Raw genomic sequence first — 57,671 nt, 5'->3', positions numbered from 1 at the left:
CGTAGTGCGCGCACAGATCGGTGAGGGTGCGACGCCCCTTGCGGTAGCGGTCCAGATGCTTGTCGAGCACGCGCGGGTCCAGCACGCACAGCGGCGCCCCGTCCAGATAGCGCGCCAGCGACGACGCGCGATGGCGCCGCAACTCCCGGTCGAGCAGCGTGAGATCGAACGGCGCGTTCATCACCACCAGCGGCCGCCCCGCCGCGCACTGCTCGGCCAGCGCCCTGGCCACCTCCTCCATCACCGGCGCGGGCCACCGCCCGTTGAGGCGCAGATGCTCATCGGTCAGCCCGTGCACGGCGGTCGCGCCCTCCGGCACGGGTATGCCCGGGTTCACCAGCCAGCGGGTCACCCGGGGCCGCGCGGCGGGGCCGTCCTGGACCACCAGCGCGGCCGACACCATGCGGTCCCGCTCCACGTCCACGCCGGTCGTCTCGGTGTCGAAAGCGGCCAGGGGGCCTTCGTACCAGCACGTCATGGTGCAACTCCTTTTGTGCCCTTGGCAGATGGCGTGCGTCCCCTGCCCGATTCCGTGATACCCGGGCCGTTTGCGGCGTACGCCCCCCGGCAACAACACAGGTGGCGGGTCCGTGAGTTGACGGGCCGTCGCGGGGAAACGAATCAGCAAGGACGGGCAAGGATCGGCAAAGTCCGGCACGTTCGGCACAGTCCGCAAAGCGTCGGCACAAGTCCGGAAGGCGTACGACGGCCATGGCGCTCGCGCAGCCCGACCCGGCCCTGCCGGAGGGCGCTCTGCTGGCCGAGCGGATCGCGCCGCCGCGCGGCTCACTCGCCACCACGGCCTGCATGGAGACCCTCCAGGTCGGCTATCTCCACGCGGTGGCGGCCGCCGCCGGCTGCTCGCTCTCACAGCCCTTTCCGGACAACGGAATCGACTGGCACGTGAGCCACAGCGCTCCCGGCCACACGGTCGACGACGAAGTCACGATCAAGGTGCAGCTCAAGTGCACGTACCAGATACCGCCGCACCCCCCGGGCGGGGCCTTCTCCTTCACCCTCGACAACGAACACCTGGTGAAGCTGGCCCGCACACCCGTCTCGGTGCACAAGATCCTGGTCGTGATGCTCGTGCCGCGAAGCCGGGACGAGTGGCTGCGCGCGGGCCACGACCGGCTCGCGCTGCGGCACTGCTGCTACTGGACCAATCTGGCCGGCCACCCGGTGACCGGCCGGCGCAGGACCACGGTGCGAATACCGACCTCGCGGATCTTCGACGATCACGCGCTCTGCGAGATCATGACCCGGGTCGGGGTGGGAGGGAGGCCCTGATGCGTCTGTCGAGCGGTGAGAGCGGCGGCCCGGACGCCGTCGCGCCGGTGCCGTCCCAGGTGGACCCCGCCGTGCTCGGCGTGCTGCTCGACCGGCACGGCTGGCGGCGCCGCGGCGGAGCCGCCGGACGCTACGCGCGCTGGACACCCCCCGGCGGCGGATCCGGCACGAGCCTCCTCGTGCCCGAGAGCCGCGGCTACCCCGACAGCGAGGACCTGCTCGGCGAGGCGCTGACCGCCCTCGCCCGCTCCGGCGCGCCCTCCGCGCGCGAAGTGCTCGTCTCGCTCGCCGTCCCCAGCGACGAGGTCCGCTGGTGGCGCGAGACCCCGCTGAGCCCCTCCGGCGCCCTGGCCTGGACCGAACAGGAACAGCTGCGCGGCGCCGCCCACCGGATGCTGCTCGCGGGCGCCCTCGCCGCACGCGGCCGCGCCGGTTACTACGGCGCCCGGCACCGCAGCCAGGCCCTGGCCACCCTCACCGGCGTCCTCGTCGGCCCCGCGCCCGGCGGACGGCTCACCGCGTTCGTGCCCGTGGACACCGGCCGCGCGGCCGTGGTCCGCCTCTACGAGGCGCTGCACGCGGTCCGGGAGGCCGTCGACTACCTGCGCACCACCGGTGGCATGGAAGCCTTCGACACCGCCGTCGCGGCCGGGGCCAGCCGTGAACTCACCGAAGCGGTGATCTCGCTGGTCCAGGGCTCGGAAGGGGTCCGCGTCGCCCTGGAGTGGGCACCGGCGGCGGGCGTCCCGGCAGGCTGCCCGCCGCGCCCCGAGCCGGTCGAGTTCTCACCCGGCGACCTGCCCGCCCTGCGCGCGGCGGGCGCGCGCTACCTCAGCGACGAGCCCGCCGTACCGGTACGCCTGACCGGCGCCGTGGTCCGGCTGCGGCGCTCGGGCCCCCGGGGACCCGGCACGGTCCGGCTGCGGGTGCTGGCGGGCGCCGAGATCCCGTACGTACGCGTCGAGCTCGACGAGGAGGCGTACCGCATCGCGGGCCACGCCCACCTCGTCGGTCTGCCGGTACGGGTGGTGGGGCGCCTGGAGAGCCGGGGCGGCTTCCGGCGGCTGGCCGGGGCGACGGGCGTGGTCCCGGTCCAGGTGGACGACGCGGAACGGGACCGTCTCATGAAGTCGATCCAGGGGACCGTCGAGAGCATTGCCTTCTTCGAGGAGGCGTGCGCGGGCGAGGACTGAGGGCGACGCCACCGGGTGCCCGGCCCGGGAATCCGTTTCGCGGGCGACCCCGGCGGCTCGGTAGGATTCGTACCGCGTCCGCAGTACGAGCGTGCGTACCCCTTCAGGCAGGAGAGACCGGTGTCAGACGTCCGTGTGATCATCCATCGCGATTCCGAGCGGGAAGAGCGCGTGGTGACGACGGGCACTACGGCCGCCGAGCTCTTCGCCGGTGAGCGCACCATCGTCGCGGCCCGCGTGGCCGGTGAGCTCAAGGACCTCGCGTACGAGGTGAAGGACGGCGAGGAGGTCGAGCCCGTCGAGATCTCCTCCGAGGACGGTCTGAACATCCTGCGCCACTCCACCGCGCACGTCATGGCCCAGGCCGTCCAGGAGCTCTTCCCGGAGGCCAAGCTGGGCATCGGCCCGCCGATCCGGGACGGCTTCTACTACGACTTCGACGTCGAGAAGCCCTTCACTCCCGAGGACCTCAAGGCCATCGAGAAGAAGATGCAGGAGATCCAGAAGCGGGGGCAGCGCTTCTCGCGTCGCGTCGTCACCGACGAGGCCGCCCGCGAAGAGCTCGCGGACGAGCCGTACAAGCTGGAGCTCATCGGCCTCAAGGGCTCGGCTTCGAGCGACGACGGCGCGGACGTCGAGGTGGGCGGCGGCGAGCTGACCATCTACGACAACCTCGACGCCAAGACCGGCGACCTGTGCTGGAAGGACCTCTGCCGCGGTCCCCACCTGCCGACCACCCGCAACATCCCGGCGTTCAAGCTGATGCGCAACGCGGCCGCGTACTGGCGGGGCAGCGAGAAGAACCCGATGCTCCAGCGCATCTACGGCACCGCGTGGCCGTCCAAGGACGAGCTGAAGGCGCACCTCGACTTCCTCGCCGAGGCGGAGAAGCGCGACCACCGCAAGCTGGGCAACGAGCTGGACCTGTTCTCCATCCCGGAGCAGATCGGCTCGGGCCTCGCGGTCTTCCACCCCAAGGGCGGCATCATCCGCCGGGTCATGGAGGACTACAGCCGTAAGCGGCACGAGGAGGAGGGCTACGAGTTCGTCTACACCCCGCACGCCACCAAGGGCGCCCTCTTCGAGAAGAGCGGCCACCTGGATTGGTACGCCGAGGGCATGTACCCGCCCATGCAGCTCGACGAGGGCGTGGACTACTACCTCAAGCCCATGAACTGCCCGATGCACAACCTGATCTTCGACGCGCGCGGCCGCAGCTACCGTGAGCTTCCCTTGAGGTTGTTTGAATTCGGCACCGTGTACCGGTACGAGAAGTCGGGCGTCGTGCACGGCCTGACCCGTGCCCGCGGCTTCACCCAGGACGACGCGCACATCTACTGCACCAAGGAGCAGATGGCGGAGGAGCTCGACAAGACGCTCACCTTCGTCCTGAACCTGCTGCGCGACTACGGTCTGAACGACTTCTACCTGGAGCTGTCCACCAAGGACCCGGAGAAGTTCGTCGGCTCGGACGAGATCTGGGAGGAGGCCACCGAGACGCTGCGCGAGGTGGCCGAGAAGCAGGGGCTCGAACTGGTCGCCGACCCGGGCGGCGCGGCCTTCTACGGCCCGAAGATCTCCGTCCAGGCGCGCGACGCCATCGGCCGCACCTGGCAGATGTCGACCGTGCAGCTCGACTTCAACCTGCCGGAGCGCTTCGACCTGGAGTACACCGGCCCCGACGGCACCAAGCAGCGGCCGGTCATGATCCACCGCGCGCTGTTCGGTTCCATCGAGCGCTTCTTCGCGGTGCTCCTTGAGCACTACGCGGGCGCGTTCCCGGCGTGGCTGGCCCCGGTCCAGGCGGTCGGCATCCCGATCGGCGACGCCCACATCCCGTACCTCCAGGAGTTCGCCGCCGAGGCGAAGAAGAAGGGCCTGCGGGTCGAGGTGGACGCGTCCTCCGACCGGATGCAGAAGAAGATCAGGAACCAGCAGAAGCAGAAGGTTCCGTTCATGATCATCGTCGGTGACGAGGACATGGCGGCGGGCACCGTTTCGTTCCGCTACCGCGACGGCTCGCAGGAGAACGGCATCCCGCGTGACCAGGCGATCGCCAAGCTCGTCGACGTGGTGGAGCGCCGCGTACAGGTGTGAGGCGTTCCCCGCTCACGCGGGGCGTCAGGGCCCCCGGGTTTCCCGGGGGCCTTTGTCGTCCCTCCAGCGTGAAGTCATATGCTTCCCACCATGACGAGTGAGCCGGAACAGCAGATCGGGGTCGGTGTCCAGGACGCGTTCCAGCGCCTGTGGACGCCCCACCGGATGGCGTACATCCAGGGTGAGAACAAGCCGACCGGCCCGGACGCCGGAGACGGCTGTCCCTTCTGCTCGATTCCGGCCAAGTCCGACGAGGACGGGCTGATCGTGGCGCGCGGTCGGCATGTGTACGCGGTGCTCAACCTCTACCCGTACAACGGCGGCCACATGATGGTCGTGCCCTACCGGCACGTCGCCGACTACACGGATCTGGACGCCGCCGAGACCATCGAGCTGGCGGAGCTCACCAAGCACGCCATGAAGGCGCTGCGGACGGCTTCCGGGGCGCACGGGTTCAACATCGGCATGAACCAGGGAACGGTCGCGGGCGCCGGTATCGCCGCCCACCTCCACCAGCACATCGTGCCCCGCTGGGGTGGCGACACCAACTTCATGCCGGTCGTCGGGCACACCAAGATCCTGCCCCAACTCCTGGGCGACACCCGCAAGATGCTGGCCGAGGCCTGGCCCCGGACGGGCCAGGCGTAGGGCTGGGGGCAGGCGTTACGCGTCGTACCAGTCGGCCTTGCGCGGTGCCGGGTCCTGTACCGCGCCGCTGAGCATCATCGCGCGGTTGGTGAAGCGCTCGGTGTCCACGCCGTTCTCCTCCAGGACCTTCATCGCGGCCGCGTGCACCACGCGCAGTACGGGGGTCGCCGCGCGCATCGCGTCGTCGGCCATGAAGCGGTGGCGCCAGGGCTTGTCGGCCCAGGCGTGCCGCAGGCCGAACGGCTCGGGCAGCACCAGTTTGCCGCCGAGGTAGTCGAGCAGCGGCGGGTACCAGGTCAGCGGGGCGCGGGCGGCGAGGCGGACGACCTCGCGCGGCTCGACCAGCGGGAGCTGGACCGTGCGCTTCTCCCAGAACTTGAAGGTCTTGTCGACCTCCTTGGTCTTGGGGGAGGGCTTGGTGGTGAACAGGGCGTGCACCGGGCCGAGCGCGTGTCCGGTGACCTCGATGCGCAGGGTCTCGTGGAGCACGGTCACGGTGATCATCATGGTGATGACCAGCTGGCCGTCCCAGAGGGTGAACTGGACGCCGAGGTAGTGGCGGTTGCCGCTGGAGAACTGCTGCTCGTTGCAGATCCGCTGCACCTCGTGCTGGCGGACCTGGAAGTTGTCGACGTCCTGGCCGGTGGGCCGGGAGACGTCCTTGGCGTTCTCGCCGACGGGGGAGACGACCCAGTTGGTGACGGAGGGCTTGGGGAAGCCGCCGGTGTGCAGGGGGCCGCGCTCCAGCAGGCGCAGGCGGTCCTGGATGGACCGTATGACGTCCCAGCTGCGGAAGCCGTGGATCTCCTTGCCGGGGTCCTTGGGGACGAGTTCTTCGGCGAGCTGCCAGCTGCCCCAGCGGGTGCCCATGCCGAGTATGCCCTTGGGGCCGGCGTAGAAGACGGCGTTGCTCTGCTGTTCGGCGGTGAGCTTGGCCAGGCTCTGGCGCAGCCGTTCGGCGGCGGTCTCGTGCGGGTTCTTCGGTACGGCTTCGGGGATCTTGGCGCCGACGCCGCCGCCGGAGAGCAGGCCGGACCAGCGGTCGCGCAGGTCCTTGGCGGTGGATTCGCAGATCTGCTTGGCCCAGAACCAGCCGAGGACGGGCATGATCATCATGGCGCGCAGATAGATCGCCAGGATCCCACCGAACGGCAGCTTGACCAGGAAGATCACGGCGAGCACGGCGAACGCGATGAGCAGCAGGTTGCCGAGCGCGCCGACGCGGCGGTCCTTGGCGCCGGCGAGGGTGCGGCGCAGCTGGAACACGCCGAGCCAGAGCAGCAGTCCGGGCAGGAAGAGCACGCCGAAGACGGCGGTGATCAGGGTGAGCCGGGTGTCGCGCTCCTTGCGGATGCGGATCGCGGCGAGGCAGTGCTCGACGACGGTCTGCGGTTCGGTGCCGAAGGACTGGATGAGCGCTTTGCGGGTGGCGCCGAGCATGCGGGACTGCACGGCCCGCGAGAAGGCCTCGCCGAGGTTGGGCTCGAAGAGCGAGAGCCTGGGCTTGGTGACGGCCGACTCGTGCCACTCGTTGTTGGCCTTGAGTATGTCGGCGACCGGGCTGTCCCGGTACGCCGCCGACGCGAGGGCCTGGGTCGCGGCCGTCTGGCCCGCCGAGCCCTGCAGCGGGACCTGGGCCCCGGGTGAGAAATCGAATGGTTCGTCCGCCACTGCCGCCCCCATCGCCGCACTCTGTCGCTCTGCGGCCTCTTCCCGACTGCCGTTCCCCGCACACCTGCTGAGCTGGGACCACAGCGTATCGGGGTCGGTCCCCGTGCGTCAGGGGACATCGGAATGCCGCCCGCCGCAAGGGCGTTGGGGCGGGCAGCGTTTCCGACGGTCCGTCAGTTGTCGTCGCTATGCTGGCTTTTCGGGTGATTCACGGATTTTGTCGGCCAGCTGTGGCGGCATCGGTTCGTGCCGGGCGTACGCCCGGTCGAAGCGTCCGGTGCCGTGCGAGACGGAGCGCAGGTCGATCGCGTACCGGCCGATCTCGATCTCGGGCACCTCGGCCCGCACCAGGGTGCGGCCGGGCCCCGCCTGCTCGGTGCCGACGACCCGGCCCCGGCGGCCGGACAGATCGCTCATCACCGGCCCGACGTAGTCGTCCGGGACCAGCACCTGGAGCTCGGCGACCGGCTCCAGGAGGTGGATGCGCGCATCGGTGGCGGCCTCCCGCAGCGCGAGCGCACCGGCCGTCTGGAAGGCGGCGTCCGAGGAGTCCACCGAGTGGGCCTTGCCGTCGAGCAGGGTGATCCGTACGTCGACGAGCGGATAGCCGGCGGCGACACCCTTGGCCGCCTGGGCGCGTACGCCCTTCTCGACGGACGGGATGAACTGGCGGGGTACCGAACCGCCGACCACCTTGTCCACGAACTCGATGCCGGAGCCCGGCGGCAGCGGCTGCACCTCGATCTCGCAGATCGCGTACTGGCCGTGGCCGCCGGACTGTTTGACGTGGCGCCCGCGCCCGGTGGCGGTGTCGCCGAACGTCTCGCGCAGCGAGACCTTGTGCGCGACGACGTCGACCTGGACGCCGTAGCGGCTGCGCAGCCGCTCCAGGGCGACGTCCTTGTGGGCCTCGCCCAGGCACCACAGGACCAGCTGGTGGGTGTGCGGGTTCTGCTCCAGGCGCATCGTCGGGTCCTCGGCGACCAGCCGTGACAGCCCTTGGGAGAGCTTGTCCTCGTCGGCTTTGCTGTGCGCCTCGATGGCGAGCGGCAGCAGCGGGTCCGGCATGTCCCAGGGCGCCATGAGCAGCGGGTCGTCCTTGCCGGAGAGGGTGTCCCCGGTCTCGGCCCGGACCAGTTTGGCCACACAGGCGATGTCGCCCGCGACGCACTGCGTGAGCATGCGCTGCTGTTTGCCGAAGGGGGAGGAGAGCGCGCCGACGCGTTCGTCGACATCGTGGTCCTCGTGGCCCCGGTCGGTCATCCCGTGGCCGGAGACGTGGACCGTCTCGTCGGGGCGCAGGGTGCCGGAGAAGACGCGTACCAGGCTGACGCGGCCCACGTACGGGTCGGAGGAGGTTTTGATCACCTCGGCGACCAGCGGGCCCTCGGGGGCGCACACGGGAGCGGGGCGTGCGCCGCCCTGCGGGGTGGTGACATCGGGCGCCGTGCGCTCCAGCGGGGTCGGGAAGCCGCCCGTGATCAGCTCCAGGAGCTCCACGGTGCCGATGCCCTGGCGGGCGCCCTCGGCGGCCGGGGCGGCGGCCAGGACCGGGTGGAAGGTGCCGCGCGCGACCGCTCGTTCCAAGTCGTCGATCAACGTTTTCAGGTCGATTTCGGCGCCGCCGAGATAGCGGTCCATGAGGGTCTCGTCCTCGGACTCGGCGATGATGCCCTCGATCAGCCGGTTGCGGGCCTCCTCGACGAGCGGGAGCTGCTCGGGGCCGGGCTCGGCCTCCTTGCGCTCACCGGACGCGTAGTCGAACACGCGCTGCGAGAGCAGCCCGATGAGGCCGGTCACCGGGGCGTGCCCGTCCGGTCCCGCCGGTCCGTGCAGCGGCAGGTACAGCGGGAGTACGGCGTCGGGGTCGTCGCCGCCGAACGCCTCGGCGCACACCCGGGTCATCTCGGAGAAGTCCGCGCGGGCCGCCTCCAGATGGGTGATCACGATGGCCCGCGGCATCCCGACCGCCGCGCACTCCTCCCACACCATTCTGGTCGCCCCGTCCACGCCGTCCGAGGCGGAGACGACGAACAGGGCCGCGTCCGCTGCCCGCAGACCGGCCCTGAGTTCCCCCACGAAGTCGGCGTATCCGGGGGTGTCCAGAATATTGATCTTGCACCCGGCCCATTCGACGGGGACCAGCGAGAGCTGGACCGACCGCTGCTGGCGGTGCTCGATCTCGTCGTAGTCGGAGACGGTCCCGCCGTCCTCGACCCGGCCCGCGCGGTTGACGGCCCCTGCCGTCAGCGCGAGCGCTTCCACCAATGTCGTCTTCCCGGATCCGCTGTGGCCGACCAGCACCACATTCCGTACGGATGAGGGGTGGTCGGCCGTAGCTGCCCTGCCGGCGGCTCCGGGATGTGCACTCGCCTTGTCGCCCATGCCGTTCCTCCCGTATGGCTTCCGTTTCTTGCACGGTGAGGTGGTGAAAGGGCGCGGCCGCGCGGATCCTCCCCCGGTCCCCGGCAGGGAACGACCCCGGCCGGGGCGGCTTCGCGTCGCCCGCGGTCTTTCCAGCGTTCCACTCCGGTCACTGTGCGTCCATACGTCGTACGGCAACGCGGGCGGGCGGAGGGTGCGCGGCGGTGGACCTCTCGCGGCCTGGCTACGATGGGCCAGCCGGTGGCCAGCAGGGCCGCGCGGCCACACCGACCGTCGGGAAGGCCATGCTGAACAAGTACGCGCGTGCATTCTTCACGCGTGTCCTCACGCCGTTCGCCGCGTTTCTGCTCCGCCGGGGGGTGAGCCCGGACGCCGTGACCCTGCTCGGCACGGCCGGAGTGATGGCGGGTGCGCTGGTCTTCTTCCCCCGTGGAGAGTTCTTCTGGGGCACGATCGTCATCACCCTGTTCGTCTTCTCCGACCTCGTCGACGGCAACATGGCCCGCCAGGCGGGGATCTCCAGCCGCTGGGGCGCGTTCCTGGACTCGACGCTCGACCGCGTCGCGGACGGCGCGATCTTCGGCGGCTTCGCGCTCTGGTACGCGGGCAGCGGCGACGACAACGTCCTGTGCGCGGTCGCGATCTTCTGCCTGGCCAGCGGCCAGGTGGTCTCGTACACCAAGGCGCGCGGCGAGTCGATCGGGCTGCCGGTCGCCGTCAACGGACTGATCGAGCGGGCCGAGCGGCTGGTGATCTCGCTGGTCGCGGCCGGTCTCGCCGGGCTGCACAAGTTCGGTGTCCCGGGCATCCAGATCCTGCTGCCGATCGCGCTGTGGATCGTGGCCGTGGGCAGTCTGATCACGCTGATCCAGCGGGTGGTGACGGTGCGCCGCGAGTCCGCGGAGGCCGACGCCGAGGCGGCCCGCAGCGGCGGGGCCGCTTCATGAGGGAGCGGCTGACGGACGCGCTCTACGGGCTCGGCTGGGCCACCGTCAAGAAGCTCCCCGAACCCGTGGCCACGGGCCTGGGCCGGCGGATCGCGGACACGGTGTGGAAGCGGCGCGGCAAGAGCGTGCTGCGGCTCGAATCCAACCTCGCGCGCGTGGTGCCCGACGCCACCGCGGAGCGGCTGGCCGAGCTGTCGCGGGCTGGGATGCGCTCCTACATGCGGTACTGGATGGAGTCCTTCCGGCTGCCCGCCTGGAGCAAGGACCGGATGAAGACCGGTTTCGAGCCGCAGGGCCTGCACCACCTCACCGACGCGCTGGCCTCCGGCCGGGGCGTGGTCCTGGCGCTGCCCCACATGGGCAACTACGACCTGGCGGGCGCCTGGGTCACCACGAAGCTGGAGACCCCGTTCACCACGGTCGCCGAGCGCCTGAAGCCCGAGACGCTGTACGACCGGTTCGTCGCCTACCGCGAGAGCCTGGGCATGGAGGTCCTGCCGCACACCGGCGGCTCGGCCTTCGGCACGCTCGCCCGGCGGCTGCGCGACGGCGGTCTGGTGTGCCTGGTCGCCGACCGCGATCTGTCGGCCTCCGGCGTCGAGGTGAAGTTCTTCGGGGACGCGGCGCGGATGCCCGCGGGTCCCGCCCTGCTGGCCCAGCAGACCGGCGCGCTGCTGCTGCCGGTGACCCTCTGGTACGACGAGTCGCCCGTCATGCAGGGCCGGGTGCACCCGCCGATCGACGTGCCCGAGACGGGCACGCGCGCGGAGAAGACGTCCGTGATGACCCAGGCGCTGGCCGACGCCTTCGCCACCGGTATCGCCGAACACCCGGAGGACTGGCACATGCTCCAGCGCCTGTGGCTCGCCGACCTAGAGGAGCGCCGGTCGTGAGGATCGGCATCGTCTGCCCGTACTCCTGGGACGTGCCGGGCGGCGTCCAGTTCCACATCAGGGACCTGGCCGAGCATCTGATCCGGCTCGGCCACGAGGTCTCCGTGCTGGCCCCGGCCGACGACGAGACCCCGCTGCCGCCGTACGTGGTCTCGGCGGGCCGGGCCGTGCCGGTGCCCTACAACGGCTCGGTGGCCCGGCTGAACTTCGGCTTCCTGTCGGCCGCGCGGGTGCGGCGGTGGCTGCACGAGGGCACGTTCGACGTCATCCACATCCACGAGCCCGCGTCGCCCTCGCTGGGCCTGCTGAGCTGCTGGGCGGCGCAGGGGCCGATCGTGGCGACCTTCCACACCTCCAACCCGCGCTCGCGCGCGATGATCGCGGCGTACCCGATCCTCCAGCCCGCCCTGGAGAAGATCAGCGCGCGGATCGCGGTGAGCGAGTACGCGCGGCGCACGCTGGTGGAGCATCTGGGCGGCGACGCGGTGGTGATCCCCAACGGCGTCGACGTCGACTTCTTCGCCAAGGCCGAGCCGCGGCCCGAGTGGCAGGGCGACACGCTCGGCTTCATCGGCCGCATCGACGAGCCGCGCAAGGGCCTGCCGGTCCTGATGAGGGCGCTGCCCCGGATCCTGGCGGAACGCCCGCAGACCCGCCTGCTGGTCGCGGGCAGGGGCGACGAACACGAAGCGGTCGCGTCGCTCCCGCAGGAGATGCGCTCCCGAGTGGAATTCCTCGGCATGGTGAGCGACGAGGACAAGGCGCGCTTTTTGAGCAGCGTCGATGTGTACGTGGCGCCCAACACCGGGGGCGAGAGCTTCGGCATCATCCTGGTCGAGGCGCTGTCGGCGGGCGCGGCGGTCCTTGCGAGCGACCTGGACGCGTTCGCCCAGGTCCTGGACCAGGGCAACGCGGGCGAACTCTTCGCCAACGAGGACGCGGACGCGCTGGCGACGGCGGCCCTGCGCCTGCTGGCCGACCCGTCCCGCCGAGCCGAACTCAGCGCGCGGGGCTCCGCCCACGTCCGCCGCTTCGACTGGTCGACGGTGGGCGCGGACATCCTGGCGGTGTACGAGACGGTGACGGACGGAGCGGCCTCGGTGGCCACGGACGAACGCCCGGGGCTGCGGGCGCGGTTCGGCTTGGCACGGGACTGACCGCCGGGCCCTGCGGGCTGCGGGCCGGTGGGGGCTTGGTCGCGTCTCAGGGTGTGATGTCGTCCGCAGGCCGGTGGGGGCTGGTCGCGCCCGCGCGGCGGAGCCGCAAATGTCACAGCCCCGCGCCCCTGAAGGAGGGCCCGAAGGGCCCATCCAAGGGGCGCGGGAAACTGCGCGAGCAAGCCAGCACGGTCCGCAGCCGAACGCTCAAAGCGGGGTGCAGGGGCGGAGCCCCGCGTACCCACCCACCCGCAGGGGTCCGGGGGCGGAGCCCCCGGGAGAACCACCTCGACCCCCACCCACCACCGGAGGGTTTAGGGAAGGGGCGGGGCGGGGGCTAGCCTTGCCGCCCGTGACCGTAACCCTCATCTGGACCGCCGCCGCCCTCATCGCGATCGGCCTCTACCTCAGCTGGACCGCCGGCCGCCTCGACCGCCTCCACACCCGCATCGACGCCGCCCGCGCCGCCCTGGACGCACAGCTCCTGCGCCGCGCCTCGGTCACCCAGGAGCTGGCCACCTCCGGCGTACTGGACCCCGCCGCGTCGATCGTCCTGTACGAGGCGGCGCACGCGGCCCGCCAGGCCGAGGAGGAGCAGCGGGAGGTCGCCGAGAGCGAGCTCAGCCAGGCGCTGCGGGCGGTGTTCGGCGAGCCGGCCCAGGTCGAGGCGGTCCGCGAGGCCCCCGGCGGCGAGGACGCGGCGGAGGAGCTGGCCCAGGCGGTACGCCGCGTCCCGATGGCCCGCCGCTTCCACAACGACGCCGTACGCGCGGCCCGCGCCCTGCGCAGGCACCGCACGGTCCGCTGGTTCCGCCTGGCCGGGCACGCGCCGTTCCCGCTGGCCTTCGAGATGGACGACGAGCCCCCGACGGCGCTGGCGGACCGCCCGGGCTCGTAGCCGTAAGAAAGCGAGACAACCCCAAAACGATCCACCGCCTCCACATTGGCCCTTGCTGTGGACTGGTCCGCGAAGACACCCTCTGGGCAGTAGAAACCCCCTTCTTCACCCCAGCGAGGTCCCGTGTCCAGCACCCTCTCCAACAGCGCCCACACCCCCGAGACCGGCACCGCGCGCGTGAAGCGCGGCATGGCCGAGCAGCTCAAGGGCGGTGTGATCATGGACGTGGTCAACGCCGAGCAGGCGAAGATCGCCGAGGACGCGGGCGCCGTGGCGGTCATGGCCCTGGAGCGGGTCCCGGCCGACATCCGCAAGGACGGCGGCGTGGCCCGGATGTCCGACCCCAACATGATCGAAGAGATCATCGAGGCCGTCTCCATCCCCGTCATGGCCAAGTCCCGTATCGGCCACTTCGTCGAGGCCCAGGTCCTGCAGTCGCTCGGTGTCGACTACATCGACGAGTCCGAGGTCCTGACCCCGGCCGACGAGGTCAACCACTCCGACAAGTGGGCGTTCACCACCCCCTTCGTCTGCGGTGCCACCAACCTGGGCGAGGCCCTGCGCCGGATCGCCGAGGGTGCGGCCATGATCCGCTCGAAGGGCGAGGCGGGCACCGGCAACGTCGTCGAGGCCGTCCGTCACCTGCGCCAGATCAAGAACGAGATCGCCAAGCTGCGCGGCTTCGACAACAACGAGCTGTTCGCCGCCGCCAAGGACCTGCGCGCCCCGTACGAGCTGGTCAAGGAGGTCGCCGAGCTCGGCAAGCTCCCGGTGGTGCTGTTCTCCGCCGGTGGCGTGGCCACCCCGGCCGACGCCGCGCTGATGCGCCAGCTGGGCGCCGAGGGCGTCTTCGTCGGCTCCGGCATCTTCAAGTCGGGCGACCCGGCCAAGCGCGCCGCCGCCATCGTCAAGGCCACCACGTTCTACGACGACCCGAAGATCATCGCGGACGCGTCCCGCAACCTGGGCGAGGCCATGGTCGGCATCAACTGCGACACCCTCCCCGAGGCCGAGCGCTACGCCAACCGCGGCTGGTAAGGCACAGGTACCGAAGGACATGAGCAACACACCCGTCATAGGCGTCCTGGCCCTCCAGGGCGACGTACGGGAGCACCTGATCGCCCTGGCCGCGGCGGACGCCGTGGCCAGGCCGGTCCGGCGCCCCGAGGAGCTCGCCGAGGTGGACGGCCTGGTCATCCCCGGCGGCGAGTCCACCACCATCTCCAAGCTCGCGGTGCTCTTCGATCTGATGGAGCCGCTTCGCGCGCGCGTGGCGGACGGCATGCCCGTCTACGGCACCTGCGCCGGCCTGATCATGCTCGCCGACAAGATCCTCGACCCGCGCTCGGGCCAGGAGACGATCGGCGGCATCGACATGATCGTGCGCCGCAACGCCTTCGGGCGCCAGAACGAGTCCTTCGAGGCGACCGTCGAGGTCTCGGGCGTCGGCCCCGTCGACGGTGTCTTCATCCGGGCGCCCTGGGTCGAGTCGGTGGGCGCGCAGGCGGAGGTCCTCGCCGAGCACGGCGGCCACATCGTCGCGGTGCGCCAGGGCAACGCCCTGGCGACCTCGTTCCACCCCGAGCTGACCGGCGACCACCGGATGCACGGCCTGTTCGTGGACATGGTGCGCGACGCCCACTGAGCCGATCCCGGTAGGATCTCTGCCGAACGACGCAGAATTGGTTACGCGAAGGAGACAGGCAGATGTCCGGCCACTCTAAATGGGCTACGACGAAGCACAAGAAGGCCGTGATCGACGCCAAGCGCGGCAAACTCTTCGCGAAGCTGATCAAGAACATCGAGGTCGCGGCCCGCACCGGCGGCGCCGACATCGACGGCAACCCGACCCTCTTCGACGCCGTGCAGAAGGCGAAGAAGCAGTCGGTGCCCAACAAGAACATCGACTCCGCGCTCAAGCGCGGTGCCGGTCTTGAGGCGGGCGGCGCCGACTACGAGACGATCATGTACGAGGGTTACGGCCCGAACGGTGTCGCGGTGCTCATCGAGTGCCTCACCGACAACCGCAACCGTGCCGCCTCGGACGTCCGGGTCGCGATGACCCGCAACGGCGGCAACATGGCCGACCCGGGTTCGGTCTCGTACCTGTTCAACCGCAAGGGTGTCATCGTCCTGCCCAAGGGCGAGCTCTCCGAGGACGACGTCCTGGACGCCGTTCTGGAGGCGGGCGCCGAGGAGGTCAACGACCTCGGCGAGTCCTTCGAGATCATCTCCGAGGCCACCGACCTGGTCGCGGTCCGCACCGCGCTCCAGGAGGCGGGCATCGACTACGACTCGGCCGACTCCAACTTCGTCCCGACCATGCAGGTCGAGCTGGACGAAGAGGGCGCGCGCAAGATCTTCAAGCTGATCGACGCGCTGGAGGACAGCGACGACGTGCAGAACGTCTTCGCCAACTTCGACGTCTCGGACGAGGTCATGGAGAAGGTCGACGCCTGACGGGCAGTCAGATAGCGGTACGCCGACGGGCCGACGGGACACCTCCCGTCGGCCCGTCGCGCTATCGGTGGCGCCGGTTGTCAGTGGCACCCGATAGCCTGCACAAACAAGCGATTCGAGGATCCGGGGAACCGAAGGAGGGGGCGGGGTGCGGGTACTGGGCGTGGACCCGGGGCTGACCCGGTGCGGTGTCGGCGTCGTCGAGGGCGTGGCGGGCCGCCCGCTCACGATGCTCGGCGTCGGCGTCGTGCGCACCCCGGCGGACGCCGATCTCGGCCACCGCCTGGTCGCCATCGAGCAGGGCATGGAGCAGTGGCTGGATGAGCACCGCCCCGAATTCGTCGCCGTGGAGCGCGTGTTCAGCCAGCACAACGTGCGTACGGTGATGGGCACCGCGCAGGCCAGCGCCGTCGCCATGCTCTGCGCCTCCCGCCGCGGCATCCCCGTCGCGCTGCACACCCCCAGTGAGGTCAAGGCCGCCGTCACCGGCAGCGGCCGCGCCGACAAGGCGCAGGTCGGCGCGATGGTGACGCGGTTGCTGCGGCTCGACGCCCCGCCCAAGCCCGCCGACGCGGCCGACGCGCTCGCTCTCGCCATCTGCCACATCTGGCGCGCCCCCGCCGTCAACCGCCTGCAACAGGCGCACGAGCAGGCCCGCCGTGCCCAACTCTCCGTAAAGAAGGTCACCCGATGATCGCCTTCGTCAGCGGCCCGGTCGCCGCCCTCGCCCCCGACGCTGCGGTGGTCGAGGTCGGCGGCGTCGGCATGGCCCTGCAGTGCACGCCCAACACCCTGGCCACCCTGCGCGTCGGCCAGCAGGCCAAGCTCGCCACCTCCCTGGTCGTGCGGGAGGACTCGCTGACCCTGTACGGCTTCGCGGACGACGACGAGAAGCAGGTCTTCGAGCTGCTGCAGACGGCCAACGGCGTGGGCCCCCGGCTCGCCCAGGCGGTCCTGTCGGTGCACACCCCGGACGCGCTGCGCCGGGCCTTCGCCTCCGGTGACGAGAAGGCGCTGACCGCCGTGCCCGGCATCGGCAAGAAGGGCGCCCAGAAGCTCCTGATCGAGCTGAAGGACCGGCTCGGCGCGCCCGTCGGCAGCGCCCCGGCCGTCGGCGCCCCGGTCACCCAGGGCTGGCGCGACCAGCTGCACGCCGCCCTGATCGGCCTCGGCTACGCGACCCGCGAGGCCGACGAGGCGGTCGCCGCCGTCGCCCCGCAGGCCGAGGCCGAGGCGAGCCCCAACGTCGGAGCGCTCCTGAGAGCCGCGCTGCAGACCCTCAACCGGGCCCGCTGAGCGACCCGGCGCCGACCGACCCGACGAGAGAACTACGAGAGAACCGGCACTGATGAACTGGGACGAGACCGCAGCCGACACCGCCGACCCCAGGCTGGTCGGGCCGGTGGCCGACGGCGAGGACCAGGCCGTCGAGGCCGCCCTGCGCCCCAAGGACCTCGACGAGTTCATCGGCCAGGAGAAGGTCCGCGAACAGCTCGACCTGGTGCTGCGGGCCGCCCGCGCGCGCGGCGCCACCGCCGACCACGTCCTGCTCTCCGGCGCCCCCGGCCTCGGCAAGACCACGCTCTCGATGATCATCGCGGCCGAGATGGGCGCCCCGATCCGGATCACCAGCGGCCCGGCCATCCAGCACGCGGGCGACCTCGCCGCGATCCTCTCCTCCCTCCAGGAGGGTGAAGTTCTCTTCCTCGACGAGATCCACCGGATGTCGCGCCCGGCCGAGGAGATGCTCTACATGGCGATGGAGGACTTCCGGGTCGACGTGATCGTCGGCAAGGGCCCCGGCGCCACCGCCATCCCGCTGGAGCTGCCCCCGTTCACCCTGGTCGGCGCGACCACGCGCGCGGGGCTGCTGCCGCCCCCGCTGCGCGACCGCTTCGGCTTCACCGCGCACATGGAGTTCTACGAGGCCGCCGAGCTGGAGCGGGTGGTGCACCGCTCGGCCCGCCTCCTCGACGTCGAGATCGACCCCGCGGGCGCGGCCGAGATCGCCGGCCGTTCGCGCGGCACGCCGCGCATCGCCAACCGGCTGCTGCGCCGGGTGCGCGACTACGCCCAGGTCAAGGCCGACGGCGTCATCACCCAGGAGATCGCGGCGGCCGCCCTTCGGGTCTACGAGGTGGACAGCCGCGGCCTCGACCGGCTGGACCGGGCGGTGCTCCAGGCCCTGCTCAAGCTGTTCGGCGGCGGCCCGGTCGGCCTGTCGACGCTGGCGGTCGCGGTGGGGGAGGAGCGCGAGACCGTCGAGGAGGTGGCCGAGCCCTTCCTCGTACGGGAGGGGCTGCTCGCCCGGACCCCGCGCGGGCGGGTGGCGACGCCCGCCGCATGGGAGCACCTGGGGCTCGTACCGCCGCAGCAGGGTCAGGGCGGCGCTGCGGGAAGCGGACAACAGGGGCTCTTCCGGCCGTGACGGCGCGGGTGGGTGCACGGGGAGGAACCCGGGTGGGATGCTGGGCGTTGTTCCAGCTGTGCGGACTCGCTTAGACTCCGCCGATGCCGCCCTTACATTTACCGGGCGGCATACCCACCCCCAGATCAGGCCGCACTCCTTGCGCGGTCGTGCGAAGGAAGTTCGTCCCGTGAGTCTCGTGACCCTTCTCCCCTTCATCGTCCTCATCGGGGCCATGTTCCTCATGACCCGCTCGGCGAAGAAGAAGCAGCAGCAGGCAGCCTCCATGCGCAGTGAGATGCAGCCCGGCACCGGTGTCCGCACGATCGGCGGCATGTACGCCACGGTGAAGGAGCTCGGCGACGACACGGTGCTTCTGGAGGTGGCGCCCGGCGTCCACGCCGTCTACGCGAAGAACGCGATCGGCGCGGTGCTCTCCGACGAGGAGTACAACCGCATCGTGCACGGCGACACGGACGAGGCGTCCGATCTCCCCGTCGTGCCGGACGACGCCTCGTCGCTGACGGAAGGCGCGGCCGAAGCGACCGACGCGGCCGACGCCGCGCAGGACGCCAAGATCGACCTGGGCAAGAAGGACGAGGCGGACGACGCCGAGCCCAAGAACGGCAAGGCGGACGGCGAGTCGGGCGCGAAGTAGTCACTCGCGGTGACCGCTCGGCGCACATCCGCGCCGGGCGGCTTCGGCGAAGCTGACGACTTCTACGGGGGACGTCCCCACAACACTTCGTGGCCGCCCAGGCGCACACCCGAGCGCGGGGCGGTTGGACAGGGAGAAACGACAAGGTGGCAGCACCGAAGAAGGGCCGAAGGCCGGCGGGGGCCCAGGGCAGGCCGGGGCGCACCCTGGTCCTGTTCCTGATCGCCATGGTGGCCCTCGCGGGCGGCATGTTCGCCTCCGGCCACAACACTCCGCGCCTCGGCATCGACCTCGCCGGCGGCACGAGCATCACGCTCAAGGCCAAGGCGGAGCCGGGCCAGGAGAAGGCGATCAACAAGGCCAACATGGACACCGCGGTCTCGATCATGAACCGCCGTGTCAATGGTCTCGGTGTCTCCGAGGCCGAGGTCCAGACCCAGGGCTCCAGCAACATCATCGTCAACATCCCCAAGGGGACGAACTCGGAGCAGGCCCGCCAGCAGGTCGGCACCACCGCCAAGCTCTACTTCCGGCCCGTCCTCACGGAGGCCGCCGGCACGGCGTCGAAGCCGCCCGCGCCCAGCACCTCGCCGAGCCCGTCGGGGAGCAAGAGCCCGGACAAGAACGGCGACAAGACCAAGTCGTCCTCGACGCCGAAGGCCTCCCCGAGCGCGAAGTCGACGCCCCAGGGCCGCGCCGTCACCGACGCGCTGAAGGCGGACGCCAAGCCCAGCCCGAAGACCACGCCGCCGGCCACCCCGCCTCCGGGCTCCGCGACGCCGCCGCCGTCGGCCGCCGACCAGGCCGCCGCTGCCAAGATCCAGAAGCAGTTCGAGACCCTGGACTGCTCCACCAAGGAGTCCCGCAGCAAGGCCGCCTTCGGCACCAAGGCCACCGACATGGTCGTGGCCTGCAGCCAGACCGGTGACGCCAAGTACATCCTCGGCCCGGCCGAGGTCGACGGTACGGACGTCAAGAAGGCCAAGGCGGTCATCGACCAGCAGCGCGGCATGTGGATCGTCCAGATGGACTTCACGGGCAAGGGCTCGAAGAAGTTCCAGACGATCACCGGCAAGCTCTCCAAGCAGCAGTCGCCGCAGAACCAGTTCGCGATCGCGCTCGACGGCCAGGTCGTCTCGGCCCCGTCGGTCAGCACGACGCTGAGCGGCAGCGCCGAGATCTCCGGCAGCTTCAACCAGCGCTCCGCCACCGACCTGGCCAACGTGCTGTCCTACGGTGCGCTCCCGCTCTCCTTCGTGGAGCAGAGCGTCACCACCGTCACCGCCGCGCTCGGCGCCGACCAGCTGCACGCCGGTCTGATCGCCGGTGCCATCGGCCTGGCGCTGGTCATCCTCTACCTGGTGATCTACTACCGCGGCCTCGCGGTCGTCGCGATCATGAGCCTCGCGGTCTCCGCGATCCTCACGTACGTACTGATGTCGCTGCTCGGCCCGGCCATCGGCTTCGCGCTGAACCTGCCGGCGGTCTGTGGTGCCATCGTGGCCATCGGTATCACCGCCGACTCGTTCATCGTCTACTTCGAACGCATAAGGGACGAGATCCGCGAGGGCCGCACGCTGCGTCCGGCCGTCGAGCGGGCCTGGCCGCGCGCCCGGCGCACGATCATGGTCTCCGACTTCGTGTCGTTCCTCGCCGCCGCGGTGCTGTTCATCGTGACCGTCGGCAAGGTCCAGGGCTTCGCGTTCACGCTCGGCCTGACCACCCTGCTCGACATCGTCGTGGTGTTCCTGTTCACCAAGCCGGTGATGACGCTCCTGGCGCGCAAGAAGTTCTTCGCGAGCGGCCACCCGTGGTCCGGTCTGGACCCCAAGCGGCTCGGCGCCAAGCCGCCGCTGCGCCGCACGCGCCGCACCTCCTCCGCCCCCACCGACCCGAAGGAGGCGTGAGATGTCGCGACTCGGTCATCTCGGCGCCCGGCTCTACCGCGGTGAGGTCGGCTACGACTTCGTCGGCAAGCGGAAGATCTGGTACGGAATCTCGATCCTGATCACCATCACGGCCATCCTGGGCCTTGCGGTGCGGGGTCTGGTCATGGGCATCGAGTTCAAGGGCGGTGCCGTCTTCACCACCCCGAAGACCAGCGTCTCGGTCTCCGCGGCGGAGGGCTACGCCAAGTCGGCCTCCGGCCACGACGCGATCGTCCAGAAGCTCGGCAACAAGGGTCTGCGCATCCAGATCACCGACATCGACACCGCGAAGTCGGACCAGATCAAGACCGAGCTCTCCAAGGACCTCAAGGTCCCGGCCGAGGACATCAACGCCGACCTGGTCGGCCCCAGCTGGGGCGACGAGATCGCCAACAAGGCGTGGACCGGCCTGATCGTGTTCATGGTCCTCGTGGTGATCTACCTCGCGATCGCCTTCGAGTGGCGCATGGCGCTCGCGGCCCTGGTCGCGCTGATCCACGACCTCACGATCACCGTCGGTGTGTACGCGCTGGTCGGCTTCGAGGTCACCCCGGGCACCGTGATCGGTCTGCTGACGATCCTCGGCTACTCCCTCTACGACACCGTCGTCGTCTTCGACGGTCTCAAGGAGGGCGGCAAGGGCATCACCAAGCAGACCCGTCTCACCTACAGCGAGATGGCGAACAAGAGCCTCAACGGCACCCTGGTGCGTTCCATCAACACCACGGTCGTCGCGCTGCTCCCGGTGGCGGGCCTGCTGTTCATCGGTGGCGGTGTCCTGGGCGCCGGCATGCTGAACGACATCTCGCTGTCGCTGTTCGTCGGCCTCGCGGCCGGTGCGTACTCGTCGATCTTCATCGCCACGCCGCTCGTCGCCGACCTCAAGGAGCGCGAGCCGCAGATGCAGGCCCTCAAGAAGCGGGTGCTCGCCAAGCGGGCGGCGGCCGCCGCCAAGGGCGAGTCCGCCGACGAGCCGCAGGACGCGGTGCCCGGGGCGGACGAGGACGCCGATGACGCGGCCGAGACCGCCGGTGCGGTCGTCGGGCAGCGCCGTCAGCCCTCCCGCAACAACCGGGGGAAGCGGCGATGACGGTCTCCACCCGCGAGCTGCTGCTCAGCCGCATCCGTGACGTACCGGACTACCCGAAGCCGGGCGTGCTGTTCAAGGACATCACGCCGCTGCTCGCGGACCCGGAGGCGTTCACGGCCCTGACCGACGCCCTCGCCGAGCTGTGCGTCCGGCACGGCGCGACGAAGATCGTCGGCCTGGAGGCGCGCGGCTTCATCCTGGCGGCCCCGGTCGCCATCCGCTCCGGCATCGGCTTCATCCCCGTGCGCAAGGCGGGCAAGCTCCCCGGAGCGACGCTCTCGCAGGCGTACGAGCTGGAGTACGGCACGGCGGAGATCGAGGTGCACGCCGAGGACCTGGCCGCGGGCGACCGCGTCATGGTGATCGACGACGTGCTGGCCACCGGCGGCACCGCCGAGGCCTCCCTGGAGCTCATCCGGCGCGCCGGGGCCGAGGTCGCGGGCGTCGCGGTGCTCATGGAGCTCGGCTTCCTGGCCGGGCGCAACCGGCTGGAACCCGCCTTGCGCGGGGCCCCGCTGGAGGCTCTCATCACGCTCTGACCAGGGCAGCGAACACGCGGAGGCGGGTGCCGGAGGAATCCGGCACCCGCCTCCCGTGTTTCCCAGGTACGACCCGTCCCACCCGCTCGGCACGAAGGTGTCGGCGGGGATCGATACCATGGCCTTTCCGGGCCTGACCGGGGGACCCGGATCTGCACGAGGAGCGCTCTTGCCAGACGAGGCCCAGCCACTCTCCGTCGAGCGGCCCGACCAGCAGGCCGAGCAGGCCACGGCGGCCGCCGCCGCGCCCCAGCAGCCCGCGGTGGAGCCCAAGCCCGCCGCGCCCCAGCGGCCCCTCGCCAAGGCCCCGGCCCCCAAGCCCACGCCCCCCGCGGGCTCCGTCTCGCGCTCGGGCGGCTCCTCGAACCGGGTCCGCGCCCGCCTCGCCCGGCTCGGTGTGCAGCGCTCCTCCGCGTACAACCCGGTCCTGGAGCCGCTGCTGCGGATAGTGCGCAGCAACGACCCCAAGATCGAGACCGCGACGCTGCGCCAGGTCGAGAAGGCCTACCAGGTCGCCGAGCGCTGGCACCGCGGCCAGAAGCGCAAGAGCGGCGACCCGTACATCACCCACCCGCTCGCCGTCACCACGATCCTCGCCGAGCTGGGCATGGACCCGGCGACGCTGATGGCGGGGCTGCTGCACGACACCGTCGAGGACACCGAGTACGGCCTGGACACCCTGCGCCGTGACTTCGGCGACCAGGTGGCCCTGCTCGTCGACGGCGTCACCAAGCTCGACCGGGTGCAGTTCGGCGACGCGGCGCAGGCCGAGACGGTCCGCAAGATGGTCGTGGCCATGGCCAAGGACCCGCGCGTCCTGGTCATCAAGCTCGCCGACCGGCTGCACAACATGCGCACCATGCGCTACCTCAAGCGGGAGAAGCAGGAGAAGAAGGCCCGCGAGACGCTGGAGATCTACGCTCCGCTGGCGCACCGCCTGGGCATGAACACCATCAAGTGGGAGCTGGAGGACCTCGCCTTCGCGATCCTCTACCCCAAGATGTACGACGAGATCGTACGGCTGGTGGCCGAGCGGGCGCCCAAGCGCGACGAGTACCTGGCCATAGTGACCGACGAGGTCCAGTCCGACCTGCGCGCCGCCCGCATCAAGGCGACCGTCACCGGACGCCCGAAGCACTACTACAGCGTCTACCAGAAGATGATCGTCCGCGGCCGTGACTTCGCGGAGATCTACGACCTGGTGGGCATCCGTGTCCTGGTCGACACCGTCCGCGACTGCTACGCGGCGCTCGGCACGGTGCACGCGCGGTGGAACCCGGTCCCCGGCCGGTTCAAGGACTACATCGCGATGCCCAAGTTCAACATGTACCAGTCGCTGCACACGACGGTCATCGGGCCGAACGGCAAGCCCGTCGAGCTCCAGATCCGTACGTTCGACATGCACCGCCGCGCCGAGTACGGCATCGCCGCGCACTGGAAGTACAAGCAGGAGGCCGTCGCCGGTGCCTCCAAGGTGCGTACCGACGTGCCGAAGAAGGCCGGCAAGGACGACCACATCAACGACATGGCGTGGCTGCGCCAGTTGCTCGACTGGCAGAAGGAGACCGAGGACCCCAGCGAGTTCCTGGAGTCCCTGCGCTTCGACCTGTCCCGCAACGAGGTCTTCGTCTTCACCCCGAAGGGCGACGTCATAGCGCTCCCGGCGGGCGCGACGCCGGTGGACTTCGCGTACGCGGTGCACACCGAGGTCGGCCACCGCACCATAGGCGCACGGGTCAACGGGCGGCTCGTGCCGCTCGAATCCACCCTGGACAACGGCGACTTGGTGGAGGTCTTCACCTCCAAGGCGGCCGGCGCCGGACCCTCGCGCGACTGGCTGGGCTTCGTCAAGTCGCCGCGCGCCCGCAACAAGATCCGCGGCTGGTTCTCCAAGGAGCGCCGCGACGAGGCGATCGAGCAGGGCAAGGACGCCATCGCGCGCGCCATGCGCAAGCAGAACCTGCCGATCCAGCGCATCCTCACCGGCGACTCCCTGGTCACCCTCGCCCACGAGATGCGCTACCCCGACATCTCGTCGCTTTACGCGGCGATCGGCGAGGGCCATGTGGCGGCCCAGGGCGTCGTGCAGAAGCTGGTGCAGGCGCTCGGCGGCGAGGAGGCCGCCAACGAGGACATCGCCGAGTCGGCGCCGCCCTCGCGCGGCCGCAGCAAGCGCCGCGCCAACGCCGACCCGGGCGTGGTGGTCAAGGGCGTCGAGGACGTGTGGGTCAAGCTGGCCCGCTGCTGTACGCCCGTCCCCGGCGACCCGATCATCGGCTTCGTGACCCGCGGCAGCGGTGTCTCGGTGCACCGCGCGGACTGCGTCAACGTGGACTCGCTCTCCCAGCAGCCGGAGCGGATCCTGGAGGTCGAGTGGGCACCCACCCAGTCCTCGGTCTTCCTGGTCGCCATCCAGGTCGAGGCCCTGGACCGCTCCCGGCTCCTGTCGGACGTCACCCGCGTCCTGTCCGACCAGCACGTCAACATCCTGTCGGCGGCCGTCCAGACGTCCCGCGACCGGGTGGCCACCTCGCGCTTCACCTTCGAGATGGGCGACCCCAAGCACCTCGGGCACGTCCTGAAGGCCGTGCGGGGAGTGGAGGGCGTGTACGACGTGTACCGGGTGACCTCGGCACGCAGGCCGTAACTCCCTTCCGGGCCCCCCGACTTGCCCGATCCCCTTGCTGAGCATGGGAGTTGAGGGTGATGATCGGGGGACTCGGGCACAGGGGGGGTGCGATGGCCGGGCCGACCGTGATCGACCAGCGGTACGAGCTGCTCACACAGCTGGGCTCCGGCGGCATGGGCGAGGTGTACGAGGCCATGGACACCGCGCTCGGGCGGCGCGTGGCCGTGAAGATGATCAAGTCCGACCTCGCCGGTTCCGAGATGCGTGTCCGCTTCGACCGCGAGGCGCGCGCCCTGGCCCGGATCGCCCACCCCAACACGGTCGTCGTCCACGACGTGGGCCTCCACGGCGACGCGCCCTTCCTCGTCATGGAGCTCCTGGAGGGCGTGGACCTGCGCGCCCTGATCGACGCGGAGACCCGGCTGCCGCACGCGCTCGTACGAGCCATCGCCAGCGGGATGTGCGCGGGACTCGGCGCCGTGCACGAGGCGGGCATCCTGCACCGGGACGTCAAGCCCGGCAATGTGCACCTCACCCGCACCGGCCGCGTCGTCCTCCAGGACTTCGGCATCGCCCACCTGCTCGACAACACCTCCCGGCAGACCGTCACGGGGATGGTGGTGGGCACGCCCGCGTACCTGGCGCCGGAAGCCGTGCGCGGCGACAACCCCGGGACGTACACGGACCTGTACGCCCTCGGCGTCTGCCTGTACGAGATGCTGTCCGGTACCCAACCCCTCGGCGGTGAGTCGGTGGTGGCGGTCCTCTACAAGATCCTCCAGGAGACGCCGCCCCCGCTGAAGGGGATGCCGGGCATCCCGGACGACCTCGCCGACCTGGTCGCCGACCTGATGGCCAAGGACCCGGCCGCGCGGCCCACCGCGGCGCAGACCCAGGAGCGGCTGCGCTGCCCGCCGAACGCGGCCGAGCTGATCGACGAAGCGGTCACCGAATACCTGCGCAGGTGGGCCGTACAAGACTTCGGGCCGCCCGCGTCGCAGGCCCCCACCATCGGACCGCCCGCGTCCCAGGGCGCCCCCTCCTGGCTGCCCCCCGAGCCCCAGGGCACCGGCGGCTTCCACGACCGCGCCGAGCGCACCGGGGTGGGCTTCCCGCAGTCCCCGCAGCCCGCGGCCGTCCCGGACGGGCGCCCCGCCACCTCGGTGCTGGCGCTCAGCGGTGCCACCAGGAACCAGATCCTGCGCGCGATGACCCCGTCCGTCGCCGAGGCCCGCCAGCGCGAGGCCGTCAACCTGGTGCTGCGCGGCTCGCTGGAGGAGGCCATCGGCTTGCTGAGCACGGTGGCGGACGTCAGCCGCGTCTCCCTCGGCCCCGCTCACCCCACCACGCTGACCTGCGTGTACTGGCAGGGCGTGTGCCTGGCCCGGCTCGGCGCGGGCCCCGAGGCGGTGGCCAAGTTCGCGGAGGTGTCCGCGGCGGTGACACCCGTGCTCGCCGCACGCGAGCGCGAATGACGCGGCTCGCGCACTGCGAAAGACCGATCGTTGAAGGGAACCGAGGAACCGGTGTCGAAGATCGAGATCCGGGTGAGCGGCGCCGCCGACCCCGAGGCGGAGCTGCGTTCACTGCTGCGGTGGCTGCACGTGGACGAGGCGGTGGGCCACGCCGTGCACGGCACGCTCGGCAGCTCGGCGCCCGCCGACCCCGAGCACATGGGCACCCTGCTCGACGTCATGTCGCTGGTGGTGAGCGGCGGGCTCTCGGCGGGCCAGCTGGCGCTCGCCGTCGACCAGTGGCGCACCGCCCGCCGCGCCTCCCCGCGCGTCCTCGTGCGCAGGGGCGCGGTGGAGATCGAGATCGACGGGGCCGACCCGGCCACGATCGCGCGGATCACCGCACTGCTGGCGGGTGAGGAGCACTCCGGTGACGGCGGATCTGCCTGACCCCTCGGCGTCGGCCGCCGTACTGATCGGCACCGCCGGATACGCGCACCTGCCGCAGCTGCCCGCCGTGGAGTCCAACCTCGCGGACCTTGCGGAGGTCCTGCGCGACTCCACGGTCTGGGGGCTGCCCCAGGCGCACACCCTGACGGTGGCCGAGCCGGAGACCCCGGCCGCCCTCCTCGACCCGGTGTACGCGGCCGGCGAGCGGGCGCGGGACACGCTGCTCGTCTACTACTGCGGCCATGGTCTGCGGGACTCCGAGTCGGCGGATCTGTACGTGGCCCTGACCGGCTCGCGCGAGGGCGCCGGGTACACGGCGGTCGAGTACCGCCATCTGCGCTCCGCGATCCTCGCCTCCCCGGCCCGGCGCAAGATCGTCGTGCTGGACTGCTGCTTCAGCGGACGCGCGGCCCGCACCCTCAGCAGCCCCAACGCGCTCGCCGCACAGGCCGGGATCCAGGGCGCGTACGTCCTCACCGCCTCCCCGAAGGACCATGTGGCGCTCGCCCCGGACGGGGAGCGGCACACCGCCTTCACCGGGGAGCTGCTGCACGTCCTGAGCCAGGGGCTGCCGGACGCGCCGGAGACCCTGGATCTGGAGACCCTCTACCGGGCCGTCGACGCCCGGCTCGGCGCCCGCAACCGGCCGCGCCCGCAGCGCAGCCAGGAGAACGACGTGGGGCGCCTGCCGCTGGTGCGCAACCGCGCCAAGGCCTCCCCGGGCGTCCCGGCGGGGCCGGTGATCGACGCCGAGGTCGAGGCGGCGATGATCTCCTCGGGGCTCCAGCTGGCCCGGCTGCTCAGAGCGGAGGGGCGCGGTAGGGACGCGCTGCCGGTGCTGCGGATGATCCTGCGGAACCGGGTGCCGGACGCGGAGGGCGACGGCGTCACCGTCCATCTGGAACTGGCCGAACTGCTCACCGAGTCGGGCCAGGACGACCAGGCGATCGAGGTCCTGGAAGGCGCCTTCCAGCTCACCCACAAGCGGTTCGGCCCCGAGGCCCTCACGGTCTGCCGCCGCCTGGCCGAGCTGTTGCAGTCGGCCGGCAACCACAGCCAGGCGTGCGATGTGCTGCGGCACGCGCTCGACACCCTGGAGCGGGGGAGCCGAGGCGCGGGCCCGGCCGCCCAGTGAGGCCGACGGCGACCAGGGCGCCCGGGGCGGGAGACGCCGAGGGCCCGGCCGTGACATCACGGCCGGGCCCTCCTGCGTACACCGTCGGGAACGGCGTCAGCCGCCGAACTCCTCCAGGCCCTTCAGCGCCTGGTCGAGCAGCGCCTGGCGGCCCTCAAGCTCCTTGGCGAGCTTGTCGGCCCGGGCGTTGTTGCCCGCCGCGCGCGCCGCGTCGATCTGGCCGCGCAGCTTGTCGACCGCCGACTGGAGCTGGCCCGTCAGACCCGCGGCACGCGCGCGTGCCTCCGGGTTGGTGCGGCGCCACTCCGACTCCTCGGCCTCCTGCAGCGCCCGCTCCACGGCGTGCATCCGGCCCTCGACCTTCGGACGCGCGTCACGCGGTACGTGGCCGATGGCCTCCCAGCGCTCGTTGATGCCCCGGAAGGTGGCGCGAGCCGCCTTCAGATCGGTCACCGGGACGAGCTTCTCGGCCTCGACGGCCAGCTCCTCCTTGAGCTTCAGGTTCTCGCTCTGCTCGGCGTCACGCTCCGCGAAGACCTCGCCGCGCGCGGCGAAGAAGACGTCCTGGGCGCCGCGGAAGCGGTTCCACAGCTCGTCCTCGGCCTCGCGCTGGGCGCGGCCCGCCGCCTTCCAGTCCGCCATCAGCTCGCGGTAGCGGGCGGCCGTGGTGGCCCAGTCCGTCGACGACGACAGCGCCTCGGCCTCGACGACCAGCTTCTCCTTGAGCTTGCGGGCGTCCTCGCGCTGCGCGTCGAGCGACGCGAAGTGCGCCTTGCGGCGCTTGGAGAACGCCGAGCGCGCGTGCGAGAAGCGGTGCCACAGCTCGTCGTCGGACTTCCGGTCGAGCCGGGGCAGGCCCTTCCAGGTGTCCACGAGCGCCCGCAGCCGCTCGCCCGCCGAGCGCCACTGCTCGCTCTGCGCCAGCTCCTCGGCCTCGGCGACCAGCGCCTCCTTGGCGTGCTTGGCCTCGTCGGTCTGCTTGGCCTTCTGGACCTTGCGCTCCTCGCGCCGCGACTCCACGGTCTCGACGAGCTTGTCGAGCCGCCCCCGCAGCGCTTCGAGGTCGCCGACCGCGTGATGCTCGTCCACCTGCGTGCGCAGGTGGTCGATCGCGGTCTGCGCGTCCTTCGCCGACAGGTCGGTGGTCTTCACCCGCCGTTCGAGGAGGCCGATCTCGACAACCAGGCCCTCGTATTTGCGCTCGAAGTAGGCCAGGGCCTCCTCGGGAGTCCCCGCCTGCCACGATCCGACGACGACTTCGCCCTCGGCTGTACGCACATACACGGTGCCCGTCTCGTCGACGCGGCCCCACGGGTCGCTGCTCACAGCGCCTCCTCCACATGATGCCGACGCGAGGGGTTCGGCCCTCGTGGCATCGTCCACAGTTTCCGGGACGGGCCTCGCCCGCCCTCCACAACGCGTTTGTCACCGCGCTGCACAACGCCAATCTAGGCGACTTGCCGCCCGGCTGTCCGCACTCAGCGCGGCCGAATTCCGCGGGTCAGTCCTTGTTGACGGTGGCCTTGGTGATGGTGACCGCCGTCTTCGGAGCGCCGTCCCCGGCGCCGCCCGCGACCCCGGCCTTCGCCACGTCCTCCACGACCTTCAGCCCGGCCGCGTCGATCTTGCCGAACGGCGTGTAGCTGGGCGGGAGTTTGCTGTCCTTGTAGACGAGGAAGAACTGGCTGCCGCCGGAGTGCGGCTGGCCGGTGTTGGCCATGGCGACCGTGCCCGCCGGGTAGGTCACCATGCCGTCCGCGCCCGCCTTGCCGAGGCCCGTCAGGTTCTCGTCCGGGATCGTGTAGCCGGGGCCGCCGGTGCCGTCGCCCTTCGGGTCGCCGCACTGGAGCACGTAAATGCCCTGGGTGGTGAGGCGGTGACACTTCGTGTTGGTGAAGTAGCCCTTGTCGGCGAGGGACTTGAACGAGTTGACGGTGTGCGGCGTCTTCGCCGCGTCCATCGTGAAGGCGATGTCACCGGCGCTGGTCTTCAGCGCCATCGTGTACCCGGCCTTCTGGTCGATCGCCATTTTCGGCTCCGGCGCGGACTCCTTGCTCGCCGAGGGCGTCGGGGCGTCGGAGGGCGCCGCCGCGTCCGACTTCTTGTCGTCGCTGGAGAAGGCGCCCGAGGCGAAGGCCACCCCGCCCGCCGCGACGACCACCGCGAGGGTCGCCGCGATGATCGTGTTACGTCGCTTCGCCTTGCGCCGGGCCGCCTCGCGGCGCTGCTGCTGACGCTCGAACTTCTCCCGGGCGAGCTGGCGCCGGCGCTGATCGCTGCTGACCACCGGTGGTCTCCTTGTGCGGTCTAGGGGGTACGGAATCGTGTACGCGCGGACTGTGCCCGTACCGTATATGGGTTCGCTGTGACGGGAGCAGCGCCGGTAGGCTCTGAACAGCCGCAATCACCCGTCGTACGAGAAACTGAGGACGATCGTGCTCATTGCCGGGTTCCCCGCCGGGGCCTGGGGGACCAACTGCTACCTGGTCGCCCCCGCCGCGGGCGAGGAGTGCGTGATCATCGACCCGGGCCACCAGGCGGCCCAGGGCGTCGAGGAAACGCTGAGGAAGCACCGGCTGAAGCCCGTCGCCGTCGTCCTCACCCACGGCCACATCGACCATGTCGCCTCGGTCGTCCCGGTGTGCGGAGCCCATGACGTGCCGGCGTGGATCCATCCCGCCGACCGCTTCATGATGAGCGACCCGGAGAAGGCGCTGGGGCGGTCCATCGGCGCCCAGCTGATGGGCGAGCTGACCATCGGCGAGCCGGACGACGTCAAGGAGCTGACCGACGGTGCCAAGCTCCCGCTCGCCGGCCTGGAGCTGACCGTGTCGCATGCGCCCGGCCATACCAAGGGGTCGGTGACGTTCGGGCTGCCCGAGGCGGAGGACATTCCTCCGATCCTGTTCTCGGGCGACCTGCTCTTCGCCGGCTCCATCGGACGCACCGACTTCCCCGGCGGCAGCCACGTCGAGATGCTTGAGTCGCTGGCCCGTGTGTGCCTGCCGCTCGACGACTCGACCGTGGTGCTGTCCGGCCACGGCTCCCAGACGACCATCGGCCACGAGCGCGCCACCAACCCGTATCTGCGGCAGGTGGCCGCCGCCCCGGGAGAGGGCATCGCCTCTCCCCGACGAGGAATGTGACGAGAAGCTTCCCCATGAGTACCTTCCAGGCCCCCAAGGGCACCTACGACCTGCTGCCGCCCGACTCGGCCCGTTTCCTCGCGGTGCGCGAGGCCATCGCGGCGCCCCTGAAGCGGTCGGGCTACGGCTACATCGAGACCCCGGGCTTCGAGAACGTCGAGCTCTTCGCGCGCGGTGTCGGCGAGTCGACCGACATCGTGAGCAAGGAGATGTACGCCTTCGAGACCAAGGGCGGCGACCGCCTCGCCCTGCGCCCCGAGGGCACCGCCTCCGTGCTGCGCGCGGCCCTGGAGGCCAACCTGCACAAGGCGGGCAACCTGCCGGTCAAGCTCTGGTACTCGGGCTCGTACTACCGCTACGAGCGCCCGCAGAAGGGCCGTTACCGCCACTTCTCGCAGGTCGGTGCCGAGGCGATCGGCGCCGAGGACCCGGCGCTCGACGCCGAGCTGATCATCCTGGCCAACGACGCGTACCGCTCGCTCGGCCTGCGTGACTTCCGCATCCTGCTGAACTCGCTGGGCGACCAGGAGTGCCGTCCCGTCTACCGGGCCGCCCTCCAGGACTTCCTGCGCGGCCTCGACCTCGACGAGGACACCCTGCGCCGCGCCGAGATCAACCCGCTGCGCGTCCTCGACGACAAGCGGGACGCGGTGCAGAAGCAGCTGGTGGGCGCGCCGCTGCTGCGCGACTACCTGTGCGACGGCTGCAAGGCGTACCACGAGGAGGTCCGCGACCTCCTGAACGCCGAGGGCGTCGCCTACGAGGACGACCCGAAGCTGGTGCGCGGCCTCGACTACTACACGCGGACGACCTTCGAGTTCGTCCACGACGGTCTGGGCTCGCAGTCGGCGGTCGGCGGCGGCGGCCGCTACGACGGCCTCTCCGAGATGATCGGCGGCCCCGCGCTGCCGTCGGTGGGCTGGGCGCTCGGCGTCGACCGTACGGTGCTGGCCCTTGAGGCCGAGGGCGTCACGCTCGACATCCCCTCCGCGACCAGCGTGTTCGCCGTGCCGCTCGGCGAGGAGGCCAAGCGAGTCCTGTTCGGCGTGGTGTCCCGGCTGCGCAAGGCGGGGATCGCGACCGACTTCGCCTTCGGCGGCAAGGGCGTCAAGTCCGCCATGAAGTCGGCCAATCGCAGCGGTGCCCGGTACACGCTCGTCGCGGGCGACCGCGACCTCGCCGAAGGCGTCGTCCAGCTCAAGGACATGGAGTCCGGCGATCAGACGGCCGTGCCCCTGGAGAACGTCGTCGACGCGATGCGCGAACGGCTCGCGTGATCAACGGGCCGGACAGCGACGGCTGTCCGGCCCGTCCCGCGCTCTCCTGAGCCGTCAACTCCGGTCCCGCGGGTACGCCCTTATGCCGAACGAACGGTGGGCACCGGCGCGTGTACGGCACAATGAGCCTGCCCGCAGGCCCCTTGTGGCCCACGACTCGACTGACGGATCGGCGTGATGAGCAAGACGACGACAGCCAAGGACAGTGTCTCCTCCGGTCCCGACGGGGCGGACGGCCCGCGCGGCGTCGGCGGGAGCCGCGCGTTCGCCTGGCTCCTGGTGATCACCGGGGCCGCCGGACTGCTCGCGGCCTGGGTCATCACGATCGACAAGTTCAAGCTGCTCGAAAACCCGAACTTCACGCCGGGGTGCAGCCTCAACCCGGTCGTGTCCTGCGGCAACATCATGAAGAGCGACCAGGCGTCGGCCTTCGGGTTCCCCAACCCGATGCTGGGTCTGGTGGCGTACGGCATCGTGATCTGCGTCGGTATCAGCCTGCTCACCCGGGCCCGCTTCCCGCGCTGGTACTGGCTCACCTTCAACGCGGGCACGCTCTTCGGCGTCGGATTCTGCTCCTGGCTGCAGTTCCAGTCGCTGTACCGGATCAACTCGCTGTGCCTGTGGTGCTGCCTGGCGTGGGTCGCCACCATCGTCATGTTCTGGTACATCACGTCGTTCAACGTCCGCCACGGCTTCCTGCCCGCGCCGAACTGGCTGAAGAGCTTCTTCGGCGAGTTCACCTGGGTGCTGCCGGTGCTGCACGTCGGGATCATCGGGATGCTGATCCTGACCCGCTGGTGGGACTTCTGGACCAGCTGACCGGCCCCGTACGACCCTTCTGACCAGGTGTTTTCCCGGCACTGACCGCGTTGTCAGCGGCGTGGCATAGGGTTCTTGACGTGGAGCCCGACCTGTTCACCGCAGCCGCAGAGGACCGCCAGGAGAAAGACCCGGCAGGAAGTCCCCTGGCCGTCCGGATGCGCCCGCGCACCCTCGACGAGGTGGTCGGGCAGCAGCATCTGCTCAAGCCCGGCTCGCCGCTGCGGCGCCTGGTGGGGGAGGGGAGCGGCGGTCCCGCCGGACCCTCGTCCGTGATCCTCTGGGGCCCGCCCGGCATCGGCAAGACGACGCTCGCGTACGTGGTGTCGAAGGCGACCAACAAGCGCTTCGTCGAGCTCTCCGCGATCACCGCGGGCGTGAAGGAAGTGCGGGCCGTCATCGACGGCGCCCGCCGGGCGATCGGCGGCTTCGGCAAGGAGACCGTCCTCTTCCTCGACGAGATCCACCGCTTCTCCAAGGCCCAGCAGGACTCACTGCTGCCGGCCGTGGAGAACCGCTGGGTCACCCTGATCGCGGCGACCACGGAGAACCCGTACTTCTCGGTGATCTCCCCACTGCTCTCACGTTCCCTGCTGCTCACCCTCGAACCGCTCACCGACGGCGACCTGCGCGATCTGCTGCGCCGGGCGGTCACCGAGGAGCGCGGGCTCGGCGGCGCGGTGACGCTCCCCGAGGACGCCGAGGCGCATCTGCTGCGCATCGCGGGCGGCGACGCGCGCCGCGCGCTCACCGCCCTGGAGGCGGCGGCGGGTTCGGCGCTCGCCAAGGGCGAGCCGGAGGTCACGCTCCAGACGGTCGAGGAGACCGTCGACCGGGCGGCGGTGAAGTACGACAAGGACGGCGACCAGCACTACGACGTGGCGAGCGCCCTGATCAAGTCCATCCGGGGCTCGGACGTGGACGCGGCGCTGCACTATCTGGCGCGGATGATCGAGGCGGGCGAGGACCCCCGGTTCATCGCCCGCCGCCTGATGATCTCGGCCAGCGAGGACATCGGCCTCGCCGACCCCACGGCGCTGCCCACGGCGGTCGCCGCCGCCCAGGCGGTCGCGCTGATCGGCTTCCCCGAGGCGGCCCTCACCCTCAGCCACGCCACCATCGCGCTCGCCCTCGCCCCGAAGTCGAACGCGGCGACGAACGCGATCTTCGCGGCGATGGCGGACGTCCGGGCGGGCCTGGCCGGCCCCGTTCCGCCGCATCTGCGCGACGGCCACTACAAGGGCGCGGCCAAGCTCGGCCACGCCCAGGGGTATGTGTACCCGCACGACGTGCCCGGCGCGATCGCGGCCCAGCAGTACGCCCCCGACGCGGTGGCCGACAAGCGCTACTACGAGCCGACGCGGTACGGCGCGGAGGCGCGGTACGCGGACGTGGTGGAGAAGGTCAGGGAGCGGCTGGGGCGGGGCGAGTAGCCGTCCGGGAGCAGGGGCGCGGGCGGGTGGCCCGGCCGACGGCGCCCCGCGCCCGCCCCGGTCGCCGTGCCCTCAGCCCTCCGCCGCCTCGAACAGCCGCCGCATCGCGCGCCGCAGCCCCGTGAGGTCCGTCACCGGCTCCGGGAACTCGAAGCGCGCGTCGAAGCAGCGCCCGGCGCGGTCCTGGAAGCGCACGCGCAGCCCGAACCGGTCGAGCGCCAGCGGCGTGACCGATTTCATCTCCTCCGGGCCCTGCCGCACCAGGCCGCACAGCGACCGCACCTGTTCCCCGTGGGAGGCGTGCAGGTGTTGCAGGAGCTCGCTCTCGTGGGACGCCAGCGGATCGGGCTCGGCGGCGGTGAACTCCTCGGGCGCCACCGATGTCGCGCCCCACAGGTCGTCCACGTACGCCTCGTTCACCTCCAGCCGGAGCGTCATGCTGCCGGGCGGGGCCAGGCCCGGGACCCGGGTGAGCCAGCCGGTGATCCAGGCGCGGCCGCGGATGCGGTGGGGGACGGCGACCGGCGCCACGTCGGTGAGCTCCAGGACGGCCGGGAGCTCGTCGTCGTGGGCGTGGGTGGCGGCGCGTACGGCGGGCGAGTCGGCGGGGAAGAGCAGGAACAGATCGCCGTCCGGGCCCACATTGCGCAGCCTCGGCTCCAGCTGGTCCGGACGGGCGCCGTCGAGGCCGGTGATGAGCAGCACCGACGAGCAGGTACTATGTACGAGAGTTCGTGTGCGCTCGGCTGCTGACGGCATCCGCGCGATATCAAGTCCGCTGGGACGCGGCTGACCACGATCTGATCGGACCTCCGTCACGTGACCGGTGGCATGCTGCGCACCGGTACCGGCCCCCTTGTGCGGGTCGGTGGAGCCGACCCCTTCTGCGGGTTCGGCCTTCTTCGTGCTGTCCGTGATGTGACTGGTGTTCCCCGGACGAGACATACGATCTCCTTGAGTAAGGTGAGCCTAACCTAACCCAACCATGGAGGTTTGGAGAACGTGCCTAACCAGTCGCGTCCCAAGGTCAAGAAGTCTCGTGCGCTCGGCATCGCGCTGACGCCGAAGGCCGTCAAGTACTTCGAGGCCCGTCCGTACCCGCCGGGCGAGCACGGCCGTGGCCGCAAGCAGAACTCGGACTACAAGGTCCGTCTGCTGGAGAAGCAGCGTCTGCGCGCCCAGTACGACATCTCTGAGCGTCAGATGGCGCGTGCCTACGACCGCGCCAAGAAGGCCGAGGGCAAGACGGGCGAGGCGCTGGTCGTCGAGCTTGAGCGTCGCCTCGACGCCCTGGTCCTGCGTTCGGGCATCGCCCGGACCATCTACCAGGCCCGCCAGATGGTCGTCCACGGCCACATCGAGGTCAACGGTGGCAAGGTCGACAAGCCGTCGTTCCGTGTCCGTCCGGACGACGTCATCACCGTCCGCGAGCGCAGCCGTGCGAAGCACCCCTTCCAGGTTGCCCGCGAGGGTGGCTACGCCGGCGAGGGCGAGACCCCGCGCTACCTCCAGGTGAACCTGAAGGCCCTGGCCTTCCGCCTGGACCGTGACCCGAACCGCAAGGAAATCCCGGTCATCTGCGACGAGCAGCTCGTCGTCGAGTACTACGCCCGCTGAGTCAGGCGCAGTATTCAGCGCTCCGCGCTTCGGCCCGCCGTCCCCTCGCTCCGCACGGAGCGGGAGGCGGCGGGCTTCCGCGTTGTCGGAGCCGGTTCGCCGTGCGGAGCGGGGACCTCCGCCACGGCGTCCTCGCCGCCCGAGCCGGTCAGCGCCCGCGCCACCGCCTCGTCCGGGTCGAGCCCCGTACCCCGCTGCCGGAACGTCTCGTACGCGCCGTCCCCCAGCCGCTCGCGCGCCCGCCGCTCGCACAGCACATGCGCCGCGTTGAAGGACGCCGAGCCGAACAGCGGCAGCCCCACCGACGGCCAGATCCGCTCGGCCGCGCCCTGGAGCACCGCCGCCTGGGCCGGGTCGCCGCCGTCCACCGCGACCAGGGCCAGCAGCTCAAGGGCCAGGACCGTGCCCAGCAGGTCATGGAAGGCATGGTCGATCTCCAGGCACTCCAGGAGCAGCCGCCGCGCCCCGCCGAGGTCCTTGGCGTGCCAGGCCGCGTACCCGAGGACGTACAGCGCGTACGCGAGGGCCCAGCGCTCCCCGTGCTCCGCGCAGATCTCCACCACGTGCTCGCACATCACGACGGCCTCGTCCAGATGGCCCCGGAAGGCCACCGCCAGCGCGAGCTCGACGCGCGCCATCAGCACATTGCTGTTGAGCTCGCCGATCTCCTCGTACTGTGCGAGCGCCGCGCGCAGCAGCTCCTCGGCGCGCGGCATGTCGTCGCAGACCAAGGCCAGACAGCCGGTCCGGTGCACCGCGTACGCCCGCGCCACCAGGTCGCCGGTGCGCTCGGCGTCCTCGCGGCACTCGTGCAGCGCCGCGATCGCCGCCACCGTGTCGCCGCGCAGCACCGAGACATAGCCGAGCACCCACAGGGCCTTGAGCCGGGCGCCGTCGTGGTCGCCGCCCTCGGCCTCAAGCACCAGGCCCAGCCAGTGCCTCCCCTCGGCCAGGCGCCCGCAGCCGACCCAGCAGAACCAGAGCGTCCCGGCCAGGTACTGGGCCAGATGCGTGTCCCGCTCCGAGTCGAGCGAGTAGTCCATCGCGGCCCGCAGATTGGGCAGTTCGGCCTCCACCCGCACCGCGACCTCCGCCTGGCACGGGCTGAACCAGTCCAGCTCGCACCAGGTGGCCAGGCCCAGATACCAGTCCCGGTGGCGCCGGTGCAGCCGGTCGGCGTCCCCGGTCGCCGCCAGCCACTCGGCCCCGTACTCCCGTACGGTGTCGAGCATCCGGTAGCGCACGCCCGCCGGGCCGTCCTCGCGCACCACCAGCGAGTGGTCCAGGAGCTCCTGCAGTACGTCGAGCACGTCCTCGGGCGGCAGATCCGGGCCGACGCAGATGTACTCGACGGCCTCCAGGTCGAACTGCCCGGCGAAGACCGAGAGCCGCGCCCACAGCAGCCGCTGCGGCGGGCTGCACAGCTCATGGCTCCAGCCGATGGTGGTGCGCAGCGTCTGGTGGCGTGCCACGGTTCCGCGTCCGCCGCAGGTCAGCAGGCGGAAGCGGTCGTCCAGGCGGTGCAGCACCTGCTCGATGGAGAGCGCGCCCAGGCGTCCGGCCGCCAGTTCCAGGGCGAGCGGAATCCCGTCGAGGCGCCGGCACACCTCCCGCACGGCCGTCGGCTCGTCGGCGGGTGCCGGCAGGGCGCCGCCGGCCCGGTCGGTGAAGAGCGCCACCGCGTCCTCGTCGTCCATCGGGGCCAGCGCGAGCAGCCGCTCCCCGTCGAGCCGCAGCGGCAGCCGGCCCGCGGCAAGCACGCGCAGGCCGGGGGAGCGGCGCAGCAGCGCGCACACCAGCTCCGCGCAGGCGTCCACCAGTTGCTCGAAGCCGTCCAGGACGAGCAGCGGGGCGCGTTCCGCGAGGTGGTCCAGGAGGGTGCGGCGCGGCGGGCGGGTGGTGTGGTCGGTGAGGCCCAGCGCCTCGACGACCGCGTGGTCGAGCAGGTCCGGGTCGGTCACCGTGGACAGATCCGCCAGCCACACCCCGTCGCAGTAGCGTTCCTGCGCCGCCGCGACGGCGGCCGCGCGCAGCGCCAGGCGGGACTTGCCGACGCCGCCGACCCCGACCACGGTGATCAGCCGCGCCTGGCCCAGCAGCCCGTCCAGGGCGGCCAGTTCACGTTCTCGCCCGACGAAGCCGTTCAGCTCCGACGGCAGATTGGAGCGCATGGGACACGCAGAGTACTCAAGGGTGTGCACTGCGTACAATCGTCCTGCCGGACTCCGCTCCCGTGACGCCCTAATGCGGTAGGGGGCAAGACCCTCGGCGCGATAGGGTCGGGGGACAACTTTTTCTTTGTCCGACGGTCAAGGCGCAGGGAGCGGTGCAAGTGTCCGGTGGAGAGGTGGCCGGGATCCTGGTGGCCGTCTTCTGGGCGATCCTGGTGTCCTTCCTCGCCGTAGTCCTCGTGAGGCTGGCCCAGACGCTGAAGGCGACCACCAAGCTGGTGGCGGACGTGACCGAACAGGCCGTCCCGCTGCTCGCGGACGCCTCCTCGGCGGTGCGCTCGGCGCAGACCCAGCTGGACCGGGTCGACGCCATCGCCTCGGACGTCCAGGAGGTCACCTCCAACGCGTCGGCGCTCTCCACCACGGTCGCCTCGACCTTCGGCGGCCCCCTGGTGAAGGTCGCGGCCTTCGGGTACGGGGTGCGCCGGGCCATCGGACGGAAAACCGGGCCCGCCGAGCCGCCTCGCACGGTGATCGTCGGGCGGACTCTGCCGTCCGCGCGGCGGAGCAAGCGAAAGGGCTGACGCTGCGATGTTCCGCCGTACGTTCTGGTTCACCGCGGGCGCCGCAGCCGGTGTGTGGGCCACCACCAAGGTCAACCGGAAGCTGAAGCAGCTCACCCCGGAGTCCCTGGCCGCGCGCACCGCCGACAAGGCGATCGAGGCGGGCCACAAGCTGAAGGACTTCGCGCTCGACGTGAAGGCCGGCATGGTCCAGCGCGAGTCCGAACTCAACGACGCGCTGGGCCTCGCCGCCCCCAACGTGCATGAACTCCCGGCGCAGCGCCGCCTCGCGGCACTCGACCACCCCAAGCAGCAGTACAAGACGATCTCGTACAACCGGAATGAGGACCACTGATGGAGTCGGCTGAAATCCGCCGCCGCTGGCTGAGCTTCTTCGAGGAGCGCGGGCACACCGTCGTCCCTTCGGCGTCGCTCATCGCGGACGACCCGACTCTGCTCCTCGTCCCCGCGGGCATGGTGCCGTTCAAGCCCTACTTCCTGGGTGAGGTCAAGCCCCCGGCGTCCACGCTGACCAGCGTGCAGAAGTGCGTGCGCACCCCGGACATCGAAGAGGTCGGCAAGACCACCCGCCACGGCACGTTCTTCCAGATGTGCGGCAACTTCTCCTTCGGCGACTACTTCAAGGAAGGCGCCATCAAGTACGCCTGGGAGCTGCTGACCAGCTCCGTGGCGGACGGCGGCTACGGCCTGGAGCCGGAGAAGCTCTGGATCACGGTCTACCTCGACGACGACGAGGCCGAGGCCATCTGGCGCGACAAGATCGGCGTCCCCGCCGAGCGCATCCAGCGCCTGGGCAAGAAGGACAACTTCTGGTCCATGGGCGTCCCGGGACCGTGCGGCCCCTGCTCCGAGATCAACTACGACCGCGGCCCCGAGTTCGGCGTTGAGGGCGGCCCGGCCGTCAACGACGAGCGGTACGTGGAGATCTGGAACCTGGTCTTCATGCAGTACGAGCGCGGTGCGGGCGACGGCAAGGAGGACTTCCCGATCCTCGGCGACCTGCCGTCGAAGAACATCGACACCGGTCTGGGTCTCGAACGCCTCGCCATGATCCTCCAGGGCGTACAGAACATGTACGAGACCGACACCCTGCGCGTGGTCATGGACAAGGCCACCGAACTGACGGGTGTCCGCTATGGCGCCGCCCACCACACGGACGTCTCGCTGCGTGTGGTCGCCGACCACATCCGTACGTCCACGATGCTCATCGGCGACGGCGTCACGCCCGGCAACGAGGGCCGCGGCTACGTCCTGCGCCGCATCATGCGCCGCGCCATCCGCAACATGCGCCTGATGGGCGCCACCGGCCCGGTCGTCCAGGACCTGATCGACGTCGTGATCACCACGATGGGCCAGCAGTACCCGGAGCTCATCACCGACCGCAAGCGCATCGAGACGGTCGCGCTCGCCGAAGAGGCCGCCTTCCTCAAGGCCCTCAAGGGCGGCACCAACATCCTGGACACCGCCGTCACCGAGACCAAGGCCGCCGGCGGCACGGTCCTGGCCGGCGAGAAGGCCTTCCTGCTCCACGACACCTGGGGCTTCCCGATCGACCTCACCCTGGAGATGGCCGCCGAGCAGGGCCTTTCCGTGGACGAGGACGGCTTCCGGCGCCTGATGAAGGAGCAGCGGGAGCGCGCCAAGGCGGACGCCAAGGCCAAGAAGACCGGCCACGCCGACCTGTCCGCCTACCGCGAGGTGGCCGACAACTCGGGCGAGACCGACTTCACCGGCTACACGCTCACCGAGAACGAGTCGACGGTCGTCGGCCTGCTCGTCGACGGCGTCCCCTCGCCCGCCGCCTCCGAGGGCGACGAGGTCGAGGTCGTCCTGGACCGCACCCCGTTCTACGCCGAGGGCGGCGGCCAGCTCGCCGACCAGGGCCGTATCAAGCTCGACACGGGCGCGGTCATCGAGATCCGCGATGTGCAGAAGCCGGTCCCGGGCGTCCACGTCCACAAGGGTGTCGTCCAGGTCGGCGAGGTGACGGTCGGTGCCTCGGCCTACGCCGTGATCGACATCAAGCGCCGCCGCGCCATCGCCCGCGCCCACTCCGCCACGCACCTGACCCACCAGGCCCTGCGCGACGCGCTCGGCCCGACGGCCGCCCAGGCCGGTTCGGAGAACTCGCCGGGCCGCTTCCGCTTCGACTTCGGCTCGCCCGCCGCCGTTCCCGGCACGGTCCTCACCGACGTCGAGCAGAAGATCAACGAGGTCCTCTCGCGTGAGCTGGACGTCCAGGCCGAGGTCATGTCGATCGACGAGGCCAAGAAGCAGGGCGCCATCGCCGAGTTCGGCGAGAAGTACGGCGAGCGCGTGCGCGTGGTCACCATCGGCGACTTCTCCAAGGAGCTGTGCGGCGGTACGCACGTCGGCAACACCGCCCAGCTGGGCCTGGTGAAGCTGCTCGGCGAGTCCTCGATCGGCTCCGGTGTGCGCCGCATCGAGGCCCTGGTCGGCGTGGACGCGTACAACTTCCTGGCCCGTGAGCACACGGTCGTCGCCCAGCTCCAGGAGCTGGTCAAGGGCCGTCCCGAGGAGCTGCCGGAGAAGATCGCCGGCATGCTCGGCAAGCTCAAGGACGCCGAGAAGGAGATCGAGAAGTTCCGCGCCGAGAAGGTGCTGGCCGCCGCCGGCGGGCTCGCCGAGGGCGCCAAGGACGTCCGGGGCGTGGCCCTGGCCATCGGTCAGGTGCCGGACGGCACCTCCGCCGACGACCTGCGCAAGCTCGTCCTCGACGTGCGCGGCCGCATTCCGGGCGACCGCCCGGTGGTCGTGGCGCTCTTCACCACGGCCAACGGCCGCCCGCTCACCGTCATCGCCACCAACGAGGCCGCCCGTGAGCGCGGTCTCAAGGCCGGTGACCTGGTCCGTACCGCTGCCAAGACCCTCGGCGGCGGTGGCGGCGGCAAGCCGGACGTCGCCCAGGGCGGCGGCCAGAACCCGGACGCGGTGGGCGAGGCCATGGCCGCCGTCGAGCGCCTCGTCGCCGAGACGGCCTGATGCGCCGAGGACGCCGCCTCGCGGTCGACGTCGGGGACGCCCGGATCGGGGTCGCCTCGTGCGACCCCGACGGGGTGCTCGCCACGCCGGTGGAGACCGTGCCGGGACGTGACGTCCCGGCCGCCCACCGGCGGCTGCGCCGGCTCGTCGAGGAGTACGAGCCCATCGAGGTGGTCGTGGGGCTGCCTCGCTCCCTCAGCGGGGGCGAGGGCCCGGCGGCCGTCAAGGTCCGTAAATTCGCGCAGGAGATGGCGAAGGGCATCGCGCCGATTCCGGTCCGGCTCGTCGACGAGCGGATGACGACGGTGACGGCCACTCAGGGACTGCGCGCCTCCGGCGTGAAGTCGAAAAAGGGCCGGTCGGTCATCGATCAGGCGGCCGCGGTGATCATTCTTCAGACCGCGCTTGAGGCCGAACGGGTGTCAGGGAGACCGCCGGGCGAGGGCGTCGAAGTGGTTATCTGATCGCGATACGGTAACGTTCCGCGCGATGCGGCGACATTCGAACAGCTGCCGCACAGCGGAAGAGGCGGACCGTCCGGATGCCTCGCGGCTCTAGGGGACCGATGACTGAGTATGGCCGGGGCGCAGGCTCCGAACCGTGGCATCCCGAGGATCCTCTGTACGGGGACCAGGGGTGGAGGGCGCAGCAGGCTGCCTCCGGTCAGGCTCCGTACGGCGACCAGCAGGCGCAGCAGCAGTACGCCCAGCAGCATCAGCAGTACCAGCAGCAGCACCCGCACCAGGTACAGCATCAGCAGCACCCGCAGGACCCGTACGCGCAGCAGCATCAGCAGAATCAGCACCAGCAGCAGGCGCAGCAGCAGTACGGCGGGCAGCCCCAGCAGGGTTACCCGCAGGAGCAGTACGTACCGCAGGGTCAGTACAACGCGGGATGGGACACCGGCCAGCAGGCGGCCATGCCCTACGCCGGACAGCAGCCGGAGGGCTACACCGGCTACGGCGCCGAGACGCAGGACCACTACGGCACGCCCGAGGCGTATCCGCCGCCGCAGCCGCCGAATCAGCGCACGACGGTGCCGGAGCAGGCGCCCGAGTGGACGCCGCAGGAGCCGGAGCTCGAACCGGAGCCGGAGAAGGAGACGCATCCCTTCTTCACCGACGGCGCCGAGGCCGATGGCGACGAGGACGAGGAGCGCTCGTCCCGGCGCGGCGGCGGCGACCGGCGGGGCAAGGGCAAGGGGAAGAAGAAGGGCAAGAGCGGGCGCGCCTGTCTCGTGCTCGTCGTCGTCTTCTCGCTCGGTGTCGGCGGCGCCGGGTATTTCGGCTACCAGTTCTGGCAGAAGAAATTCGGTGCGGCCCCCGACTACGTCGGAACCGGCTCCACCCCGATTCAGGTGGAAATTCCCCAGGGCGCCGGCGGATACGAGATCGGCAGCATTCTGGAGAAGGCCGGAGTGGTCAAGAGCAAGGGTGCTTTCGTCTCGGCCCAGAACGACAATCCCAAGGGCAAGACCATTCAGGCGGGCGTCTACACGCTCAACAAGGGAATGTCGGCGGCGAACGCGGTCGCGGCCATGCTGAACCCCGCCAGCCGCAGCAACTTCATCATTCCCGAAGGCAAGCGGAACGCCTGGGTCTACGAGCAGATCGACAAGCGCCTCGAACTCAAGCCGGGTACGACCAAGGACGTCGCGAAGGCGCAGGCGAAGAATCTCGGGCTGCCCGACTGGGCGAACGACAACAAGGAGATCCAGGATCCGCTGGAAGGGTTCCTCTACCCGGCCAGCTACCCGGTCGCCAAGGGCGCCAAGCCCGAGGACGTGCTGCGCAAGATGGTCTCGCGCGCCAACACCGAGTACGCGAAGGTCGACCTGAAGGGCATGTCGGTCAAGCTGGGCCTGAAGTCGCCGCTCCAGGTGATCACGGTCGCGAGCCTCGTCCAGGCGGAAGGCAAGTACAAGCACGACTTCGACAAGGTCGCGCGGGTCGTCTACAACCGCCTCAAGCCCAACAACACCGAGACCTACGGCCTGCTCGACTTCGACTCCACGGTCAACTACGCAAAGAGCGAATCGACCCTGGACACCGGTGCGGTCAAGCATCTGCGCGACTTCCACCACCCGTACAACACGTATTACATCCACGGTCTGCCGCCCGGTCCGATCGGCAACCCCGGTGAGTCCGCGCTGCATTCCGCGCTCAACCCGACGCCCGGCCCGTGGTACTACTTCGTCTCCGTCACCGAGGACGAGACGCTGTTCGCGGTCACCAACGCGGAGCAGAACGAGAACCGCAGGAAGTACGAACAGGGGAAATCCGGCCAGTGAGTTCCGTGAGCCAGGAGAGCGGTGCGCGCCGGGCGGCCGTACTGGGATCGCCCATCGCGCATTCGCTCTCCCCGGTGCTGCACCGCGCCGCCTATCGGGAACTCGGCCTCGGCCACTGGTCGTACGACCGTTTCGAGGTGGACGAGGCCGCTCTTCCCGGATTCATCGACGGGCTCGACAGTTCCTGGGCGGGGCTCTCGCTCACGATGCCGCTGAAGCGGGCGGTCATCCCGCTGCTCGACGGCATCAGCGACACCGCCTCCTCGGTGGAGGCGGTGAACACCGTCGTCCTCACGCGCGACGGGCGCCGCTACGGCGACAACACCGACATCCCCGGCATGCTCGCCGCACTGCGCGAGCGCGGCGTCGAGCGGGTCTCCTCGGCCGCCGTCCTGGGCGCGGGAGCCACCGCCTCCTCGGCGCTGGCCGCCCTCGCCCGTATCTGCACGGGCGAGGTCACCGCGTACGTCCGCAGCGCGGCCCGCGCCGATGAGATGCGCGGCTGGGGCGAGCGGCTGGGCGTCGCCGTCCGCATCGCGGACTGGGCGGACGCGGCCGGGGCCTTCGAGGCGCCGCTCGTCGTCGCCACCACCCCGGCGGGCACCACCGACGCGCTCGCGGCGGCCGTCCCCGAGCACCCCGGAACGCTCTTCGACGTCCTGTACGACCCGTGGCCGACCGCGCTCGCGGCCGCCTGGGCACAGCGCGGCGCTCCGGTCGTCGGCGGCCTCGACCTCCTGGTCCACCAGGCGGTCCTCCAGGTCGAGCAGATGACCGGCGCGGAGCGGGCCCCGCTGGCCGCCATGCGCAAGGCCGGCGAGGCGGCACTGGCCGCCCGCTGAGAGCCTGTCTTTGAACCCCCGTCGTCCGCACGCCGATCGCACGCACCGGGCGTCGCAGCGCAGGCGGGGGGTTCAAAGACAGGCTCTGAGTGTCCGGCCAGCGGATTCCGCGTCCGCCTGCTGGACCTGGGGCCGGGTCATCGATCCGGACATGGGAGGATCAGGGTGGCGGGCCAGGGCCGCGCACCCGGTCGCGCCGTCGCAGTTCCAGGCGCGAGCATGAGGAGCACACCGTTGAGCAGGTTGCGCTGGCTGACCGCCGGGGAGTCCCACGGTCCCGCACTTGTCGCGACGCTGGAGGGCCTTCCCGCCGGCGTGCCGATCACCACGGAGATGGTGGCCGACCACCTGGCCCGGCGGCGCCTGGGCTATGGGCGTGGCGCGCGGATGAAGTTCGAGCGTGACGAGGTCACGTTCCTGGGCGGCGTCCGCCACGGCCTCTCCATGGGTTCGCCGGTGGCGATCATGGTCGGCAACACCGAGTGGCCCAAGTGGGAGCAGGTCATGTCGGCCGACCCCGTGGACCCCGAGATCCTCGCCGACCTCGCCCGCAACGCCCCGCTGACGCGGCCCCGCCCGGGGCACGCGGACCTGGCGGGCATGCAGAAGTACGGCTTCGACGAGGCGCGTCCGATCCTGGAGCGCGCCAGCGCCCGCGAGACCGCCGCGCGCGTGGCGCTCGGCGCGGTGGCCCGCTCCTACCTGAAGGAGACGGCCGGGATCGAGATCGTCTCGCACGTGGTCGAACTGGCCGCCGCGAAGGCGCCGTACGGCGTCTACCCCACCCCCGCCGACGTCGAGAAGCTGGACGCCGACCCGGTGCGCTGCCTGGACGCGGACGCCTCGAAGGCGATGGTCGCCGAGATCGACCAGGCCCACAAGGACGGCGACACCCTCGGCGGAGTGGTCGAGGTCCTGGCCTACGGCGTGCCCGTCGGCCTCGGCTCGCACGTCCACTGGGACCGCCGGCTGGACGCCCGTCTCGCCGCCGCCCTCATGGGCATCCAGGCGATCAAGGGCGTCGAGGTCGGCGACGGCTTCGACCTCGCGCGCGTGCCCGGCTCCAAGGCCCACGACGAGATCGTCCACACGCCCGAGGGCGTCAGGCGCACCTCGGGCCGCGCCGGCGGCACCGAGGGCGGTCTGACCACCGGTGAGCTGCTGCGCGTCCGGGCCGCGATGAAGCCGATCGCGACCGTGCCGCGCGCGCTGGCCACCATCGATGTCGCCACCGGCGAGGCCGCCAAGGCGCACCACCAGCGCTCCGACGTGTGCGCCGTCCCGGCCGCCGGGATCGTGGCCGAGGCCATGGTCGCGCTCGTCCTCGCGGACGCGGTGGCGGAGAAGTTCGGCGGCGACTCGGTCCCCGAGACCCGCCGCAACGTCCGGTCCTACCTCGACAATCTGCAGATCCGGTGAGCACCGGTCCGCTGGTCGTCCTGATCGGCCCGATGGGCTCCGGCAAGTCCACCGTGGGCGCGCTGCTCGCCGAGCGGCTCGGCGCGCCCTACCGGGACACCGACGCCGACATCGTGGCCGCCCAGGGCCGCGCGATCGCCGACATCTTCGTCGACGAGGGCGAGGCGCACTTCCGTGAGCTGGAGCGGGAGGCGGTCCGTGCCGCCGTCGCCGAGCACACGGGCGTGCTCGCCCTCGGCGGCGGCGCGATCCTGGACGCCGCCACGCGCGCGCTGCTCGCGGGCCGGCCGGTCGTCTATCTGTCGATGGACGTCGAGGAGGCGGTGAAGCGGGTCGGCCTCAACACCGCCCGCCCGCTCCTCGCGGTCAACCCGCGCCGCCAGTGGCGCGAACTGATGGACGCCAGGCGCCATCTGTACACCGAAGTCGCCCGGGTCGTCGTCGCGACCGACGACCGCACCCCCGAAGAGGTCGCCCAGGCGGTCCTCGACGCACTGGAGCTGAAATCCGCATGAGCGAGCAGGCACCCACCCGGATCCACGTCGGCGCCAGCGCCGGGGCGGACCCGTACGACGTGCTGGTCGGCCGCAACCTCCTCGCCGAACTCCCCGGCCTGATCGGCACCAAGGCGCGCAAGGTCGCCGTCATCCACCCGGAGGCGCTGGCCGGCACCGGCGACGCCATCCGCGAGGACCTGGCCGCCCAGGGCTACGAGGCCATCGCCATCCAGGTGCCCAACGCCGAGGAGGCGAAGACCTACGAGGTCGCCGCGTACTGCTGGAAGGCGCTCGGCCAGTCCGGGTTCACCCGGAGCGACGCGGTCGTCGGCGTCGGCGGCGGCGCCACCACCGACCTCGCGGGCTTCGTCGCCGCGACCTGGCTGCGCGGGGTGCGCTGGATCTCGGTCCCGACCACCGTGCTCGGCATGGTCGACGCGGCCGTCGGCGGCAAGACCGGCATCAACACGGCCGAGGGCAAGAACCTGGTGGGCGCCTTCCACCCGCCCGTCGGCGTGCTGTGCGACCTCGCCGCGCTCGACTCGCTGCCGGTCCACGACTACGTCTCCGGCATGGCCGAGGTCATCAAGGCGGGCTTCATCGCCGACCCGGTCATCCTCGACCTCGTCGAGGCCGACCCGGCGGGCGCCCGCACCCCCGAGGGCCCGCACACGGCCGAGCTCATCGAGCGCGCGATCCAGGTGAAGGCCGACGTCGTCTCCAGCGACCTCAAGGAGGCGGGGCTGCGCGAGATCCTGAACTACGGGCACACCCTCGCGCACGCCATCGAGAAGAACGAGCGCTACAAGTGGCGCCACGGCGCCGCCGTCTCCGTCGGCATGGTCTTCGCCGCCGAACTCGGCCGCCTCGCCGGGCGCCTGGACGACGCGACGGCCGACCGCCACCGCTCGATCCTGGAGTCGGTGGGCCTGCCGCTCACCTACCGCGGCGACCAGTGGCCCAAGCTGGTCGAGAACATGAAGCTGGACAAGAAGTCGCGGGGCAGCCTGCTGCGCTTCATCGTCCTGGACGGCCTCGCCAAGCCGACCGTCCTGGAGGGCCCGGACCCGTCGGTGCTGCTCGCCGCGTACGGGGAGGTGTCGGCGTGAGCCGCCGCGTCCTGGTGCTGAACGGCCCCAACCTGGGCCGCCTCGGCTCGCGCGAGCCGGACGTCTACGGAGCGACCACGTACGCCGGTCTCGTCGAGGTCTGCGAGTCGTTGGGCAAGGAGCTCGGCTTCGACGTCGAGGTCCGCGAGACCAACGACGAGGGCGACATGATCCGCTGGCTGCACGAAGCGGCCGACGGAAAGATTCCGGTCGTTCTCAACCCGGGCGCGTTCACCCACTATTCGTACGGAATGCGGGACGCTGCCGCCCAGCGCACCGCCCCGCTCATCGAGGTGCACATCTCGAACCCGTACACACGTGAGGAGTTCCGTCACACTTCCGTGGTGGCGGCCGTGGCCAGCGGCACCGTCGCGGGCTTCGGCATCGGCTCGTACCGCCTGGCACTGCGCGCGCTCGCCGACGAACTCGGCGGCTGAGCGGGCACCTTCGCCGCGCCCCGGCCGTTCACACTGCGACGGCCGGGGAAGGTACGGTTCTGGACCGGGACGCCATGGGGGGTCCCTCGGGCCGCGGGGGAGCGCCCGGACCAGCACCAGTTGCCTGTACGAGACGGAGTGGCACCGGATGCAGCACGAAGCGGGGGCTCCGCTTCCGCCGCCTCACGCCCCGGGGCACGGACCGGGCGCCGAATGGGCCCTCGGCGCCCACCAGCCGACGGTCCACGACGCCCACCAGCCCCCGGCCCACGGTGCCCCGCCGCCACCGCCACCGCCCCCGTTCCCCGGCCCGCCGCAGTCCGCGCCGCCGGCACCGGGCTGGCACGCTCCGGCGCCCCTGCACGCGCCCGCAGCGCCGTCGCGCGACACCACCGGGCACGTCACGCTGCCGCCGGGCGGGCCCGTCCCGCTGCCGCAGGCACCCGAGGGCACCGGGGTCACCACGCTCGCCGTGCTGCTCATAGGCCCGGCGGGCGCGGGCAAGACCACGGTCGCCCGCTACTGGGCCCAGCACCGCCGCGTCCCCACCGCGCACATCAGCCTCGACGACGTACGCGAATGGGTCTGCGCGGGTTTCGCGGATCCGCAGGCGGGGTGGAACGACCACTCCGAGGCGCAGTACCGCCTGGCCCGCCGCACCTGCGGCTTCGCCGCGCGCAACTTCCTGGCCAACGGCATCTCCTGCATCCTCGACGACGCGGTCTTCCCGGACCGCCCGGTCGTCGGCCTCGGCGGCTGGAAGCGCCACGTGGGCCCCGGCCTGCTGCCCGTCGTCCTCCTGCCGGGCCTGGACATCGTCCTGGAACGCAACGCCGAACGCTCCGGCAACCGCCGCCTGTGCGACGAGGAGGTCGCGGGCATCCACGGCCGCATGGCGGGCTGGTACGGCTCCGGCCTCCCCATCATCGACAACTCCCAATACGACGTCCCCACAACGGCCCGCCTCCTGGACGACGTCCTGGCAAGGGCGATAGCAAGCCCACCGAGCTGGTAGCCGCGCCCCTTGGGGCCCGAAGGGCCACGCAAGGGGCGCGGGGAACTGCGCGACCAGCCACAGACGCCCCGCGGACGTCCCGCGACCGAAGCGACCCCCACGCACCTGCGAAAAGGCCCGACGACATCAGCCAAACCCAGCCGGTCCGGCGACTGAGGACGACCCGGCCACCGGGCCGGCCCCCGGTCGGACGCGCTGGAACAGCCAACCCCCCGCCCCCCAAATACGCTCGACCCATGTCAGACGTGTACGCGGCCCGCCGCGCCTGGCTGCGCGACCGCTGCGCGGCCGCCGGCAGCGCCGCGGCCCTGGTCTCCCGCTCGGCCAATGTCCGCTATCTCGCGGGCGGTGCCCCGCCCGGCGCCGTGCTGCTGCTCGGCCCGGCCGAGGACGTACTGCTGTGCCCGCGCACGCCCACCGGCGACCTCGTCGAGGGGCGGCTCGACGAGCATCTGCGGATCACCGTGCTGCCCACCCCCGCGGGCGACCCGGCGGTGGCGGCCGCCGATCTCGCCCAGGCGTCCGGCGCCGACTCGCTGAGCGTCGAGGAGCACGACCTGACCGTGGTGCGCCACCGCGCGCTCGGCTCGGTGGCGCCCCGGCTGCTCCTGGGCGACCTCGGGGGAGCGGTCGAGCAGCGGCGGCTCGTCAAGGACGAGGAGGAGATCGCCTGTCTGCGCATCGCCGCCGAGATCACCGACCAGGCGCTCGGCGAGCTCCTGGAGTCGATCCTGGTGGGCCGCACCGAACGCCATCTCGCCCTGGAGCTGGAGCGCCGCCTGGTCGACCACGGCGCCGACGGCCCGGCCTTCACCACATCGGTGGGCACCGGCCCCAACTCCGGGCGCGGCGGCCACCGCCCCTCGGACCGCCGCGTCGAGGAGGGCGATTTCCTCTCCGTCTGCCTGGGCGCCACCTATCGCGGCTACCGCTGCGAGATCGGCCGTACGTTCGTCATCGGGACGACCCCGGCCGACTGGCAGATCGAGCTGTACGAGGTCGTCTTCGCCGCTCAGCGGGCCGGCCGGGAGGCGCTGGCGCCGGGCGCGGAGTACCGGGCGGTGGACCGCGCGGCGCGTCAGGTGCTGGACGCGGCGGGGCACGCGGAGGGCCTCGGAGCGCGCACCGGACACGGCGTCGGCCTCGAAATCGACGAGGACCCGCAGCTCGCACCTGGAGCCATGGGTAAACTGGACGCTTGCGTGCCGGTCACCGTCGAACCGGGGGTCCACCTCCCGGGCCGGGGTGGTGTCCGACTCGATGACACGCTCGTCGTCCGTCCCGAGGCGGATGGCGGGCCAGAGCTACTCACCATTACGACCAAGGAACTGCTCGCGCTCTAGTACCACTGTGCCGCGCACCCTCGGTCCCACCAGCTTCAGTCCAGGAGATTCCGCAACCGTGGCTTCCACGAACGACCTCAAGAACGGCATGGTGCTCAAGCTCGACGGGGGCCAGCTCTGGTCCGTCGTCGAGTTCCAGCACGTCAAGCCCGGCAAGGGCCCGGCCTTCGTGCGCACCAAGCTCAAGCACGTGCTCTCCGGCAAGGTCGTCGACAAGACGTTCAACGCCGGTACGAAGGTCGAGACGGCCACCATCGACCGCCGCGACATGCAGTTCTCCTACATGGACGGCGAGTACTTCGTCTTCATGGACATGGAGACGTACGACCAGCTGCACATCGACCGCAAGAACGTCGGTGACGCCGCCAACTTCCTGATCGAGGGCTTCACCGCCTCCGTGGCGCAGCACGAGGGCGAGGTGCTCTACGTCGAGCTCCCGGCCGCCGTCGAGCTCGTCATCCAGGAGACCGAGCCGGGTGTCCAGGGCGACCGCTCCACCGGTGGCACCAAGCCCGCCATCCTGGAGACCGGCTACCAGATCCAGGTCCCGCTCTTCATCACCACCGGTGAGAAGGTCAAGGTCGACACCCGCACCAGCGACTACCTCGGCCGGGTGAACAGCTAACCGTGGCTGCCCGGAACAAGGCGCGCAAGCGCGCCTTCCAGATCCTCTTCGAGGCCGACCAGCGCGGTGAGTCCGTGCAGACGGTCCTCGCGGACTGGGTGCGCCACTCGCGGTCCGACGACCGTCAGCCGCCGGTCAACGAGTACACGATGGAGCTCGTCGAGGGGTACGCGCGGCATGTGGCGCGGATCGACGACCTGATCTCCACGTACGCCGTCGACTGGACGCTCGACCGCATGCCGGTCGTCGACCGGAACATCCTGCGGCTCGGCACGTACGAGCTGGTGTGGGTGGACGAGACGCCGGACGCCGTCGTCATCGACGAGGCGGTGCAGCTGGCGAAGGAGTTCTCCACGGACGACTCTCCCGCCTTTGTGAACGGGCTGCTGGCCCGTTTCAAGGAGCTCAAGCCGAGTCTTCGCCGGGACGCCTGAGCCTCGGCTCACCCGGCTCGCGATGGGCCCGCCGTACGCACGTACGACGGGCCCATCGGCGTACCCGCAGGCGGGCGCGGGAAGCCGTCCGGGAGCACCGTCAGCAAAACGCCGCCGGCCCGGCCCGATCCCTTGGGGATCGGCCCGGCCCGGCGGCACGTTTCTGCTGAGGTGTCGGCGTGTCAGTTGTCCTCGTGGGCGACCGCGCGGCGCGCGTCCGCGTCGAGGACGCCCCAGCTGATCAGCTGCTCGGTGAGAACCGAGGGCGACTGGTCGTAGATGACCGCCAGGGTGCGCAGGTCGTCCTGACGGATCGACAGCACCTTGCCGTTGTAGTCACCTCGCTGGGACTGGATCGTCGCCGCGTACCTCTGCAGCGGGCCCGCCTTCTCCGGCGGGACGTGGGCAAGACGCTCAAGGTCGAGGACGAGCTTCGGCGGCGGCTCGGCCGCGCCGCCGGGCGTGGTGCCCGGAAGCAGCTCCTGGACCGGGACCCCGTAGAAGTCCGCCAGCTCGGCGAGGCGCTGGACGGTCACGGCACGGTCGCCGCGCTCGTACGACCCGACCACTACGGCCTTCCAGCGGCCCTGGGACTTCTCCTCCACGCCGTGGAGGGAGAGGCCCTGCTGGGTGCGGATGGCGCGGAGCTTGGCCCCGAGCTGTTTTGCGTATTCGCTGGACATATAGCTCCCCGGACGCTGGAACACTTTTCGGCTCCGCCGCGTGGCGGTAACTCACTGTGAGGTTACGCAGCGTTACTTGGCTGCGTCAAGCCGAATGGTCCATACCCCCACCCCAGACGGGTGACGACCCCGTGTGAGGACCGGGGAATGCCCTGGTACCGTGGACGGAGTAATTCCGACGTCCTTTAAGGTCCGTCCCGTGAGGCGGAGAAGGAGGTCCGTTTCCTATGGACACGCACCAGACCGATGCGGCGCGCCCCGTGCTTGAGGGCCCCGACATCGCACGGGTACTGACCCGTATCGCCCATGAGATCGTCGAACGCGCCAAGGGCGCCGACGATGTGGTGCTCCTCGGCATTCCCACCCGCGGCGTCTTCCTGGCCCGCAGGCTGGCCGACAAGCTCGAAGAGATCACCGCGGGCAAGATCCCGGTCGGCTCCCTCGACATCACCATGTACCGGGACGACCTGCGCATGCACCCGCCGCGCGCGCTGGCCCGCACCGAGATCCCCGGTGACGGTGTCGACGGCCGCCTGGTCGTCCTCGTCGACGACGTGCTCTTCTCCGGCCGCACCATCCGCGCCGCGCTCGACGCGCTGAACGACATCGGCCGCCCGCGCGCCGTGCAGCTCGCGGTCCTCGTCGACCGCGGCCACCGCGAACTTCCGATCCGCGCCGACTACGTCGGCAAGAACCTCCCGACGTCGCTGCGGGAGACGGTCAAGGTCCTGCTCGCCGAGGAGGACGGCCGCGACGCCGTGCTGCTCGGCGCCAAGCAGGCCGCTCCGGCCGGCGAGCAGTAAGCCACCTTCCGTACGGAGTACGGGTCGCACCGTCCCGTACGGCACTTCTGCGCGCCCGCATGCCCAGACCTCCACAAACCTGGAGAAGAACCCAGATGAAGCGTCACCTCATCTCGGCCGCCGACCTCACCCGCGACGACGCCGTGCTCATCCTCGACACCGCCGAAGAGATGGCCCGGGTCGCCGACCGGCCGATAAAGAAGCTCCCCACCCTGCGCGGCCGTACCGTCGTCAACCTCTTCTTCGAGGACTCCACCCGCACCCGGATCTCGTTCGAGGCCGCCGAGAAGCGGCTGTCCGCGGACGTCATCAACTTCACCGCCAAGGGCTCCTCGGTCTCCAAGGGCGAGTCCCTGAAGGACACCGCCCAGACGCTGGAGGCGATGGGCGTGGACGCCGTCGTCATCCGCCACGGCGCCTCCGGCGCGCCCTACCGGCTCGCCACCTCCGACTGGATCGACGCGGCCGTCATCAACGCCGGCGACGGCACCCACCAGCACCCCACCCAGGCCCTGCTCGACGCCTTCACCATGCGCCGGCGCCTGGTCGGCCGGGACGCCGGGCTCGGCCAGGACCTGGCCGGCAAGCGCATCACGATCGTCGGCGACGTGCTGCACAGCCGGGTGGCCCGCTCCAACGTCGACCTGCTGCACACGCTGGGCGCCGAGGTCACCCTGGTGGCCCCGCCCACCCTGCTGCCCGTCGGCGTCGACCACTGGACCTGCGACGTCAGCTACGACCTCGACAGCGTGCTGCCGAAGTCCGACGCGGTGATGATGCTTCGTGTGCAGCGCGAGCGGATGAACGCCGCCTTCTTCCCGACCGAGCGCGAGTACTCGCGGCGGTACGGGCTCGACGGCGAGCGCATGGCCAAGATGCCCGAGCACGGCATCGTGATGCACCCCGGCCCGATGGTCCGCGGCATGGAGATCACGGCCGAGGTCGCCGACTCCGACCGCTGCACCGTCATCGAGCAGGTCGCCAACGGTGTGCACACCCGGATGGCCGTCCTGTACCTGCTTCTGGGCGGCAACGAGTCCGCCGTCAGTCACGCCCGCCCCGTCGATTCGGAGACCAAGTAACCATGAGCAAGATCCTTATCCGTGGCGCGAAGGTACTCGGCGGCGACGTCCAGGACGTCCTGATCGACGGCGAGACGATCGCCCAGGTCGGCACCGGCATCGACGCCCAGGACGCGACGGTCATCGAGGCCGACGGCCAGATCCTGCTCCCCGGCCTCGTCGACCTGCACACCCATCTGCGCGAGCCGGGCCGCGAGGACTCCGAGACGGTCCTCACCGGCACCCGGGCCGCCGCGCGCGGCGGGTACACCTCCGTCTTCGCCATGGCCAACACCTTCCCGGTCGCCGACACGGCGGGCGTCGTCGAGCAGGTCTGGCGGCTCGGCCGCGAGCACGGCTACTGCGACGTGCAGCCCATCGGCGCCGTCACCGTGGGCCTGGAGGGCAAGCAGCTCGCCGAGCTCGGCGCCATGCACGACTCGGCCGCCGGGGTCACCGTCTTCTCCGACGACGGCAAGTGCGTCGACGACGCCGTGATCATGCGCCGCGCCCTGGAGTACGTGAAGGCGTTCGGCGGCGTCGTCGCCCAGCACGCCCAGGAGCCCCGGCTGACCGAGGGCGCCCAGATGAACGAGGGCGTCGTCTCGGCCGAGCTCGGGCTCGGCGGCTGGCCGGCCGTCGCCGAGGAGTCGATCATCGCGCGCGACGTGCTGCTCGCCGAGCACGTCGGCTCGCGCGTCCACATCTGCCACCTGTCGACCGCGGGCTCGGTCGAGATCGTGCGCTGGGCCAAGTCGCGCGGCATCGACGTCACCGCCGAGGTCACCCCGCACCACCTGCTCCTCACCGACGAGCTGGTCCGCTCGTACAACCCGGTCTACAAGGTGAACCCGCCGCTGCGCACCGAGGCCGACGTGATGGCGCTGCGCGAGGCGCTGGCCGACGGCACGATCGACATCGTCGCCACCGACCACGCCCCGCACCCGCACGAGGACAAGGACTGCGAGTGGGCCGCGGCCGCCATGGGCATGGTCGGCCTGGAGACCGCGCTCTCGGTCGTGCAGCACACCATGGTCGACTCCGGCCTCCTCGACTGGGCGGGCGTCGCCGACCGCATGTCGGTCAAGCCCGCCCGCATCGGCGGCGCCGAGGACCACGGCCGCCCCGTCTCGGCAGGCGAGCCCGCCAACCTCACGCTGGTGGATCCGGCATACCGTGGTCCCGTGAACCCCGCGGGCTTCGCCTCCCGCAGCCGCAACACCCCGTACGAGGGCCGTGAGCTGCCGGGGCGCGTCACCCACACCTTCCTGCGGGGCAGGGCGACGGTCGTGGACGGGAAGCTGGCATGACACCTGCAGTCTTCAATCTCGGCGTACAGACGCTGGCCGCTGAGCAGAAGTCGGCCGAAGTGACGCACTGGGGGGCCCGGATCGCCTGGGTCGTCGGCGTGCTGATCTTCGTGGGCTTCGTGTACTGGCTCATGCGCCAGGGCTGGAAGTGGCGCGGCACCCTCCAGTCGGACCTGCCGGAGCTGCCCGCCGTGCCCAAGGCGACCGGCCCGGCGACACTGAGCATGAGCGGCCGCTACCACGGCTCCACCACGGCCGGGCAGTGGCTCGACCGGATCGTCGCGCACGGTCTGGGCGTCCGCAGCAAGGCCGAGCTCACCCTGTCGGCCGAGGGCGTGCACGTCGTACGGCCCGGGGCGAACGACTTCTTCATCCCGGCCGAGGCACTGCGCGAGGCCCGGTCCGAGAAGGCCATCGCCGGAAAGGTGCTCCCGGAGGGCGGCCTGCTGGTCGTCACCTGGGCCCACGGCGACAAGCTGATCGACTCGGGCTTCCGGTCCGACCAGGCATCCGAGCACGCCGCCTGGATCGAGGCCATCAACTCCATGAACCACCCCACCACCACGACGGAAGGCGCCGCACGATGACGACCTCCAAGCCGGGAATCGCCTCGCAGAGAAGGGCAGCTCCCGCAGTACTCGTCCTGGAGGACGGCCGCACGTTCCGCGGCCGCGCCTACGGGGCCACGGGGGTGACGTTCGGCGAGGCCGTGTTCTCCACCGGTATGACCGGCTACCAGGAGACGCTGACCGACCCGTCGTACCACCGCCAGGTCGTCGTGATGACCGCGCCGCACGTCGGCAACACCGGCGTCAACGACGAGGACCCCGAGTCGCAGCGGATCTGGGTCGCCGGTTACGTCGTACGCGACCCCGCCCGCGTCCCGTCCAACTGGCGCGCCCAGCGCTCGCTCGACGAGGAGCTGCGCCACCAGGGCGTCGTCGGGATCTCCGGCATCGACACCCGCGCGCTCACCCGCCATCTGCGCGAGCGCGGCGCGATGCGCGTCGGCATCTTCTCCGGCAACGCGCTGCCCGACGAGGGCACGATGCTCGCCGAGGTGCGCCAGGCGCCCGAGATGCAGGGCGCGGACCTCTCCGCCGAGGTCGCCACCAAGGAGGCGTACGTCGTCCCCGCGATCGGCGAGAAGAAGTTCACCGTCGCCGCCGTCGACCTCGGCATCAAGGGCATGACCCCGCACCGGATGGCCGAGCGCGGCATCGAGGTGCACGTGCTGCCCGCGACCGCCACGGTCGAGGACGTGTACGCGGTGAACCCGGACGGTGTGTTCTTCTCCAACGGCCCGGGCGACCCGTCCACCGCCGACGGCCCGGTGGCCGTGATGCAGGCGGTCCTGGAGCGCAAGACGCCGCTCTTCGGCATCTGCTTCGGCAACCAGATCCTGGGCCGCGCGCTGGGCTTCGGCACGTACAAGCTGAAGTACGGCCACCGCGGCATCAACCAGCCCGTGCAGGACCGCACGACCGGCAAGGTCGAGGTCACCGCGCACAACCACGGCTTCGCCGTCGACGCCCCGCTCGACAAGGTCTCCGACACGCCCTACGGGCGTGCCGAGGTCTCCCACGTCTGTCTGAACGACCAGGTCGTCGAAGGCCTCCAGCTGCTCGACCAGCCGGCCTTCAGCGTCCAGTACCACCCCGAGGCGGCCGCCGGCCCGCACGATGCCGCGTACCTTTTCGACCGCTTCGTTTCCCTGATGGAGGGCCAGCGTGCCTAAGCGCTCCGATATCCAGTCCGTTCTGGTGATCGGCTCTGGTCCGATCGTGATCGGTCAGGCTGCCGAGTTCGATTATTCCGGGACTC

The 57,671-nt window shown here is 71.0% G+C and carries 54 protein-coding genes (1 of these 54 running past the window's edge); 46 read left to right on the top strand and 8 right to left on the bottom strand.

Annotated features, from left to right (window positions below):
- Positions 1–478 carry the 5' portion of a 3'-5' exonuclease gene (locus ACGFRG_RS20165; RefSeq protein ID WP_361430269.1) on the bottom strand. Its footprint begins 248 nt before the window's first position, so the window shows 478 of its 726 coding nt (coding positions 1–478); it begins with the start codon at positions 476–478; its stop codon lies off the left edge, out of view.
- 233 nt (positions 479–711) lie between these two features.
- On the opposite strand from ACGFRG_RS20165, the gene ACGFRG_RS20160 reads away from it, so the two are divergent.
- From ACGFRG_RS20160 to ACGFRG_RS20145, 4 genes are all read left to right on the top strand, one after another.
- Entirely contained in the window at positions 712–1,290 is a 579-nt protein-coding gene (locus ACGFRG_RS20160; RefSeq protein ID WP_361430267.1) for a DUF4365 domain-containing protein, read from the top strand.
- Entirely contained in the window at positions 1,290–2,483 is a 1,194-nt protein-coding gene (locus ACGFRG_RS20155; protein WP_361430266.1) for a hypothetical protein, read from the top strand. The genes ACGFRG_RS20160 and ACGFRG_RS20155 overlap by 1 nt, the downstream gene beginning before the upstream one ends.
- Before the next feature lie 120 nt (positions 2,484–2,603).
- Positions 2,604–4,580, top strand: coding sequence for a threonine--tRNA ligase (gene thrS, locus ACGFRG_RS20150; RefSeq protein ID WP_393265681.1), 1,977 nt, complete (start codon positions 2,604–2,606; stop codon positions 4,578–4,580).
- 78 nt (positions 4,581–4,658) lie between these two features.
- Positions 4,659–5,228, top strand: coding sequence for an HIT domain-containing protein (locus ACGFRG_RS20145; protein WP_361430263.1), 570 nt, complete (start codon positions 4,659–4,661; stop codon positions 5,226–5,228).
- A gap of 15 nt (positions 5,229–5,243) precedes the next feature.
- On the opposite strand, the gene ACGFRG_RS20140 is transcribed toward ACGFRG_RS20145, so the two are convergent.
- Both ACGFRG_RS20140 and ACGFRG_RS20135 read right to left on the bottom strand, forming a co-directional pair.
- Positions 5,244–6,899 (bottom strand): hypothetical protein, encoded by a 1,656-nt coding sequence (locus ACGFRG_RS20140; RefSeq protein WP_361430262.1) that lies wholly within the window; start codon positions 6,897–6,899, stop codon positions 5,244–5,246.
- A 186-nt stretch (positions 6,900–7,085) separates the two neighbouring features.
- Entirely contained in the window at positions 7,086–9,284 is a 2,199-nt protein-coding gene (locus ACGFRG_RS20135; RefSeq protein WP_393265677.1) for an elongation factor G-like protein EF-G2, read from the bottom strand.
- 284 nt (positions 9,285–9,568) lie between these two features.
- Between ACGFRG_RS20135 and pgsA the strand changes: the two genes are divergently transcribed.
- From pgsA to ACGFRG_RS20045, 18 genes are all read left to right on the top strand, one after another.
- A complete protein-coding gene (gene pgsA, locus ACGFRG_RS20130) occupies positions 9,569–10,231 on the top strand; it encodes a phosphatidylinositol phosphate synthase (protein ID WP_361430260.1) in 663 nt (220 codons plus the stop codon).
- Positions 10,228–11,124, top strand: a complete 897-nt coding sequence (locus tag ACGFRG_RS20125) for a phosphatidylinositol mannoside acyltransferase (RefSeq protein ID WP_393265673.1) — start codon at positions 10,228–10,230, stop codon at positions 11,122–11,124. Before pgsA ends, ACGFRG_RS20125 begins: the two co-directional genes overlap by 4 nt.
- The gene (locus ACGFRG_RS20120) at positions 11,121–12,281 is read left to right on the top strand and encodes a glycosyltransferase family 4 protein (protein WP_361430257.1); all 1,161 of its coding nucleotides are present in this window, start codon (positions 11,121–11,123) and stop codon (positions 12,279–12,281) included. The genes ACGFRG_RS20125 and ACGFRG_RS20120 overlap by 4 nt, the downstream gene beginning before the upstream one ends.
- A 352-nt stretch (positions 12,282–12,633) precedes the next feature.
- Entirely contained in the window at positions 12,634–13,179 is a 546-nt protein-coding gene (locus ACGFRG_RS20115) for a hypothetical protein (protein WP_393265670.1), read from the top strand.
- Positions 13,180–13,302: 123 nt separating this feature from the next.
- Complete coding sequence (gene pdxS / locus ACGFRG_RS20110) at positions 13,303–14,217, top strand: pyridoxal 5'-phosphate synthase lyase subunit PdxS (RefSeq protein ID WP_361430254.1); 915 nt, start codon at positions 13,303–13,305, stop codon at positions 14,215–14,217.
- A gap of 19 nt (positions 14,218–14,236) precedes the next feature.
- The gene (pdxT, locus tag ACGFRG_RS20105; RefSeq protein WP_361430253.1) at positions 14,237–14,824 is read left to right on the top strand and encodes a pyridoxal 5'-phosphate synthase glutaminase subunit PdxT; all 588 of its coding nucleotides are present in this window, start codon (positions 14,237–14,239) and stop codon (positions 14,822–14,824) included.
- Between the two features lie 62 nt (positions 14,825–14,886).
- A complete protein-coding gene (locus tag ACGFRG_RS20100; RefSeq protein ID WP_361430251.1) occupies positions 14,887–15,639 on the top strand; it encodes a YebC/PmpR family DNA-binding transcriptional regulator in 753 nt (250 codons plus the stop codon).
- A 148-nt stretch (positions 15,640–15,787) separates the two neighbouring features.
- Positions 15,788–16,333, top strand: coding sequence for a crossover junction endodeoxyribonuclease RuvC (gene ruvC / locus ACGFRG_RS20095; RefSeq protein WP_393265665.1), 546 nt, complete (start codon positions 15,788–15,790; stop codon positions 16,331–16,333).
- On the top strand, positions 16,330–16,935 hold the full coding sequence (ruvA, locus tag ACGFRG_RS20090) for a Holliday junction branch migration protein RuvA (protein WP_361430249.1): 606 nt from the start codon (positions 16,330–16,332) through the stop codon (positions 16,933–16,935). The genes ruvC and ruvA overlap by 4 nt, the downstream gene beginning before the upstream one ends.
- Positions 16,936–16,987: 52 nt before the next feature.
- Positions 16,988–18,067, top strand: coding sequence for a Holliday junction branch migration DNA helicase RuvB (gene ruvB / locus ACGFRG_RS20085; RefSeq protein ID WP_361430248.1), 1,080 nt, complete (start codon positions 16,988–16,990; stop codon positions 18,065–18,067).
- 169 nt (positions 18,068–18,236) lie between these two features.
- On the top strand, positions 18,237–18,704 hold the full coding sequence (yajC, locus tag ACGFRG_RS20080) for a preprotein translocase subunit YajC (RefSeq protein WP_361430247.1): 468 nt from the start codon (positions 18,237–18,239) through the stop codon (positions 18,702–18,704).
- Between the two features lie 146 nt (positions 18,705–18,850).
- Positions 18,851–20,611 carry a protein translocase subunit SecD gene (secD, locus tag ACGFRG_RS20075; protein WP_361430246.1) on the top strand — a complete coding sequence of 587 codons (1,761 nt, stop codon included), beginning with the start codon at positions 18,851–18,853 and terminating at the stop codon, positions 20,609–20,611.
- 1 nt (position 20,612) lies between these two features.
- Positions 20,613–21,722 carry a protein translocase subunit SecF gene (gene secF / locus ACGFRG_RS20070; protein WP_361430244.1) on the top strand — a complete coding sequence of 370 codons (1,110 nt, stop codon included), beginning with the start codon at positions 20,613–20,615 and terminating at the stop codon, positions 21,720–21,722.
- Complete coding sequence (locus tag ACGFRG_RS20065) at positions 21,719–22,261, top strand: adenine phosphoribosyltransferase (protein WP_361430243.1); 543 nt, start codon at positions 21,719–21,721, stop codon at positions 22,259–22,261. The genes secF and ACGFRG_RS20065 overlap by 4 nt, the downstream gene beginning before the upstream one ends.
- Positions 22,262–22,430: 169 nt before the next feature.
- The gene (locus ACGFRG_RS20060; RefSeq protein ID WP_361430241.1) at positions 22,431–24,908 is read left to right on the top strand and encodes a bifunctional (p)ppGpp synthetase/guanosine-3',5'-bis(diphosphate) 3'-pyrophosphohydrolase; all 2,478 of its coding nucleotides are present in this window, start codon (positions 22,431–22,433) and stop codon (positions 24,906–24,908) included.
- Between the two features lie 92 nt (positions 24,909–25,000).
- Positions 25,001–26,365, top strand: coding sequence for a serine/threonine-protein kinase (locus ACGFRG_RS20055; RefSeq protein WP_393265659.1), 1,365 nt, complete (start codon positions 25,001–25,003; stop codon positions 26,363–26,365).
- Positions 26,366–26,416: 51 nt separating this feature from the next.
- Positions 26,417–26,794, top strand: coding sequence for a hypothetical protein (locus tag ACGFRG_RS20050; RefSeq protein ID WP_361430239.1), 378 nt, complete (start codon positions 26,417–26,419; stop codon positions 26,792–26,794).
- The gene (locus ACGFRG_RS20045; RefSeq protein WP_361430237.1) at positions 26,775–27,929 is read left to right on the top strand and encodes a caspase family protein; all 1,155 of its coding nucleotides are present in this window, start codon (positions 26,775–26,777) and stop codon (positions 27,927–27,929) included. Before ACGFRG_RS20050 ends, ACGFRG_RS20045 begins: the two co-directional genes overlap by 20 nt.
- A gap of 96 nt (positions 27,930–28,025) precedes the next feature.
- Here the strand turns inward: ACGFRG_RS20045 and ACGFRG_RS20040 are convergent, their stop codons facing one another.
- Positions 28,026–29,255 carry a DUF349 domain-containing protein gene (locus ACGFRG_RS20040; protein WP_393265655.1) on the bottom strand — a complete coding sequence of 410 codons (1,230 nt, stop codon included), beginning with the start codon at positions 29,253–29,255 and terminating at the stop codon, positions 28,026–28,028.
- Positions 29,256–29,430: 175 nt separating this feature from the next.
- Complete coding sequence (locus ACGFRG_RS20035) at positions 29,431–30,216, bottom strand: peptidylprolyl isomerase (protein WP_393265652.1); 786 nt, start codon at positions 30,214–30,216, stop codon at positions 29,431–29,433.
- 148 nt (positions 30,217–30,364) lie between these two features.
- On the opposite strand from ACGFRG_RS20035, the gene ACGFRG_RS20030 reads away from it, so the two are divergent.
- From ACGFRG_RS20030 to ACGFRG_RS20015, 4 genes are all read left to right on the top strand, one after another.
- Positions 30,365–31,075: an MBL fold metallo-hydrolase gene (locus ACGFRG_RS20030; protein ID WP_361430233.1), complete on the top strand. Its 711-nt coding sequence runs from the start codon at positions 30,365–30,367 to the stop codon at positions 31,073–31,075.
- A gap of 14 nt (positions 31,076–31,089) precedes the next feature.
- Positions 31,090–32,352, top strand: coding sequence for a histidine--tRNA ligase (gene hisS, locus ACGFRG_RS20025; RefSeq protein WP_361430232.1), 1,263 nt, complete (start codon positions 31,090–31,092; stop codon positions 32,350–32,352).
- Between the two features lie 177 nt (positions 32,353–32,529).
- Positions 32,530–33,171, top strand: coding sequence for a vitamin K epoxide reductase family protein (locus tag ACGFRG_RS20020; protein WP_361430231.1), 642 nt, complete (start codon positions 32,530–32,532; stop codon positions 33,169–33,171).
- Positions 33,172–33,251: 80 nt separating this feature from the next.
- Positions 33,252–34,604, top strand: a complete 1,353-nt coding sequence (locus ACGFRG_RS20015) for a replication-associated recombination protein A (protein ID WP_361430230.1) — start codon at positions 33,252–33,254, stop codon at positions 34,602–34,604.
- Between the two features lie 72 nt (positions 34,605–34,676).
- Here ACGFRG_RS20015 and ACGFRG_RS20010 read toward each other — a convergent pair whose 3' ends face one another.
- On the bottom strand, positions 34,677–35,363 hold the full coding sequence (locus ACGFRG_RS20010; protein WP_361430318.1) for a DUF2470 domain-containing protein: 687 nt from the start codon (positions 35,361–35,363) through the stop codon (positions 34,677–34,679).
- A gap of 243 nt (positions 35,364–35,606) precedes the next feature.
- Here ACGFRG_RS20010 and rpsD point away from each other — a divergent pair, with 243 nt between their 5' ends.
- Positions 35,607–36,221 carry a 30S ribosomal protein S4 gene (gene rpsD, locus ACGFRG_RS20005; RefSeq protein WP_188271528.1) on the top strand — a complete coding sequence of 205 codons (615 nt, stop codon included), beginning with the start codon at positions 35,607–35,609 and terminating at the stop codon, positions 36,219–36,221.
- 14 nt (positions 36,222–36,235) lie between these two features.
- Here rpsD and ACGFRG_RS20000 read toward each other — a convergent pair whose 3' ends face one another.
- Entirely contained in the window at positions 36,236–38,392 is a 2,157-nt protein-coding gene (locus ACGFRG_RS20000; RefSeq protein WP_393265648.1) for an ATP-binding protein, read from the bottom strand.
- Positions 38,393–38,553: 161 nt separating this feature from the next.
- On the opposite strand from ACGFRG_RS20000, the gene ACGFRG_RS19995 reads away from it, so the two are divergent.
- The 14 genes from ACGFRG_RS19995 (at position 38,554) to nusB (ending at position 51,990) form a co-directional block, all read left to right on the top strand.
- The gene (locus ACGFRG_RS19995; protein WP_188271526.1) at positions 38,554–38,976 is read left to right on the top strand and encodes a DUF948 domain-containing protein; all 423 of its coding nucleotides are present in this window, start codon (positions 38,554–38,556) and stop codon (positions 38,974–38,976) included.
- A gap of 7 nt (positions 38,977–38,983) precedes the next feature.
- On the top strand, positions 38,984–39,310 hold the full coding sequence (locus ACGFRG_RS19990; protein ID WP_361430229.1) for a DUF6167 family protein: 327 nt from the start codon (positions 38,984–38,986) through the stop codon (positions 39,308–39,310).
- Positions 39,310–41,979: an alanine--tRNA ligase gene (alaS, locus tag ACGFRG_RS19985; protein WP_361430227.1), complete on the top strand. Its 2,670-nt coding sequence runs from the start codon at positions 39,310–39,312 to the stop codon at positions 41,977–41,979. Before ACGFRG_RS19990 ends, alaS begins: the two co-directional genes overlap by 1 nt.
- Positions 41,979–42,443, top strand: coding sequence for a Holliday junction resolvase RuvX (gene ruvX, locus ACGFRG_RS19980; RefSeq protein WP_361430225.1), 465 nt, complete (start codon positions 41,979–41,981; stop codon positions 42,441–42,443). The genes alaS and ruvX overlap by 1 nt, the downstream gene beginning before the upstream one ends.
- A gap of 101 nt (positions 42,444–42,544) precedes the next feature.
- Positions 42,545–44,269, top strand: a complete 1,725-nt coding sequence (gene mltG / locus ACGFRG_RS19975) for an endolytic transglycosylase MltG (protein ID WP_393265642.1) — start codon at positions 42,545–42,547, stop codon at positions 44,267–44,269.
- A 5-nt stretch (positions 44,270–44,274) separates the two neighbouring features.
- On the top strand, positions 44,275–45,111 hold the full coding sequence (locus tag ACGFRG_RS19970; RefSeq protein WP_361430316.1) for a shikimate dehydrogenase: 837 nt from the start codon (positions 44,275–44,277) through the stop codon (positions 45,109–45,111).
- A gap of 234 nt (positions 45,112–45,345) precedes the next feature.
- The gene (aroC, locus tag ACGFRG_RS19965) at positions 45,346–46,530 is read left to right on the top strand and encodes a chorismate synthase (RefSeq protein WP_361430222.1); all 1,185 of its coding nucleotides are present in this window, start codon (positions 45,346–45,348) and stop codon (positions 46,528–46,530) included.
- Positions 46,527–47,045 (top strand): shikimate kinase, encoded by a 519-nt coding sequence (locus ACGFRG_RS19960; RefSeq protein ID WP_361430220.1) that lies wholly within the window; start codon positions 46,527–46,529, stop codon positions 47,043–47,045. Before aroC ends, ACGFRG_RS19960 begins: the two co-directional genes overlap by 4 nt.
- A complete protein-coding gene (gene aroB, locus ACGFRG_RS19955; RefSeq protein WP_361430219.1) occupies positions 47,042–48,136 on the top strand; it encodes a 3-dehydroquinate synthase in 1,095 nt (364 codons plus the stop codon). Before ACGFRG_RS19960 ends, aroB begins: the two co-directional genes overlap by 4 nt.
- Positions 48,133–48,573, top strand: a complete 441-nt coding sequence (gene aroQ / locus ACGFRG_RS19950) for a type II 3-dehydroquinate dehydratase (protein ID WP_361430218.1) — start codon at positions 48,133–48,135, stop codon at positions 48,571–48,573. Before aroB ends, aroQ begins: the two co-directional genes overlap by 4 nt.
- 148 nt (positions 48,574–48,721) lie before the next feature.
- On the top strand, positions 48,722–49,588 hold the full coding sequence (locus tag ACGFRG_RS19945; protein WP_393265637.1) for a Pro-rich N-terminal domain-containing protein: 867 nt from the start codon (positions 48,722–48,724) through the stop codon (positions 49,586–49,588).
- A 236-nt stretch (positions 49,589–49,824) separates the two neighbouring features.
- Entirely contained in the window at positions 49,825–50,931 is a 1,107-nt protein-coding gene (locus ACGFRG_RS19940) for a M24 family metallopeptidase (protein ID WP_393265634.1), read from the top strand.
- Between the two features lie 58 nt (positions 50,932–50,989).
- A complete protein-coding gene (gene efp / locus ACGFRG_RS19935; protein WP_361430215.1) occupies positions 50,990–51,556 on the top strand; it encodes an elongation factor P in 567 nt (188 codons plus the stop codon).
- A gap of 2 nt (positions 51,557–51,558) precedes the next feature.
- Positions 51,559–51,990 (top strand): transcription antitermination factor NusB, encoded by a 432-nt coding sequence (gene nusB, locus ACGFRG_RS19930; RefSeq protein ID WP_361430214.1) that lies wholly within the window; start codon positions 51,559–51,561, stop codon positions 51,988–51,990.
- A 182-nt stretch (positions 51,991–52,172) separates the two neighbouring features.
- On the opposite strand, the gene bldD is transcribed toward nusB, so the two are convergent.
- Positions 52,173–52,673: a transcriptional regulator BldD gene (gene bldD / locus ACGFRG_RS19925; protein WP_067155757.1), complete on the bottom strand. Its 501-nt coding sequence runs from the start codon at positions 52,671–52,673 to the stop codon at positions 52,173–52,175.
- 227 nt (positions 52,674–52,900) lie between these two features.
- Between bldD and pyrR the strand changes: the two genes are divergently transcribed.
- From pyrR to carA, 5 genes are all read left to right on the top strand, one after another.
- Complete coding sequence (gene pyrR / locus ACGFRG_RS19920; protein ID WP_361434157.1) at positions 52,901–53,476, top strand: bifunctional pyr operon transcriptional regulator/uracil phosphoribosyltransferase PyrR; 576 nt, start codon at positions 52,901–52,903, stop codon at positions 53,474–53,476.
- A 95-nt stretch (positions 53,477–53,571) separates the two neighbouring features.
- Positions 53,572–54,558 carry an aspartate carbamoyltransferase catalytic subunit gene (locus ACGFRG_RS19915; RefSeq protein WP_393265628.1) on the top strand — a complete coding sequence of 329 codons (987 nt, stop codon included), beginning with the start codon at positions 53,572–53,574 and terminating at the stop codon, positions 54,556–54,558.
- A 2-nt stretch (positions 54,559–54,560) separates the two neighbouring features.
- Positions 54,561–55,847, top strand: a complete 1,287-nt coding sequence (locus ACGFRG_RS19910) for a dihydroorotase (RefSeq protein ID WP_361434161.1) — start codon at positions 54,561–54,563, stop codon at positions 55,845–55,847.
- Positions 55,844–56,434 (top strand): hypothetical protein, encoded by a 591-nt coding sequence (locus ACGFRG_RS19905; RefSeq protein ID WP_361434163.1) that lies wholly within the window; start codon positions 55,844–55,846, stop codon positions 56,432–56,434. The genes ACGFRG_RS19910 and ACGFRG_RS19905 overlap by 4 nt, the downstream gene beginning before the upstream one ends.
- On the top strand, positions 56,431–57,585 hold the full coding sequence (carA, locus tag ACGFRG_RS19900) for a glutamine-hydrolyzing carbamoyl-phosphate synthase small subunit (RefSeq protein ID WP_361434165.1): 1,155 nt from the start codon (positions 56,431–56,433) through the stop codon (positions 57,583–57,585). Before ACGFRG_RS19905 ends, carA begins: the two co-directional genes overlap by 4 nt.
- Positions 57,586–57,671: the final 86 nt, after the last annotated feature.

Source organism: Streptomyces sp. NPDC048696 (genome assembly GCF_043198895.1).
Lineage (GTDB): Bacteria > Actinomycetota > Actinomycetes > Streptomycetales > Streptomycetaceae > Streptomyces.
The sequence above is the reverse complement of the archived record's forward strand: the minus strand, read 5'-3'. Positions and strand labels throughout refer to the sequence as shown.

Coding starts and splice junctions, on each gene's coding strand:
- ACGFRG_RS19905 (WP_361434163.1), top strand. CDS start 55,844: ATGACACCTGCAGTCTTCAATCTCGGCGTACAGACGCTGGCCGCTGAG.
- ACGFRG_RS19945 (WP_393265637.1), top strand. CDS start 48,722: ATGCAGCACGAAGCGGGGGCTCCGCTTCCGCCGCCTCACGCCCCGGGG.
- ACGFRG_RS20055 (WP_393265659.1), top strand. CDS start 25,001: ATGGCCGGGCCGACCGTGATCGACCAGCGGTACGAGCTGCTCACACAG.
- bldD (WP_067155757.1), bottom strand. CDS start 52,673: ATGTCCAGCGAATACGCAAAACAGCTCGGGGCCAAGCTCCGCGCCATC.
- mltG (WP_393265642.1), top strand. CDS start 42,545: ATGACTGAGTATGGCCGGGGCGCAGGCTCCGAACCGTGGCATCCCGAG.
- ruvA (WP_361430249.1), top strand. CDS start 16,330: ATGATCGCCTTCGTCAGCGGCCCGGTCGCCGCCCTCGCCCCCGACGCT.
- ACGFRG_RS19910 (WP_361434161.1), top strand. CDS start 54,561: ATGAGCAAGATCCTTATCCGTGGCGCGAAGGTACTCGGCGGCGACGTC.
- ACGFRG_RS20155 (WP_361430266.1), top strand. CDS start 1,290: ATGCGTCTGTCGAGCGGTGAGAGCGGCGGCCCGGACGCCGTCGCGCCG.
- ACGFRG_RS20065 (WP_361430243.1), top strand. CDS start 21,719: ATGACGGTCTCCACCCGCGAGCTGCTGCTCAGCCGCATCCGTGACGTA.
- ACGFRG_RS20010 (WP_361430318.1), bottom strand. CDS start 35,363: ATGCCGTCAGCAGCCGAGCGCACACGAACTCTCGTACATAGTACCTGC.
- ACGFRG_RS20020 (WP_361430231.1), top strand. CDS start 32,530: ATGAGCAAGACGACGACAGCCAAGGACAGTGTCTCCTCCGGTCCCGAC.
- ruvB (WP_361430248.1), top strand. CDS start 16,988: ATGAACTGGGACGAGACCGCAGCCGACACCGCCGACCCCAGGCTGGTC.
- alaS (WP_361430227.1), top strand. CDS start 39,310: ATGGAGTCGGCTGAAATCCGCCGCCGCTGGCTGAGCTTCTTCGAGGAG.
- ACGFRG_RS20125 (WP_393265673.1), top strand. CDS start 10,228: ATGAGGGAGCGGCTGACGGACGCGCTCTACGGGCTCGGCTGGGCCACC.
- carA (WP_361434165.1), top strand. CDS start 56,431: ATGACGACCTCCAAGCCGGGAATCGCCTCGCAGAGAAGGGCAGCTCCC.
- ACGFRG_RS20135 (WP_393265677.1), bottom strand. CDS start 9,284: ATGGGCGACAAGGCGAGTGCACATCCCGGAGCCGCCGGCAGGGCAGCT.
- ACGFRG_RS20000 (WP_393265648.1), bottom strand. CDS start 38,392: ATGCGCTCCAATCTGCCGTCGGAGCTGAACGGCTTCGTCGGGCGAGAA.
- pgsA (WP_361430260.1), top strand. CDS start 9,569: ATGCTGAACAAGTACGCGCGTGCATTCTTCACGCGTGTCCTCACGCCG.
- ACGFRG_RS19940 (WP_393265634.1), top strand. CDS start 49,825: ATGTCAGACGTGTACGCGGCCCGCCGCGCCTGGCTGCGCGACCGCTGC.
- ACGFRG_RS19915 (WP_393265628.1), top strand. CDS start 53,572: ATGAAGCGTCACCTCATCTCGGCCGCCGACCTCACCCGCGACGACGCC.
- hisS (WP_361430232.1), top strand. CDS start 31,090: ATGAGTACCTTCCAGGCCCCCAAGGGCACCTACGACCTGCTGCCGCCC.
- ACGFRG_RS20100 (WP_361430251.1), top strand. CDS start 14,887: ATGTCCGGCCACTCTAAATGGGCTACGACGAAGCACAAGAAGGCCGTG.
- ACGFRG_RS20145 (WP_361430263.1), top strand. CDS start 4,659: ATGCTTCCCACCATGACGAGTGAGCCGGAACAGCAGATCGGGGTCGGT.
- ACGFRG_RS20160 (WP_361430267.1), top strand. CDS start 712: ATGGCGCTCGCGCAGCCCGACCCGGCCCTGCCGGAGGGCGCTCTGCTG.
- secF (WP_361430244.1), top strand. CDS start 20,613: ATGTCGCGACTCGGTCATCTCGGCGCCCGGCTCTACCGCGGTGAGGTC.
- ACGFRG_RS19990 (WP_361430229.1), top strand. CDS start 38,984: ATGTTCCGCCGTACGTTCTGGTTCACCGCGGGCGCCGCAGCCGGTGTG.
- ruvX (WP_361430225.1), top strand. CDS start 41,979: ATGCGCCGAGGACGCCGCCTCGCGGTCGACGTCGGGGACGCCCGGATC.
- aroB (WP_361430219.1), top strand. CDS start 47,042: ATGAGCGAGCAGGCACCCACCCGGATCCACGTCGGCGCCAGCGCCGGG.
- pdxT (WP_361430253.1), top strand. CDS start 14,237: ATGAGCAACACACCCGTCATAGGCGTCCTGGCCCTCCAGGGCGACGTA.
- pyrR (WP_361434157.1), top strand. CDS start 52,901: ATGGACACGCACCAGACCGATGCGGCGCGCCCCGTGCTTGAGGGCCCC.